Below are 51280 nucleotides of genomic sequence, written 5' to 3'. Positions count from 1 at the left end.
TCTGGTCGGAAAGGTGGCTGCCGTCGTGGTCAGCCAGAAGCAGAATAGCCATGATCTCGTCCTCTAGAAAAATGGTTCGTTCCCGAAATCCGTCAGGGCCTGCCGAAAACGGTGAGGCGCGAGAACCGGCGCGCAGCGTACTCTAGTACGTGAGCACCGGAAGCGCAGCGACACGCCGTTTGCAGGCGGACCTCACGGATTTCAGAGCACGCCGGCTTCGGTCTTGAGCTTTTCAACGAGCTCGGCCACCGACTTGACCTTGATGCCGGCCTTGCGGCCTTCCGGCTCCTCGGTCTTCAGCACCTTCAGCCGTGCCGTGGTGTCGACGCCGAAATCGGCCGGCGTCTTCTTGTCGAGCGGCTTCTTCTTCGCCTTCATGATGTTGGGAAGCGAGGCATACCGCGGCTCGTTGAGGCGCAGGTCGGTGGTAACGACCGCCGGAAGCTTGATGTCGATCGTCTGCAGGCCGCCATCGACCTCGCGTGTCACGGTCGCCTTGCCGTCGCCGATCTCGACCTTGGAGGCAAAGGTGCCCTGCGCCCAGCCAAGCAGCGCCGACAGCATCTGGCCGGTCTGGTTGCTGTCGTCGTCGATCGCCTGCTTGCCGACGATGATCAGGCCCGGCTGTTCGGCCTCGGCGACACCCTTGACGATCTTGGCGACGGCGAGCGGCTCGACCTGGTCTTCGGTCTCGACCAGGATCGCCCGGTCGGCACCCATGGCGAGCGCGGTCCTGAGCGTCTCTTCGGCCTTGGCCGGGCCGACCGATACCACCACGACCTCGTCAGCCTTGCCGGCTTCCTTCAGCCGCAGCGCCTCTTCCACCGAGATCTCGTCGAACGGGTTCATCGACATCTTCACGTTCGCCAGCTCCACACCAGAGCCGTCCGCCTTCACCCGGATCTTGACGTTGTAGTCAACCACCCGCTTAACCGTCACAAGTATTTTCATGGCCAAACCTTTCCGGCAATGTTCGTTGTCTGGCGAAAACCGTTACATGCGGCCGCGCCTGGCTTCGGGATCGTAGGGCGATTCTTCGATGACGCGGGCCTTGCGCCGTTCGCCGAGGATCGGGACTTCCAGCTCCGTCCCGGGCACCCCAAGCTCGACCGGCAGCAGCGCGAAGGCAACATCGTGGCCGAGCGTGTAGGCGTAACCACCCGAGGTGATGCGACCGACCAGCTCGCCTTGATGATAGACGCCCTCATAGATCAGCGCGCTTGCACCATCGGTGTCGATCGCGATGGTGAAGGAGCGACGGGCGACGCCCTCTTCCTTTGCCTTTACCAGCGCATCGCGACCGATGAAGCAGCCCTTGTCGAGGCGCACGAAACGATCGAGGCTGCTTTCCCAGGCACTCAGTTCCGGGTTCATGTCACGATACATCGCCCGGTAGGACTTTTCGAGCCGCAGCGATTCCAGCGCCTGCAGGCCAATCAACCGCAGACCATGCGGCTCGCCGGCGGCAAGCAGGGCGTCGAGCAGGTGCCGCTGGTAGCAGAGCGGATGATAAAGCTCCCAGCCGAGCTCGCCTTCATAGTTGACGCGCAACAGACGGACGTCGCTGGCAAGCCCCACCGTACCGGTCTGCACGCCGAACCAGGGGAAGGCCTCGTTGGAAAGATCGATTTCGGTCAATGCCTGCAGCACCTCGCGCGCCTTCGGCCCGACGATGGTGAAGCAGCCACGATCATTGGTGACGTTGCGCAGTTGCACGCTGCCGTCCCTCGGCAGAAGCTTTGAGAGATCGTCGAAGTTCCAGCGCTCTGCCCGCGGCGTCGAGATCAGGTAGAACAAGCCGTCTTCGAGACGGGCGACGACATACTCAGCCTGAACTCCACCCTTCTTCGTCAGGTGATGACTGAGGTTGACGCGACCTGTTTTTGGCAGGCGGTTGGCTAGGATGCCGTCCAGCCAGGCCTCGGCACCCGGTCCGCTCACTTCGAACTTGGTCATCGGCGTCATCTCGACGAGGCCAACGGCGTTTCTGACGGCGTGCACCTCCTCGCCGACATATTTACCCTTCTCGGTCCAACGCCAGCTGTACTGGTCCTTCGCCTCCACGCCCTCGGGCGCAAACCAGTTCGGCATTTCCCAGCCGTTGAGAACGCTCCAGACGGCCCCCTTCTGGGTCAGGCGATCATAGGAGGGTGCGGTCTTCTGCGGCCGGGCGGCCGGCATGTCCTGGCCGGGATAGTGCTGCTCGGCATGGGTGCCCCAGGCCTCGCGCACTTTCTCACGCGTCCAGTTCTTGTTGGCGTAGTCGCCGAAACGGCGCGGATCCAGCTCTGACGTGTCGAGGCTGTTGCCGCCTTCGACGATGCGCTCGGAGAGGTAGTAGCCGATGGCGCCGCCCCAGAGAATGCCGCCAGGCACGCCCTCGGCGATCCAGACATTGTCGAGCCCCCAGGCGGGTCCCACCAGCGGCAGTTCGTCGGCGGTCATCTGGAAGGGGCCGCGGACATTGGCCTTGATGCCGACGCGGCCGAGCGCCGGGACGAGGTCCATCGCCCGCTCCCAGTTCCAGGAAACGGAATCGAAATCCTCTTCGAGCAGGTCGGCGCCGAACCACTCCGGCACGCCGTTCTCGGCAAAGAGCTTCAGGTGTTCGGTCTTCTCGTAGGGACCGAACATCAGGCCGTCGCCCTCCTCGCGCAGATAGCCCTCGAAGCCTTCGTCGCGCAGGATCGGCATTTCCGGCAGGCCCTGGCGCTTGCGTTCGATCACTTCGGGGACGGCATCGGTGATCCAGTATTGATGGACGATCGGGATCGCCGGGATCTCGAGGCCGAGCATGGCGCCGGTCTGGCGCGCATAGTTGCCGGTCGCCGAAATGATATGCTCGCAGATGATCTCGCCCTGGTTGGTCTTGATCTTCCACTCGCCGCTCGGCATGCGCTCGAAACCGCGCACCTCGGTGTTGAGATAGATCTTGGCGCCGCGATCGCGGGCACCCTTGGCCATGGCCTGCGTCACGTCGGCCGGCGCGATGTGGCCGTCGTCTGGGTGATAGAGAGCGCCCAGCATCTCCTTGTTGTTTTCGAGGAGCGGCCAAAGTTCGCGGGCTTCCGCCGGCGACACAAGCTCGGCGCGAATGCCCTGAACCGCCGCAACGCTCATGTAGCTCTTGTATTCGTCAAAACGGTCACGGGTATTGGCGATGCGCAACTGGCCGCATTTGTGCCAGCCGACATGCTGGCCGGTTTCGGCTTCAAGACCCTCGTAGATCTCGATGGTCTTGGCGATCATGCGGCCGATATTGATCGAGCGGGCATAGGACGGAATGAGGCCGGCGGCATGCCATGTCGAGCCGGCGGTCAGCTGCGTGCGTTCGAGGAGCGCGACATCGGTCCAGCCGCGCTTCGTCAGACCGTAGAGAATGGCGGCACCGACGCAACCGCCGCCGATGACGACGGCCCGAGCATGAGTTTGCATGAAGAGGTTCCCTTATGTGGAATTTTCAGCAACTTACAAACGGCCGGTGCGCTTGTAATCTTGCTAAAAACTATCCGGGGGCATAACCTCAGTTTATGCATAGACTTCGCTCGCTCGTCCCCTCCGCCAACTATCTCTTCGTCTTCGAGGCTGCCGCCCGGCGGCAGAGCTTTACCGGCGCGGCGGAGGAGCTGAACGTCAGCCAGCCCGCCGTCAGCAAGACGATCCGCCTGCTAGAGGAGGCGACCGGCCTGAAGCTCTTCCGCCGCGAACATGCCCGGCTGGAGCTGACCGCCGAGGGCAAGCGGCTCTACAAGGAAACCCAGGAAGCCTTCGATCACCTGCACATGGTGATCTCGTCGCTCAGGCAGAAGCATTCGCGCGATATCGTGCGCGTGTCGTTCTCCGCATCCTTCGTGCAATTGTGGCTGCTGCCGCGGCTCAAAGCCTTCAAGGCGCAGCATCCGGATATCGCCCTGCGGATTGCCGAGAGCAGCCGGGACGACCAGGACCTGCTGGAGGAAGATATCGACCTTTCCGCACGTCTCGGCACCGGCAAATGGCCTGGTATCCACGCCTGGCATTTCGTCACCGAAGAGGTTTGGCCGGTCTGCAGCCCCGCCTATCTGAAAGAGCACGGGCCGATCGAGACCCCGGCCGACCTGCTCAACCATACGCTCTTGCATTTCGAGGAACGGCATCGCTCACGCGTCGGCTGGCGCGAATATCTCGAACGCAACGACGTCTCGGCCGCCAAGCTGACGCAGGACTTCGTCTTCACCGACGCGCTAAATTCGATCGAAGCGGCGGTGCTCGGCCAGGGGGTCGCGCTTGGCTGGAAACACCTGGTGCACGACCACCTGAAGGCCGGCAAGCTCGTCTGCCCGATCCGGGCGAGCTATCTCACCGGACAGAGCATCCACATCGTCATGCCGGCGCAGCGCCCGCCCAAGCGCGGCACCGAGATCTTTCGCGACTGGCTGATGGAGCAGAACGCCGACGCCGACTTCTTCGCCAGGGGTTGACGGGAAAACCGCGTCTTCAGAAGCGCTCGCCGACGAAGTGCGCGACCTGGGCGCCAGCCTCGTAATAGGCTTCCTTCAGACGCCGCATCGGCGGGTCATTGGGGTCGCTGAGCGGCAAGGGCAACTCCGCCTCGGCAATCTCGCCCAGGATATGGCGCGCGAGCACCCGGCCGAACACCGTTCCGGGCGCGATGCCGCGACCGTTATAGCCGGAAAAGCCGACGACATTCGGGGCGAACCGATGGAAGCGCGGCAGCGCGTTGGTGGTCATGCCGATCTGGCCGTACCATTCGCACTCGAAATCGACCTTGCCCAGCTCCGGGAAAAGCCGGGCCAGCGAACGCCGCGCCCAGGCCTTGTGCACGGCGGCACCGCCGTTGCGCAAAGCGCCGACGCTGCCGAACACCAGCCGTCCCGCCTTGTCCATGCGAAACGACGAGAGGATCTCCTTGGTGTCCCACACGCCCTCGCGGTCGGGCAGGATGGTCGCGAGCATCTCCGGCGCAAGCGGCCGGGTCGCGAGGTTGAAATAGGGCAGATAGACCTGCTCGGTGCGCACATGCTCCCAGGGGCCGGTGCTATAGGCGTCGGTCGCGACGATGATCCAGTCGGCCGTCACGGATGCCCTGTCCGTCGCCACCTTCCAGCGGCTGCCGATCCGCTCCGTCGAGACGACCCGGCTCGATGTGTGCAACGTAACCCCGGCACGCTCAGCCGCATGCGCCAGTCCACGGACATAGGCAAGCGGCTGCAAGGTCCCTGCCCGCTTGTCGAGGAGCGCGCCGGCATAGGCTGACGTGCCGATGCGGGCAGCCGTCTCCGCCGCGTCGAGAAGCTCGACCGGCGCGCCGCGCTTCTGCCACTGCGATGCCCGTTCGGCGATTTCCTTCAGGCCGCTTTCACCGACGGCGCAGTGCAGCGTACCGTTGCGCTCGAGCTCGCAGGCAATCGCATGTCTGTCGATCAGCTCCATCACCACGCGCGGCCCGTTGCCGAGCAGATCGAGAAGTCGCTCGCCGTGGACCTCGCCGAGTTCGCCCGGCAGATCGTCGGGCATCACCCACATGCCGGCATTGATGAGCCCGACATTGCGCCCCGCGCCGCCAAAGCCGATCTCGGTCCCTTCGAGCAGGATGACCCTGCGGCCGGCCTCGGCCAGATGCAGCGCTGCCGAAATGCCGGTGAAACCGCCGCCGACGACCACGACATCGGCGGATGCGTCCGCTGCAAGCGGGCCGGTTGCCGGCGCCGACGGCGCGGTCTTTTCCCAAAGGCCGTGGGAGCGGGGGTCGTTCAGCATCGGTCTCGTCCTTCGTGCGGGGCATCGTTTCGTCTCTGCCCGCAAATTCCATCTGTTATGACAATGATAACGTCGCCGTCACTGTGTAAAGACCACCGTCCTGTGGGCGTTGAGCATGACGCGGTTTTCCAGATGCATCTTCACCGCGCGGGCAAGAACCCGGCTCTCGATGTCGCGGCCGGTTGCGACGAAATCCTCGGCGCTCATCGCGTGGGTCACCCGTTCGGTCTCCTGCTCGATGATCGGGCCCTCGTCCAGATCGGGCGTGACGTAGTGAGCCGTCGCGCCGATCAGCTTGACGCCACGCACATGCGCCTGGTGATAGGGTTTGGCCCCCTTGAAGGACGGCAGGAAAGAATGGTGGATGTTGATGATCCTGCCATAAAGCCGCTTCGACAGATTATCGGAGAGCACCTGCATGTAACGGGCAAGGACCACGAGGTCGGCCCCGGTGTCGCGCACCAGATCGATCAGCCGCTGCTCCTGCTCGGCCTTGTTGTCTTTCGTTACCTTCCAGTGATGATAGGCAATGCCGTCCAGTTCGGCGGTTCTCGCACTGTCGTCGTGGTTGGAGACGATGGCGACCACCTCGGCATTCAGCCAGCCGACGCGGATCTGGTAGAGCAGATGCAGCATCGCATGATCGAACTTGGAGACCATCACGATGATCTTCGGCCGCTGCGTCGCATCCGAGATAGCAGCCTTCATGCCGAAGCGGTCGATTGCCGGCTTCAGCGCCCGCTCGACGCCGTCCCGCGCCATGCCGGCGGGCCCGCTAAAGGCGATGCGCATGAAGAAACAGTTGCTTTCGACGTCGCGAAACTGGTTGCTCTCGACGATGTTGCCGCCGATCGCCGCAAGCTCGGTTGTCACGGCCGCAACGATCCCTGGCTGATCGTCGCAGGCAAGCGTCAGGATGAACGACGCGGCAGCGCCAGTGGATGTCAGGTTGGCGGGCATCAGGGTCATGCCACTTTCCTTTCGTGGTAGCGGTCAGGGAACGGCGGTTGATCGCGGCTCAGGCCTTGGATTTCGGCTGGCCGAAGACGTAGTCGGCGACCCTCGGCAGAAAGGTCTCGCGGTGATAGCCGCGCGGCTTATCGCCAACGGCGACCCCGGCATTGAGGATGCCCGCCTGGTAGTCGTCGGCAAACAGCGAATAGGGATAGACCGGCTCGACGGCACTTTCCGCCTGCAGCTGCTGGCGCAATTCGACAGGGATAGCAAAGTCGAGCGCGGCCAGATTGTCGTCGAGTTGTTCAAGCCGGCTGGCGCCGATGATGGCGGCGCCAACGCCGGGCTGCGTCACCACCCAGTTCAGCGCGACCTGCGCCATGCTGCGGCCAGTTTCGCCGGAAACCTGCTCCAATGCAGCGACGATGCGCATGTTGCGCTCGGTAAAGAGGCCAAGCCCGCTGCCCGAAGCATCGAGCGAGAGCCGCCCCGAGGCTTCGCGACCGGCGCGATACTTGCCGGAGAGCAGGCCCATGGCGAGCGGGCTCCAGGCAGTGATCCCGAGGCCGAGCGTCTGGGCGAGCGGTACGAATTCGTTCTCGATGCTGCGCTCGGCCAGCGAATAGGGCAGTTGCAGGCAGATCGGTGGCGTCAAGGCATGCGCCTCCGCCCAGGTCTGCGCGCGCGCCGCGTACCAGCCGGGCACGTCGGAAAGTCCGGCATAGCGGATCTTGCCGGCGCGCACGAGATCGTCGAACGTCCGCATGACCTCTTCTGCGGGCGTGATCCGGTCCCAGGTGTGCAGCAGATAAAGATCGATGTAGTCCGTCTTCAATCGCCGCAGCGAGGCATCGACGGCGCGCATCAGGTTCTTGCGCCCGTTGCCGCCGGCATTCGGGTTGCCGGGCTCCAGGCTGTTGGAAAACTTGGTGGAGATCACCACCCGGTCGCGAACGCCCCTCTCGGCGACGAACTTGCCGATCAGTTCTTCACTGAGGCCCGCCGCATAGGAATCTGCCGTGTCGATGAAATTGCCGCCGACCGCGACATAGCGGTTGAAGATCGTGCGCGCCGCATCCTCGTCCGAACCCCAGGAACCGCCGATCCCGCGAATGCCGCCATTGCCGAAGGTCATCGTGCCGAGCGCGAGCCGGCTGACCCTGAGGCCCGAGCGGCCGAGAAGGTAATAGTGGTCCATGGACATGGCTGGTTCCTGATTGTCTTGCGCCCCGGTCCCGGCCGCCGTCACATGCGGCCGTGATAGCTTCTGCGAGCGACGCTTTGCTGGACGTGATTGATCATCGTGATGAAGTCGAAGACCGGTCTGCCGGTCGCCGCCTGCACGGCGTGAGCATAGGGGGGCAGGTCGCTGCATTCGAGCAGAATGGAGCGAACGTCCGGATTATCCTCGACAAGCTTGCGGGCGACGTCGGTGACCTCCCGCTCGATCGCAGCACTGTCGAGCGTGCCCTTTTCCTCCAATATGGCCTCGCGAAATTCCTTCTGCCCTTCCATGCCGGCAATCGCCAGCGGGATATGGCCCGGCACATTGCTCGCCTCGAAGTGGCGCGGCGTCAGTCGGCTGGCATTGGCCGTGATGATGCCGACCGTTCCACCGGCGACCGAATGCATGAACGGGATCTGCATCAGGCTCGACAGCAGCACGGGGATATCGACAGCGGCGGCCACCTCCTCCTGGAAATAGGCCATGAAACCGCAGGCGCCTGTGATCGCTTTCACGCCGCGGCTCTGCAACTCCACCGCCGCTTCGACGAAGACGTCACGAAGCGCCGGATCGCGCTGATTGAGCAGCCGATCGATCGAGGCGCCGCGCACCTCCTGGAAGCGCACCGGATAATCATAAGTGGTGGCGTTGCCGACATTGCCGGGCACGCAAGGATAGGCCGCGTCGAGGATGAGGATGCCGATCGATTCCCCGTACCACGACTGCGTCTTCCGCGTGACTGTGTGGACAGTCATCGTCTTGTCTCCGCTATCAGATTGTTTGCAAACCGGCGCGAGCGCCGGAAGGGCGGGAGCCGGCCCGGCTCCCGCAGACGGTCCTTACTCGACCAGGCGCGGCGCGCCGGTCTCGGCGGCAGTGCCATCGAGACCATAGGATTTCAGGATGCTGACAATGGTGCCGTCGGCATGCATCGCCTCGATACCTGCGTCCAGCGCGATACCGAATTCCTTGGCGTTGAAGGAATAGGGGAAGGCCGCCTGTGCGGCTTCCTTGGTCGCCCTGACCCGATCGTCGGAGGCGGCAACCTTGACCTTGACGTCCTTGAGCGCGCCGTTCTTTTCGGCGACGACGCCGGTCGAATAGCCGTCGACCGCCACGTCGATGCGGCCGGAGAAGAGGTCTTGCTGCATGTTGACCGAGTTGGGATAGAGCTTCAGTTTGGAACCGAGCAGCGTCTTCAGATCGGTGACCCAGAGATAACCCTGGACCGTGCCGACCTGCTTGCCTTCGAGGTCGGCGACATTGGCGAAGCCTTCCTTGGAATAGATCGCCATCTGGTCTGTATAGAGCGGCGCCGAGAGGTTCATGACCTTGGCCCGCTCGGCCGTGCGATACCAGTCACCGGTGGCGATATCGGCCTGGCCCGACAGTACATACTGGATGGCGGCGGCCGGATCGACGGCAACGGCCTTCACCTTCAGGCATTCGCGCTTGGCGAATTCCGCGGCGATGTCGCCGTCGATGCCCTTCATGTTGCCGGCATCGTCCAGGTAGGAATGAGGAACATAGGTGGTGACGGCGACGGTCAGCGTGCCCTGCTCGATCGTCGAGAAGGTGTGCTTCGGGGTGCAGTCCTGCGCAAGCGCCACCTGGCTCGAGATGAGGACGCCGGCGATACCGGTCAGCAGGAGGCGGGTCGTGGTCGCAAATGTGGTCATGCCTGAATGCCCTTTCGTGGTGTTGGTTCAGCGTTGCGCATAGGAACCGGCGCGCTTTTCGACATGGCTGACGAGGAGAGCGGCGGGGATGGAGATCGAGGCGTAGAGAACGCCGGCGGCAAGCAGCGCCGGAAAGTAGCGAAATGTGTTCGAGCCGATTTCATAGGCCCGGCTGACAAGTTCCGGCAGCGCGATGGTGAAGCAGAGCGACGTGCCCTGGAAGATCAGGATGGAGAAGGCGAGCAGAGCCGGTAGCGCGACGCGCAGGCCCTGCGGCAACAGGACGTAACGCAAGGCATCCAGTCGGTTGAGGCCGATCGCCACCGCCGCCTCGCGCTGCCCGTGCGGGATCGACTGCAGGCTGGCGCGGATGATCTCGCTGGTATAGGCACCTGTGTTCCAGGCAAGCGCGATGACGGCTGCAGTGAAGGACCCGAGCGTCAGGCCCGTGGTGGGCAGCCCGAAATAGATGAACTGCAGCAGCACCAGCGCCGGCGCGCCGCGGCCGACCTCGACCAGGAACAGTGCAAGGATTTTCGTCAGTCGGCTTTTGGCGAGCACGCCGAGCGCGAGCAGCAGGCCGAAGGGGATGCCGATCAGCAGGCTGAGGACCGTCACCTGAAGGCTGATCGACAGGCCCGACAGCAGGTCGGGCAGCCAGGCGGAGAGTTCTTCGAGGCTCGGCAACATTAGCGCGCCACCTTTGCTTGCAGATAGCCGTCGGCGACACGGGAGAGCCAGGCGACCGGCAGGCTCAGGAGGATGTAGAACATGCCGACCAGGGCGAAGACCTCGAGGCCGCGAAAGGTGAGCTGCGACAGCTGGTTGCCCTGGAAGGCGAGTTCGCTGACGCCGATGGTCGAGGCGACGGCGGTCTCCTTCATCAGCCCGATCAGGTAGCTGGCGGCCGAAGGCAACGCGACGCGAAAAGCCTGCGGCGCAACGACATCGGCGAGCGTCGACCAACGCCCGAGATTGAGCGCCGACGAGGCCTCCCATTGCCCGAAATGGATTGAGGCCAGCGCGCCGCGATAGATTTCCGCCATGTTGGCGGCCGCGATCAGCCCCAGCCCGGCGAGTGCCGCATTGAACGGGCTGATCGGAAAGACGCTCATCCCAAGGCCGAAGAAGATGATGAACAGCCACAGGATCGGCGGAATGCCGCGCACGATCTGGATGAACACCATGGCGAGGAACCTGAGCGGCAGGATGCGGCTCTGTCTGGCCGCGACGAGCGGCACGCCGAGGATGGCGCCGGCAACGAACGCGCCGAGCGTGAGCGCCACCGTCCAGGGCAACCCGCGCAGGATGGCGAGGAGATCGGCGCTCATCGGTCGTGCACCGCGCGCAGGAACCGTTTCGTTCGCTCCTCTTGCGGATTGCGCATGACGTCTGCCGACGGACCCTTTTCGATGATCTTGCCGTCGGCCATGATCATCACCGTATCGGAGACATTTTCGGCAAAGCTCATTTCGTGGGTGACGACGATCATCGTCATGCCGGTCTCGGCCAGTTCCCGCATGACGGCGAGCACTTCAAGGCCGAGTTCCGGGTCGAGCGCCGAGGTCGGCTCGTCGAACAGCATGACGTCGGGATCGAGCGCGAGCGCTCTTGCAATCGCGATGCGCTGCTGCTGTCCGCCGGAACAGCGGCCGGGAAACTGCTGCGCCTTGTCGGCCAGGCCGACGCGGCTCAACAGCTGCATAGAGCGCTCGTCGGCGCTCCTGCGGCTGCGTCCCAGCACGCGTTCCTGCGCCAGGCTGACATTGCGCAACACGGTCATGTGCGGAAAGAGGTTGAAGGACTGGAAGACCATGCCGACGCTGCGACGGAGCGTCGAAAGCTCCGACCGGCCGGCTGGTGCTGCGGCGTTGAGCGAAATGTCGCCGATGGTGACATGACCGCCATCCGGCGGCTCCAGGTAGTTGATGCAGCGCAGCAGCGTGCTCTTGCCAGAGCCGCTCGGACCGATGATCGCCAGCACTTCCCCCGGCATCACCTCGAGGTCGATGCCGTCGAGCACCGTGTGGTTGCCATAGTGCTTGCTCAGCTTGTCTAGCTTGATCAGCGGCTTTCGCGCCCGTTCGTCTGCGGAAGCCACGCCATTGGCGGCCGATGCATTGTCCCTGCTCATTCTCGGTTTGCCACTCCCCAGGTGCAAGACAGCGCCATCCATGACGATTTCGCTCCAATGCAGGCACGGAGAGGCTCAAGCGTCGGATGAGCCGCGTCCAGTCCCTGAATTTGTTTGATGTTTGCCGCCAGCCAAAGGGCGAACGGCAGTCGTTCCCGTTCTTTTGTTGGGGAGTACCATAGCGATTCGAAATCGCGTCGGCAGGCGAGAAAAAATGCAGATCGGCATAACCTGGCGTTATGATTTCCGCAGGCGCGCCTGGCCAACTTTTTGGCGAGCCTGGCGACTGTCCCTGCCCCAGGCTCGGGCAGAACATGGGGTGCGGCCGACAACGGGACAGATTCGACCAAAAATGGTTAATGCCGATCATCGCCGCCGTGGACAAGATAACGCTATTTTAGCCATGACCGATGAGTAAACCCATCAGATCGCTAGATATCGCTATGCTCTGGAGAGCCCTGGAAAATTGCCTGCGTCGTCCGCAAGTGATAGAAAGGGCTGTGGAATTGCAACCGAACGGTGAGACTGTCCGCCCTGGTCGCCTCGGCCGAAACTGCCGGGCAGGATGCCGGATACGCCATTTACTGGTGGCCTGGACCATGACACTTTGTGCGGGCGAATGAGGATCGACTGAACGGACGCGCGATGGCGTGCTCTCAGGTCAAGCCGGCGCTGCGTTCGCGGGCGGTCCGAAAGGAACGAAAGGGAAAGGCTCGGATGTCAAGCACTGACTCGACGTTGTCTGTTGCATCTTCCGTGGACGATAGTGTCCTTGGCAATACCGAAGAGGTCATCTCGCTTTACGACGAGGCGCTGCATCTGGTGGCATCCTCGGTCGCGCTTCAACGGGCGTATGAGGTGGCCGGGCTGGTGGATGCGACGCTCTGGCATGTCTATCCCGAGTTGCTGGAGCCGGCTTCCAAGTCAATCGCCGAATCCGTGCTGACCAATGGCGTTCCCCGCAGCATCGAAGTCATCAACGCACCCAATCGCTCGCGGCGGACGCTGCTGATCTTTCGTGCCGGACAGGGCATCGGCGTCATCGAGACGGACGGCGCATCGGCGCGCCGGGAGGTCGCCAGCCAGGGCGAAAACGAACGGGCGCTTCTGCTTCATCAGGCGACCCACGACGCCCTGACCGGCCTGCCCAACCGGCGCCAGTTCAGCGACGATCTGCGCAGCGTGCTGCCGGCCGTTCAGGAGAAGAAGCCGGCGCTGATGCAGATCGACCTCGACGACTTCAAGCCGATCAACGATACGCTCGGACACGGCGCCGGCGATGCGGTGCTGCGAATGGCGGCCGAGCGCATCCGCGGAGTTCTCAGCGAAGGCGAGGTCGCATACCGGCTGGCGGGCGACGAATTCGCGATCATCCAGCGCAATGCGGATCAGCCGATGGAGGCTGAGCGCCTGGCCGAGGCTGTTGTCAACGCCTTCAAGGAGCCGTTCACGGTCGACGGTATTTCCGCCTTTGTCGGCGCGAGCATCGGCATCGCCATTGCGCCGCCTGACGGCAATGAGGGCGAGCAGCTGATGAAGGCCGCCGATATCGCCCTTTATGCAGCCAAGAAGGAGGGGCGCGGCCGCGCCAAGACCTTCAGCCGTTCCATGCTGATCGTGCTGGAACAACGCGAGATGCTGCGGCGAAGCCTGCGCACCGCGCTCAAGGAAAACCAGTTCTCCATCGAGTATCAGCCGCTTGTGAAGCCGCCCTTCACCATTGTCGGCTTCGAGGCCCTGGTCAGATGGCGCCATCCCCTGGTCGGCATCATTCCGCCCAACGTCTTCGTGCCGATGGCCGAGGCCGACGGGCTGATGAGCGACATTGGCCAATGGGTGCTCGAACAGGCATGCCGGGAGGCGACCCGCTGGCCCTCGCACTTCACCGTCGCCGTCAACCTGTCACCGGCCCAGTTCCTGCACGACGGTTTCACGGACCGCGTGTCGCAGACGCTGGATATGGTGGGCCTGCGGGCCGAGCGGCTCGAACTGGAGGTCACCGAATCCGTTCTTCTGGAGAAGACCACCAACAATCTGGATACGCTCAACACACTGAACGTGCTTGGCATCCAGATCTCGCTCGACGATTTCGGCACCTACTATTCCTCGCTCAGCTATCTCAAGAACTTCCCGTTCGACACGATCAAGATCGACCGCTACTTCATCAAGGATCTGGAGAATGACGAGAAGAGCCAGGTGATCGTCCGCTCGATCATCGCACTGGCCCACGGCCTGGGAATGGCGGTGACGGCAGAAGGCGTCGAAACGCGCGCGCAGGCTCTCTGGCTCGATCGCGAAGGCTGCGACCGACTGCAGGGTTACTTCCTTGGAGTGCCGATGCCGCCCAACACGATCGACAGCTATCTGCGCCAGTCGTCGTCGATGGAAATATCGTAACAGGGCTGGGGTAAAGCGATCGGGTCGGCCGCAGGCACAAGGACCGCGGGGCGGCCAACCAGTTTGCGTGCCTGATAAATCAGCCTAGAAAGTGCCTGTGGGCCGTGGCAAAGTTCCACAGATGGAGGACAAGACAAGCATGATCGTCGCTAACAATGGCCCAGCGGAAGCGGCATTCGAGCCCTTGCTTCAGCTGGAGATGGAGATGGGAACCTTTATTTCGGAGTGGCAGCATTGCGACCATCTCTCGAGCTATCTGGCCCGGATCATCAGCCATAACAGGACCGACCCTGTCCGCCATTCCAACTTCTTCTCGTCGGCGCTCAATGAGCTGCTCGAAGTTTCGTTTCGCAGCGGCGCCTCCAGCGGCCAGGTCGTTCTGTCGATCTTCCGTCATGGCCCGGTCGAGCAGATCAAGATCACCTTTCCCTGCGCTGCCGAGCAGATCCCGTTTTATCGGGAAGCCGTGTCGAAGGTCGATCGCAGCGATGCGCGTGCCCGTTATCTCGATTCGATATCGACCGACATGGCGCCCAGCCGCGACAGCATCCTGCTCGATCTCGCCATCAATTTCGACGCGAGCATCCGCTTCGAGGAAGGCCCTTCGCCCGCCGTTACGCTGGTCGTCGACCTGCCGCTGGAAGGGCTGGTGAGTTGAGCGCCGCAGCCCTTTCCCCGAGTTTCAAGACGGCCTTCGACGCGAACAGCCAGGTGTTTTCGCTGGCAGGCGTCATCCGCCCCCGCTCGATCGACGAGATCGCCGACAGCATCACCATGCTCAAACATGCGATCGATGATGTGCGCGGCGTGCTCTATCTCGACGTCAAGCGCCTCATCCAGATGAACAACACGGCGTTCCATGCCTTCGTGCGGGTCGCCCTCGACGCCTGTCGCGCCCGGTCGGACTTGCGCGTGGTGATCGTGACATCGAGCGTCGTCGGCTGGACGACGCGCATGTTCGGTCACCTGAACGAAATCGAACCGCAGATCACCGTCGAGGTCTACGATTCTACCTTCTACCCCGGCCAGAGCTTCCTTGAGGATACGAGCTTCATTCCGATCCTCAGGACCCAGACGAAAATGACCTGGCGCCACGAGCGCTCGATCCTGCAGCGGCACGGGCTGCGTCCCGGCATCGCCATGGCGGACGTTTGCTGCGGCATCGGCGATTTTGCCGTGCTCGTGCAGAAAGAGTTCCAGCCGGCGCGGATTGTCGCGCTCGATCATTCCAAGGCAAGCCTTGCCTATGCGCGGGAAGTGGCCGCCAATTTCGGTATCACCGATATCGAATACACCTATGGCGATGCCTCGGAGATGCTGCTCGAAGACAACCAGTTCGACTTCGTCAGCTGCCGCCACTCGCTACAGATCTTCAACGAACGGGAACTGCTGCTGAAGGAACTCTACCGGATCTGCAAACCGGGCGGACGCGTCTATATCACCAATGAAAAGAACTCCCATTGCCTCGGCGAGCCGCGCGCGCAAAGCATCCAGTGGACCTACAACGAGGTCGCCAAGCTGTTCAGCCACTTCGACATGGATGTCGAGCTCGGGCCGAAGAGCCGGCGCTATCTCGCCGAAGCCGGTTTTGACGATATCCTGGTGGAATCGTTCATGGTGACCAACCTGGATGGAGACCCGCAGGATTTCGCCGACGTCATTACCGCCTGGGAAAACGTCTATGCGGGCGAAATGGCGGTCCGCCGTGGCGATCCGCCCGAATTCATCGAGCGTTTCCGCCAGGGCTTCAGGGACCATATCTTTGCCGCGCTGCATCCCAAGGGATATGCCGGCTGGCCGATCTGGGTCGCCTCGGGACGCAAGCCAACATGAATGTACAGAATGCACCAAGCTCCCGCTTCGGTTTGAGATCCTTTCGCGCGAAATTCGTGCTCGTGGTTGGCGGCGCCGTGCTGTTCGACCTTCTGGTCACCGGCGGCCTTGCCCTCTGGAACGTGCAGAGACTGTCGCGCGATGCGGCAAGCGAAGTCGGCCAGGGCCTGCAGAAGGCCAACCAGGACTACATGCGGTCCTATGCGGAATCGACCGCCGCTCGCGTCAACCTGCTGCTCGGCCAGGTCCACACCGACGTCGGAACGCTCGCCGGCGTTCTCCAGTCGCAGATCGACCGACCGGTTCGCAAATCGCAGGTGGGCGAGGCGCTCGCCCGCGGCGCGCCGGGCGCGGTGACCGCCGTCTACAACGAAAAGGGCGGCTGGGCCCAGAACCTGCCCGGCCCGCTCTCCGTCGTCAGTGTCTGGGGGTATCTGCTGGGGCCGGACCACCGTCCGCGTCCCGACGTCCAGGCCGACATCGAAAACAGCGCCGTTCTCGACCTGGTCGCGCCGAGCCTGCTGGAAAGCGGCCGATCGAAGCTGCAGATGTACTACATCGGTCCCAAGGAGCGACCGATTTTCAGGACCGCGCCCTATACGGACCAGGCACAGACCTTCGATCGGCTCTATCCCGGCCATAACCAGGCGGAATTCTGGACGTTCTTCTTTCCCGGCATCTACGAATCCTGGGAGCAATGGGCGAAGGATCCGAGCCTGAGGCCAGTGCCCAACGACGTCACCCAGACGGCGCCCTATACCGACGCGATCACCGGCAAGCTCATCGTCAGCTTCTTCCAACCGCTCTGGTCGCGCGATCGCAAGGCGGTCGCCGGCGCTGCCGGCGCCGACATCACGCTCGACCAGCTGGCCGAGGTGGTCCAGAACGTCAAGGTTGCCGAAAGCGGCTTCGGCTTCCTTGCGATGTCCGATGGCAACGTGCTGGCCATCAATCCGGCCGGCGAGAAGACGATCGGCCTGCAGACGTCAAGCGAAACCGGCACGCAGGGCGTGACCGGCGCGAACCGGTCGTTGCGCAAGAGTGCCCAGGCGGCCATCGCGCAATTACCGCTCGGACAGGACGGTGTGATCCAGCGTGTCATGCTCGACGAAGGCGGCGAGAAGGTCCCCTATCTCGTCCTCTTGAAGCAGCTGCTGCCGGAAAACTTCTGGATGTCGGGGCCGGTGCGCAAGGAGACGATGTCGCTCGGCATCGTCGTTCCGGAACGGGAGATCTACGCGTCGCTGTTTGCCGCCCAGGCCGGCATCTCGCAGGCGACCAACCGGATCCTCGCCTACCAGATCCTGGCGCTGCTTGCGTCCCTGCTCTTCGTGACGGCGGCGGTGTTCGGCATCTCCAAACGCGTCACCGCCGGTATCAGCGCACTTGCCGATGCCGCCAAGCGCATCCAGGCGAAGGACTATTCCGTGCGCGTGCCGATCTCGACGCGCGACGAGGTCGGCGAAGCCGGCATCGCCTTCAACCGCATGGCGGCGGAGATCAGCTTCAACACCGAAAACCTCGAGCATCTTGTCGAGGAACGCACGAAACAGATCGAGGAAGCCAACCAGCAGATCTCGGCCCTCAACGCGCAGCTGCGCAGCGAGAACCTGCGACTTGGCGCCGAACTGGCGGTCGCCCGGCAGATCCAGATGATGGTGCTGCCGAAAGCCGGCGAGCTTGACGAGATCGCCGATCTCGAGATCGCCGCCTATATGCGCCCTGCCGACGAAGTCGGCGGCGACTATTACGATGTCCTGCGCGACGGCACGCGGCTGAAGATCGGCATTGGCGACGTCACCGGCCACGGGCTGGAGAGCGGCGTGCTGATGCTGATGGTGCAATCGGTCGCGCGCGCCCTGCAGGAAGCGGGCGACATGGACCCCAACCAGTTCCTCAATCGCCTCAACCGGGCGATCTACAAGAACATCGTGCGCACCAACACCGACAAGCATCTTTCCCTCGCATTCCTCGATTATGATGGAGGCCGCCTCACGCTTTCCGGACAACACGAGGAGCTGATCATCGTTCGCAACGCCGAGGAAGTGGAGCGCATCGACACGCTGGATCTGGGCCTGCCTATCGGGTTGGAGTCGGATATCTCGCGCTTCGTCGCGACGCGCGAGGTCGCGTTTTCGCGCGGCGACATGATCATCCTCCACACCGATGGTGTGACGGAGGCGGAGAATGCGGCCGGCGAGCTGTTCGGCATCGAACGGCTCTGCAACAGCGCCCGGCAGTTTTACGGACACAGTGCCGAAGACGCGAAATCAGGCATCATCGAGGACTTGATGGCGCATATCGGCAAGCAGAAAATACACGACGACATTACCCTCGTGGTCATGAGACACAGGTGAACGGATGACGACTCTTTACGGACCGGCGGACCTGACAAGGGGCGCCAACGAAAGCGTGACGCGGCTGCGTCTCTACGATGGCCAGCTCAATTTGAGCTGGAAGCATTGTGCCATTACCTCTGATTTCGTCGCCGAGCTGATTGCGCTCCGGTACAAAGGGTCGCGCAACGCCTACAAGGAAGTTCGCCACAATATAGGCTATCTGACGAACGAGCTGGTCGAAAACGCGGTCAAGTTTCGCACCGCCGGCGGCATCGTGGTCGAGGCGTCCATCAACGACAACAATTTCCGTGCCAAGGTGTCGAACGTCGTCGACGGCGAGACCGCGGCGCGTTTCCAGGATCTTCTGTCGGAGATCACCACCGGCGATCCCGGCGACCTCTTGATCGAGCGCATCGAGGCCAATGCGATTGGCGCCGGCAAGAGCGGATCTGGACTTGGTCTTTTAACCTTGATGAGCGATTATGGCGTTCGCTTCGCTTGGGTTTTCGGACCCAATGGCGACGGTGGCGGCATCGCACTCGAGACCTATGCCTCGATCCCCGTCCCCGATATCTCGAACTGATGAGCAGGTGAATATGGAAATCAAGGACGAGGACTACCGCGTTTGGTCCGAAGGTAACGACATCCACTTCGAGGGAACCATGCGGCTCCCGGGCACCGACGCATATGCCCCGATCTTTTCGCTCGCCATGGGGGTGCTGGAAGCAGAGCCCGAACGCATGACGATCGATCTCGCCGAGTTGCAGTTCCTCAACTCGTCGGGGATCAACCTGCTCGCAAAGCTGACGATCGAAGCCCGCAACCGACCGAACGTGCAATTGACCGTGCGCGGTACGTCGGAGGTTCCGTGGCAGTCAAAATCGCTTCCCAACCTGAAGAAGCTGCATCCGGGCATCGACCTCAGGCTGAACTGAGCCAGTATCCGCGACCGCGCCGCACCAGAATGCTGGCTGCGATCAGCCGTCGCGGTCGCATACACCCGATGGTTCGTTCGTGTCGGCCGGACGATGCTTCGGCTGAGGCATAGCGCCTGGTCCCCGACTGGCGGAGCGACAAACCCGGCACCGGCCATGCGCTCCAGATCACACGATTTCGATTTTACTCCTGTTCTGGCTGCCCCTAGGCTTCACGCGGTTCAAACTGCACCGGGAGGAAACGCCATGAAACGCAGACTTCTAATTGTCGCGGCCGCATTGGCCTGTTCGGTCGCCGGGACATACGCCCAGGAGACGACGATGAATTTCTTCGTCACCAGCGCCAATCCGGGCAAGGGTGGCGACCTCGGCGGTCTTGCCGGGGCTGACGCCTATTGCAACACGCTGGCGACCGCCAGCGGTTCGACCGGCAAGACATGGAAGGCCTATCTCTCCACCGATGCGGAAAATGCCAAGGACCGTATCGGGGCCGGCCCCTGGTACAACGCCAAGGGCGAAAAGATCGCCGACGATGTCGCCACGCTGCACAGTGACAAGAACAATCTGACCAAGCAGACGGCGCTCAACGAGAAGGGTGAGGTCATCAACGGCCGCGGCGACACGCCGAACCGGCACGATATCCTCACCGGCTCCAAGGCCGACGGCACCGCAGCGCCGGAAACCTGCGGCAACTGGACGCTCAGCGGAACCGATGGCGCAGCCATCGTCGGCCATAGTGACCGAACGGGCCTCAACGACAGCGCGGAGGCGAAATCGTGGAATTCTTCGCACGCCACGCGCGGCGGCTGCACCCAGGAAGCCTTCAAGGGGACCGGTGGCGACGGGCTCTTTTACTGCTTCGCCGCGAATTGACGGCAACGGCGGGATCGAGCCGTCGCATCTGCAAAGCGAGCGGCGGCTGTGGCTGAGCGCCCACGGCCCGCCCGCTCCCTGTCGCGAGCCTGACTTGCAGGGTGAATAGCTGCGGCCAGCGCAGTCGATCTGCCAGTCGGTTTTTGGATTGTCACGACACCGCGTGCCGTCGCCGCATAGCGCTCGACATGCGCTCCTGTGTTCTGCGACGGGCAGCTCGGGGGATGTGGGCGCAAGTTGCCGTGCTTCGGTCTTCCAGCATCTCTTCCAATGGTTGGAACCGCCTTGCCAATAGAATGAATGTTTGATTTATTCACAAATCAGAACATTCATTCTTTGCGCCGCACTGAGCGCTCGGACCATGGGAGAGGATTGGGATGAAGAGACTTTTGATTTCCGCAGCCGTTTGCGCGCTCGCGGCAACGACCGCGCATGCCGAAAACATCGGCATCGCCATTGCCCGTTCTGATAGCGCCTTCCTGACGATCCTGCGCAGCGGGATGGAGAGCCGTGCCGCCGAGCTCGACAAGGTCACCGTCCAGGTCGAAGACGCGCAGAACGATCCGAGCCGCCAGCTTGATCAGGTGCAGAACCTGATTTCGGCCGGCGTCGATGCCATCGTCGTCGTCGCGGTCGACGGCGACGGCACACCTGCGATCACCAAGCTGGCGACCGAGGCGAAGATCCCCGTCGTCTATGCAAACCATCCGCCCGCCGACGTCGACAGCCTGCCGGAAACGGCCGCCTTTGTCGGCTCGAACGAGCTCGATTCCGGCACGATCCAGACCAGGGAAGTCTGCAAGCTGCTCGGCGGCAAGGGTGACCTCTTCGTGCTGATGGGCCCGTTGAACAACCATTCCTCGCTGACCCGCACCAAGGACATCCACGACGTCATCGCCAGCGACGATTGCAAGGGCATGAAGGTGATCGAGGAACAGAGCGCCAACTGGGATCGTCTCGAAGCCACCAACATCATGACCAACTGGCTGTCGGCAGGCACCAAGTTCGACGCCGTCATCGCCAACAACGACGAAATGGCGATCGGTGCCATCCAGGCGATGAAGTCGACAGGGGTGGACATGTCTAAAGTGGTCGTTGCCGGCATCGACGCGACGCCGGACGGGCTTGCCTCGATGGCACAGGGCGACCTCGATGTAACAGTGTTCCAGAACGCGGTTGCCCAAGGGGCCGCCGCCATGGACGCAGCGGTAGCACTGGCGCGCGGTGAAAAGACCGAGCGCCATATCTGGGTTCCCTTCGAACTGGTAACGCCTGAGAACATGAAGGATTACGCCAAGGCGAACCAGTAAGGGTAAGGGCGCCTGAAACGTTGAAAAACCGCGGACCATGGATGACGACATCCGTGGTCCGCTTGCGTTGGCCCAACGCTCCACCAAAACGTCGGCATATCTGCGGATCACTCTGCCCGTCGCTGCATGGGCCTCACACGGAGAGCGACATCAGCTTGGCGCGTCATCCTGTGCGTTGACGCCCATACGGCGCTCATTGCCTCCAAGCATCTGCATCAGCGCAAGCTCGCTGCGAACGCCGCGCTGAAAGATCTGGATGAGCGAGGCACCAAGCGTATCCGCCTCGTCGCTCTCCGGCTCCAGTTCATTGCTGGAGCAGGCGTGCCGGAACACGCGCTGGAGCATTTTCAGTTGGTCTTCATCGATTGCCAGGTCACGGAAATACCGATCCATCTGCCTCTGATCCTCCAAAATCAAAGCAGGTTGAGATGACTTTTCAGATATTGGGAAAGACTGCGGAATTTTCCAGAGGCGCATGCATTTCCCCCTTTCGGACGCGATGGGATAGGCAAAGAAGGTGCATTGGCAGGCGCCTGCCAACCGGGAGAACGCACCAGCTTCGTCGGTGAACCCCAGATCGCCTGCCGACGAGGCGGGATTTGTGCCGTCACCTTGACCGGATCGGCAGCAACTCCCATTGACATGATAGTAATATCCATTAATCTGGATATATGGATAATTCAGAAGCCATCTCGGCGCTCGCCGCCCTCGCCCAGTCGACCCGTCTCGACGTCTTTCGCCTGCTGGTCCGACACGAACCCGACGGCCTTCCAGTCGGGGAACTGGCGAGAGCGATCGAGGTACCGCAAAACACCATGTCCGCCCACTTGGCGACGCTCTCGCGGGCAGGGCTTGTGACCGGCGAGCGCCAGAGCAGGTCGATCATCTATCGCGCCAATCTCGATGCATTGCGTGAGTTGACTGTCTTCCTGGTCAAGGATTGCTGCGGTGGCAACGCCGACCTCTGCGCACCTTTGATTGCCGATCTCACGCCCTGCTGCACCGCCGGAGGCGCCTGATGGTGACGACAATTTTCGGCGCCCGCCTCCGGGCAAACGTCGACACCCGGGCCGCATGACGATGTCGCTGTTCGAACGCACACTCACCCTCTGGGTTTTCGCCTGCATCGTCGTCGGGATCGCACTTGGGCATCTCTTTCCCGATGTCTTCCAGGCCATCGGCGCGATGGAAATTGCCAAGGTCAATATCCCGGTTGCCCTTCTGATCTGGCTCATGGTCATCCCCATGCTCCTGAAGATCGACTTCGGTTCACTGGCGAAGGTCGGTGGCTACTGGCGCGGTATCGGCGTCACCCTGTTCATCAACTGGGCGGTAAAGCCGTTTTCCATGGCGTTGCTGGCATGGCTGTTCATCGGCTGGCTTTTTCGCCCCCTGCTGCCCGCCGATCAGATCGACGCCTATATCGCCGGCCTGATCATCCTTGCGGCGGCGCCCTGCACGGCCATGGTCTTTGTCTGGTCCAACCTGACCAAGGGTGAGCCGCATTTTACGCTCAGCCAGGTTGCACTCAACGACGCGATCATGATTGTCGCCTTTGCACCTGTTGTCGGACTGCTGCTCGGGCTTTCGGCAATCACCGTGCCCTGGGACACGCTGATGATTTCGGTTGCCCTCTATATCCTGATCCCGGTCATTGTGGCCCAGATCCTGCGGCGGCTGACGACAAAGGGATCGAACGCAGGTCTCGACAGGCTCCTGACCAAACTCCAGCCACTGTCGCTGGTCGCGCTGCTGGCAACACTGGTGTTGTTGTTCGGTTTTCAGGGTGAACAGATCATCGCGCAACCGGCCATCATCATCATGCTGGCGGTGCCGATCCTCATCCAGGTCTATTTCAATTCCGGGCTCGCCTATCTCTTGAATCGGGCCGTCGGGGAACGGCACTGCATCGCCGGGCCGTCGGCGCTGATCGGCGCCTCCAACTTCTTCGAGCTTGCAGTTGCGGCGGCGATCTCGCTCTTCGGCTTTCACTCCGGGGCAGCGCTGGCGACCGTCGTCGGTGTTCTCATCGAGGTTCCCGTCATGCTGTCCGTCGTCTGGATCGTCAACCGCAGCAAGGACTGGTACGAGGCCAGCCCGTCCGTCGCCCGAGACACCAACCCTGAAAGGGCCTGAGAATGGAAGTCACCATCTACCACAACCCCGCCTGCGGTACCTCGCGCAACACCTTGGCGATGATCCGCCACGCCGGCATCGAACCGACCGTCATCGAGTACCTGCAGGCCCCTCCATCCAGGGAGACGCTTGAACGCCTGATCGCGGCGGCCGGCCTCTCGGTACGCGAAGCTGTGCGTGAGAAGGGCACACCCTATAGCGAACTCGCACTCGACGATCCCGCATTGTCGGACGCGCAGCTTGTCGACGCGATGATGGCGCATCCCGTTCTGATCAATCGCCCCTTTGTCGTAACGCCGATGGGAACGCGCCTCTGCCGGCCTTCTGAAGCCGTGCTCGACATACTGCCCGACACGTTCAAGGGCGCGTTTGCCAAGGAGGATGGCGAGAAGGTTCTGGACGCGGAGGGAAAGCGCCTTGTCTGATCTGCCGGCCGCAAACCCTGACCATCTTCGTCTGCCCGATATTGCTGCGCTGCGCCCAGCCTTTTCCGCCCACAAGCCGCGCATCCTGATCCTTTACGGCTCATTGCGACAGGTCTCCTACAGTCGGCTGCTCGCGCATGAGGCACGTCGCCTGCTGGAGCATTTCGGCGCCGAGGTCCGCATGTTCGACCCGGAGGGGCTTCCGCTTCCCGATGCCGCGCCCGTCAGTCACGAGAAGGTCAAGGAGTTACGCCGCCTCTCGGAATGGTCGGAGGGCCAGGTCTGGGTCAGCCCCGAGCGGCATGGCGCCATGACCGGCATCATGAAGGCGCAGATCGACTGGATACCCCTGTCGCTCGGCTCGGTGCGACCGACCCAGGGCAAGACCCTTGCCGTGATGCAAGTCTCCGGCGGCAGCCAGTCCTTCAATGCCGTCAACCAGATGCGCATTCTGGGGCGATGGATGCGCATGATCACCATACCTAACCAGTCTTCGGTTGCCAGGGCGTTTCAGGAATTCGACGCAGACGGCCGGATGAAGCCCTCCTCCTATTACGACCGGGTCGTCGACGTCTGCGAGGAGCTGGTTAAGTTCACGCTCCTGACCCGCGACGCTTCGCCCTATCTGACGGATCGCTACAGCGAACGAAAGGAAGAGGCGGCAAAACTGGAGAGCCGGGTCTCACTCCAGGCGATATGAGAGCGGCCAGTCGCGGCGTGCACGCTTTGCCTGGTTGCCGTCGATGTGCGCGCAGCGCGGAAGCTGCCGCCGGCGCATCCCGCGGAAGCCACCGGCAGATCTTCGCAAAGTCTTCGTCGGATACAAATTGGGCATCGACACGGGCCCGATGGAAGGCGCATAGAAGTCGTCGGATCAGCCAACAGGGCTCTCCCGCCTCTCGCCGATTGCGGCTCAAGTCTGCCGGTTGGCGAAATCGTAATTCATTCCGAAGTGCCACGATGATTTCATGTCCGACAGCAATCCAGTTTGTGCCCCAGGTCCTGGCAAGCAAGCACGGTCTCGACTGCAAGACAGGCCAGCGTTGACCGCATGACCGCGATCCCGAACGAGACCCAGGACGACGCCACGGCCCGCAACTCGCGTATCGTCGCGCTGGTCGTTGCCATTGCCTTCTTCATGCAGATGCTCGACGGCACCATCGTCATCACGTCTCTGCCGCAGATGGCGGCGTCCTTCGGCGTCCAGCCGGTTGCCATGAGCATCGGCATCACCGTCTACATGCTGACGATGGCGGCCTTCATCCCGCTTTCCGGCTGGCTTGGCGATCGCTATGGGGCACGCAATATCTTCCTGGTCGCGATCGGCATTTTCACGCTCGCGTCATTGTTCTGCGGCCTGTCAGGAAGCCTTGGCCAATTCATCGCCGCGCGCGCCGTACAGGGCATCGGCGGCGCCCTGATGACACCGGTCGGACGCATCATCGTCCTGAAGAACGCCAGCAAGTCGCAATTGGTCGGCGCGATCGCGCTCATCACTTGGCCGGCGCTGATCGCCCCGGTCGTCGGCCCAGTTCTCGGCAGCGTCATCACCACGTGGTTCAGCTGGCACTGGAATTTCCTCATCAACATCCCGATCGGCCTTGCCGGTCTTGCCCTGGTGCTGCGCTTCGTGCCGGACCAGCGCGAGGACAGGGTGCGCCGCCTCGATCTCAAGGGGTTCGTGCTGTCTTCCGTGAGCCTCACCCTTGTGCTCGCGGGGCTCGAAGCTTTCGTGCACGGCACGGCCAATGCGCTGGCAATCGCCCTGTTGCTGGCATTGGGCACTGTCGTCGGTATCCTCGCGACACGCCACTTCAAGGCGGTCGCCAATCCTCTGCTCGATCTCTCGGCCCTGAAGATCCAGACCTTCGCGATGTCGACGCTGTCGGCCGGAACCGCCTGCCGGATCGCCATCAATGCGACACCGTTCCTGATCCCTCTGACGTTCCAGGTCGGGTTCGGCCTCGATCCCATCGAGACCGGGATTTACGTGCTTGCCTATTTCGCCGGAAATCTGGCGATGAAGACCGCGACGACACCGCTTCTGCGCCGCTTCGGCTTCCGCACGATCCTCGTCGGCAACGGCATGCTCGCGTCGCTAGCGATCGGTGCCTGTGCGGCGGTATCGACCGGGACGCCACAGATGGTGACGCTCGCCCTTCTGTTTGCCGCCGGGCTTTTCCGCTCGATGCAGTTCACCGCCCTCAACACGCTCGGTTTTGCCGATATCACCGCATCTCAGCGCAGTTCGGCCTCGACCCTGTCGAGCATGCTTCAGCAGGTGGCGATGCTGATGGGGGTTGCCGTTGCCGCCGCCGTACTCAATCTGTCGCAGGCGCTGCGCGGCGCTGAAACTGCGGCGCTCACAGACTTTCGCCTCGCATTTCTCGCCGTCGCTGCGATCGGCATCGTCTCGGCGCTCCGCTTCCTCTCCCTGCCACGCAATGCCGGATCAGATGTTTCAGGACATCGCGCCAGTACGCCCGGCGAATGAAAGGATGGCTCTGGGCCGCATCGGGCGTGGCCCAAGCTGAGGGCGCCATCGCAGAGACGATCTGACCCGCATCCGCCTCGACCTAGAACAGGGGTCGCAGCGCCAGCTCCGCGCCAAGCAGCACGAGGCCGATCAGGAACCAATGGCGAAACCGGGCTGGGCTTATCACCCGGCGGATCAACTGACCCGCCCACATCCCGGCCAAGGCCGGCATGATGGCGAGCGCCGATAGAAGCAGGTTGTCGCACGCGAATGCGCCCCGCCACATCAGGCCGGCCGCAAGCGCCAGCGTCGAAACGGTGAAGGAAAGGCCGAGCGCCTGGATCAGGTCCTCCTTGTCAAGGCCGAGGGCTTGCAGATAGGGCACTGCCGGCATGACGAAGACGCCGGTACAGCCTGTGATGACGCCGGTCATGAGCCCGACGGGGACGGACAGCCAGCGCTCGGCCGAAGTGGAGACCGAAAATGGCGGCGCTACCAGCGTGTATCCGGCATAGATCATCAGTGCTACGCCGAGCATGGCCGTCGACACCACCGTGTCGCCGCCAGCCAGCAAGGACGTGCCGAACATGGTGCCGATACCGATCGCCAGCATCATCGGCCAGAGGCGCCACATGAGCGGGCCGAAAGCGGGACCGGCCAAAAGCTGCCAGACATTCGTCACCAGGGACGGCAGGATCAGCAGGTTCGCGGCCGCGACCGGCGACAACAGCCCGCCGAGTGCGCCCATGGCGACGGTCGGTAGGCCCATGCCGGTCACGCCCTTGACCACGCCTGCAAGGAAGAAAGCCGCCGCGATCGCGCCGACAAGGTAACTGGAAAGCTCATTCATGCCCACCAACATGATCGAGCGTTGCCAGGACGCAATGCGGATGATCCGCAGGCTGGCTTCGGCTATGCCGAAGGCTGAATTGCCGCTATCATCACCGTCATGCGTTTCGACCTGATCGACCTTCGCCTGTTTCTTGCCGTCATCGAAGCGGGCAGCATCACTCATGGCGCGCAGACGGCCAATCTCTCCCTGGCGGCCGCCAGCGAGCGGCTGCGCGGCATGGAGGAGAATGGCGGCGTGGCGCTTCTTTCGCGCGGGCGCAGAGGCGTGACGGCAACGGCGGCCGGCGACGCGCTTGCCCATCATGCCCGTCTCGTTCTTCGCCAGATGGAGCACCTGCGCGGCGAACTTGGCGAATACGCGCGGGGCTTGCGCGCAAGCATCCGGCTCCTCGCCAATACGGCTGCCATCAGCGAGTTCCTGCCGGATCGGCTCGGCCCCTGGCTTGCCGACCATCCGCAAACCGATATCGAGCTCAAGGAGCGACAGAGCGCCGATATCGTCAAGGCGATTGCGGGCGGGCTGGCCGATATCGGCATCGTCTCGGATGCGGTCGACACAGCAGGACTGCAGCTCATTCCCTTTGCGATCGACCGGCTGGTCGGCGTGGTCGCAAGGGATCACCCGCTCGCGCGGGCAAGCAAGGTCGGTTTCGCCGACCTGCTCGACCATCCGTTCATCGGTCTGGCAGAGGGCAGCGCGCTGCAGGACCATATAGACGGTCAGGCCGCGCGCATCGGACGGCGGGCAAATTACCGGCTGCGGGTGCGCAGCTTCGAGAACGTCTGCCGCCTGGCCGCGCAGGCGATCGGCGTCGGCATCGTGCCGCAGACGGCCGCGCGCCGGTGCCGGCGCACAATGGCGCTAGCCACCCTCACACTCACTGAGCGCTGGGCGACGCGCCGCCTGTCGATCTGCCTGCGGCCAGATGCGGACCTCTCACCTACCGCTCGCGACCTCGTCGAGCAGCTCGGCAGCTTCAAGCCGAACTGACCGGGAGACGGCGCGCGCCATCCCCACTAACGATGACCCGCGTCAGAGCCCCTCAATCAGTAGCCTCTCGCAGCCCCCGCGCCGATACGGCTGTCGACGGCGCCGTTATAGCGCGCGCCACCGCCCCCGGTGATCTCGGCAAGGCTTTCGCCGCCGACGAGAATGCCGGTTGCCTGACCCCAGATGCTCCAGCTCTTGTCGATCTGCACGTCGTGGCCCATCGCGGAGAGAAGCTTGCGCGTATCGGGCGACAATGCGTAGGGCTCCATGAACACCTTGTCCGGCAGCCACTGATGGTGGATGCGCGGCGCGTCGACGGCCTCCTGGATGTTCATCCCGTGATCGATAACGTTGATGATCGCCTCGAGCGTAATCGTGATGATGCGCGCGCCGCCGGGGCTGCCGATCACCATGAACGGCTTGCCGTCCTTGGAAACGATGGTGGGGCTCATCGATGACAGCGGCGTCTTACCCGGCGCGATCGCATTCGCCTCGCCTTGCACGAGACCGTACAGATTGGGCGCACCCGGCTTGGCGGTGAAATCGTCCATCTCGTTGTTGAGCAGGATACCGGTGCCCGGCGCGACGACACCGGCGCCAAATGAGCCGTTGAGCGTATAGGTGACGGCAACGGCATTGCCCTCGTCGTCGATGATCGAATAGTGGGTCGTCTCCTTGCTTTCGGCAAAACCCTTGGGCATCAGCGCCTGCGAAACGCCGGCCTTGAACGGGTCGATCTTGCCGCGGATCTCGGCGGCATAGGCCTTGTCGAGCAGCTTGGCGACCGGGTTCTCGACAAAGTCGGGATCACCGAGCGTCGTGTTGCGGTCGACATAGGCATGGCGCATGGCTTCGATCATCGCATGGACGGTTTCGGCAGAGCCGTAACCGAGATAGGACAAAGGATAGCCCTCGAGCACGTTGAGAATCTCGCAGATGATGACGCCACCGGAAGACGGCGGCGGCGAGGAGACGATGTCGTAGCCGCGATAGTTGCACTTCACCGGTTCGAGCTCGCGAACGGCGTATTTTTCGAAATCCGCCTTGGCGAGAATGCCGCCCTTGTCCGCACTGGCCTTGACGATGGCGTCGGCGATCGCGCCCTTGTAGAAGGCGTCTGTGCCCTTTTCTGAAATGCTCGATAGCGTGGCGGCAAGATCCGCCTGGACCAGCGTTTCACCGACGGCAAAGGGTTTTCCATCAGGCTTCAGGAAGATCGCGGCCGCCGCCGGATCCTTGGCGAGCCTATCGGTTTCGCCATCGAAGGAATCGATATCGCCCTGCTCCAGCTTGAAACCATCCTTGGCAAGCGCGATGGCCGGCGCAATCAATTCCTGGAGCGGTCGCGTGCCATAGCGGCTGCGCGCGACCTCGAAACCGAGCACGGGCCCCGGCACGCCAACCGCGAGATATCCTTCGGTGCTCAGGCCATCGACCAGCTGTCCCTTGTCATCGAGATACATAGCCTTGGTCGCGGCCGCCGGTGCGCGCTCGCGAAAATCGAGGAAGGTGGTCTTGCCGTCCTTGAAGCGGATGGTCATGAACCCGCCGCCGCCGATATTGCCCGCGGTCGGATAAACCACCGCAAGCGCATAGCCGACGGCAACGGCGGCATCCACCGCGTTGCCGCCGTTTTTCAGCACCGCGACGCCAATATCGGAGGCCAGGTGCTGGGCGGTGACGACCATGCCGTGCTCGGCCTTGATCGGCTCCGGCGAGGCGGCCCGAACGGCCGACGGCGAAACCGAACCGAGTGCGGCGACCAGAGTGAGGGACAGGATATTCAGGCAGGAATTGCGCATGCTTTTCTCCCGCAACAGACGTTTTCTGGCAAACGGCGCCCTCGGATGAGGGCGGCGGCAAAATGCGAAGGCAACAATTGGCCGGCCCGGCCATCGGGCGGGCGTGGCCCGGGTCAACCCCGGAACAAGGTACGATGCCTTATGCGCAGTATAGCCATGCGCGGCGGTCACGGACAACCGCTGACGACCATCTGGAGGAGCGACGAAAGCAACCGCGACCATGTTCGGCCGGCGGGCATGGTCTCCGCTCGCCGGTGTCTTGCGTCCCGCATCGGGCCGCGGCAAGCCGGCGCACGGGCCGGACATGCGATCGGCGCCCGGATTGCGTTTTTGCCATTGCCACGCGCCGCCATGGCTGTGACAGTCCGCTTCAGAAGTCTTTCCGAACGCTTCGCCATGCGTCCGGGAATTTGCGGGTCTGTGGAGGGGGACGCGAATGCTCGAAGGTCATTGCCATTGCAAGGCGGTCCGTCTTTCCGTCCGTGTCCGACCCGAGACGCTCGGCAGCTGCAACTGTTCGATGTGTTCACGCCTTGGCACGCTCTGGGGCTATTACAGCGCCGAAGAGCTGTCGATCAGCGACCCGCAAGGCAAGCTTGTCGGCTATGTCCAGGGCGACGCCACCCTGACGATCCACCATTGCAGCACCTGCGGCTGCACTACCCATTGGTCGCCGCTCGGTGCTGACACAACCCGGATGGGCGTCAACATGCGGCTCTTTGACCGCGCCGTCTGGGAAGACATTCCCCACCGATTGATCGACGGCGCCAGCTGGTAGGTCCGCCCGCCCCGGGGTTTCGCCAGCTAAGGTCTCGCCGTCCCACGGCCTCGCAACCATCATCCTGTTGCCGCCCGTCTGAGGCGATCGGCCGGGCCGTGCTGCGCGCCGTCCATCGTCCGCGGCGTTCCGGCCAACTTGTCTCCGGGCTGGAAACGGATTATATTGAATGAACGTTCAGCAAAAATGGAGACATTGAATGAACGAAATGATCCGCGACATATCCGTTCCGAATGATTGGGACCGCCGTGGATTGCCCGGATGGTGCTATCACAGCGACGCGCTTCTCGAGCTGGAGCGGGAACACATCTTCCGCCGCCACTGGCAGATTGCCTGTCACATCTCCGACGTGCCGGAAGCGGGCAACTACATCACCATGGACGTGGTGGGAGAACGCGCGCTGATCCTGCGCGACCAGCAGGGAACGATCCGCGGCTTTCACAACATCTGCCGCCATCGCGGCTCGAGGGTGGTCGCCGACGACAAGGGCACGTGCCGCAACGCGCTCGTTTGTCCGTTCCATGGCTGGGTCTACAATCTCGACGGCACGCTTCGGGGCGCGGCACGACCGCGCTCGTTTCCGCCGCTCGACAAGCAGGAATTCGGCCTCGTGCCGCTCGAACTGGAAATATGGATGGGCTTCGTCTTCATCCGCTTCCGGCCGGGGCCGCAGCCGTCTGTCGCCGAACTGATGCAGCCCTTTGCCGAGGAGTTCGGCCACTACGGCTCCGAGCGCATGCTGCCGACCGAAGGCGTGTGGACGCAGGAAAGTGCGGTCAATTGGAAGTCGGTGCGCGACGTCGACAATGAAGGCTATCACGTGGCCATGGCCCACCCGGCGCTGCAGGATCTGTACGGATCGAGCTACTACGACGAGCCCTTCGTCAACGGCCTTTGCCGATCCTTCGCCACCTACAATCCGCATGCGGGCCGCCGCTGGAGCGTCCGGCAATATGTCGGGATCGCGCCGGAGGCGACGCATCTGCCCGAGCGGCTGCGCAACGCCTGGATCTATTTCGGCCTCTTCCCCAACGCCGTCATCGCGGTGACGCCGGAGACCGTGCAGTTCTATCAGGAATTTCCGCTGTCGACCGGCAGAACACTGCTGCGCGGCGCGATCTATCGCTATCCCGAGGAAACGCGCCAGCAGAGACTTGCCCGCTACCTCGCTTTCCGCATCGATCGCGATACCCAGGCAGAGGACGTGCAGCTAACGATCTGGTCGAACGAATCCATGACGTCGAAGGCGTTCAACGGGTTCTACCTCTCTGACCTCGAATATGGCGTGCGCACACACCACGATCACATTCGCGCCGTGCTGCCGGTCGTCACGCTCGACGCGCCACCATCCGAGGACCGGATGGCGGCGGTCAACGACGAACTCTCCGGGCGATAGGCTTTAAAAGAGGGGCCGGCGCAGGACCGGCCCCTTCGAAAACGGCCCCGCCGGGGAATGCTGGCGGGGCCGAGGCATATTCAGTCCGGACGGCGTTTCAACTCACCCCTTCCACAGGCACTCGCGCACGAGTTCGTCCATGGTGCGACGGATGCTGGCGTCGAGAATGGCGACCATGTCGTCGATCTGCCCCGTGGTAATCGTCAGCGGTGGCGACATCACGCACATGTTGATCAGCGGCCGCACCAAGAGGCCAAGCTCCTGGCAATGGCGATCGATGCGCTTGCCGACTTCGAGATCGAGCGTCAGGGGGTTGTTGCTGACGCGATCGGCGACACATTCGACGCAGGCCATCAGCCCCATGCCGCGCACGTCGCCGACCAGCGGCAGCGCCTCCAGGCCCTTCAGCGATCTCTGGAAATGGCTCGAGATCGCCTTGACGTGGTCGAGCAGCCCGTCCTCCAGAATGTCGAGATTGCGCAGGGCGACAGCACAGCCGACCGGATGGCTGGAATAGGTCAGGCCATGCGCGAACATCGCGTCGGCATGGTTGGATTGCCGCAGGCTTTCGAGTAGCCGCGCGGAGATCATCACGCCGCCGAGCGGAAAATAGCCCGACGTCACCCCCTTGGCGAAGGTGATCATGTCAGGCTCCAGCCCGAACACGGATTTTGACGCAAAGACCTCGCCGAGCCGCCCGAAGGCCGTCACCACCTCGTCGGCGATGAACAGGATGTCGTGCTCGCTGCAGAGCGCCCGCATGCGGCGCAGATAGCCATCCGGCGGCACGATGACGCCGCCGGAGGCCATGATCGGTTCGGCGATGAAGGCGCCGATGCGATCCGCTCCCCGCGCCTCGATCAACGCCCGGAATTCCGCAACCAGCGCATCACAGAATTCCGCCTCTGACTGCCCGGACGGCCGCCGGAACGGGTTGGGACAGGCGAGTTTCGCCACCTGGTCGGTGGCGCTGTCCATCCAGTCGTGATCGCGCGGACGGCCGTTCAGCGACGCCGACAGATAGGTCGAGCCATGGTAACCACCCTGACGCGAGACGATCAGCTTCTTTTCCGGCCGGCCGCGCACGTTGTTGAGGAACTGCATGAAGCGCAGCGCTGTTTCGACCGCCGAAGAGCCGCCGGTGGTGAAAAACACATGGGAAAGGTCGCCGGGCGCATGCGCGGCGAGCCGTTCGGCAAGCTCAGCCGAGGGCTGATTTGTGGTGTACCAGGGGGAATTGTAGGACAGCGCCATGGCCTGGTCGCGCAAAACGTCGGCAAGTTCCGCCCGGCGATGGCCGACATTGACGCACCACATGCCCGCCGGTCCGTCGATCAGGCGGCGTCCTTCGCCGTCGACGACATAAATGCCGTCGCCGCTCTCGATGGGCCCGCGCGCTTCGGCACCGATGCTGCCCGCGACGGGCCATGGCTGGACGAGATGTTTTTCGGCGAGCATTGATGTTTCACCTGCGCCGTCTTCAGGCACATTCGCAAGATCGAGCTTCGCGGCCATGACAAATCCCTCCAACCCATGAAAATCAATTACCCATAGCAACCATCTGATAAAATTACGGAACACATGATTTTATTGAATGGCTGTTCAATCAATATTACAGAAATAGGGCTTGCGTTCAATCCCAATTTGGGTTTTGCTAATTCAAGGGAACCAAACGGCGAAAAATCGCCATGGGATGGATCGAATGAAGCGTTCGCTGCATTTCCACTGTCGACTCTATCGATATGAGCTTCGACATCGCCGGCATGCGCCGGGACATCATTTACATGAGCCTAGGCATCACTGATGGCGGTGTTATCGGGCACCGCGGTGGAGCATAGACCCGCGCATCCGCCGAAGAACCGGCTTCGCTGGACGGCCAGCGAGGAGGCCAGCGGGCTGGCACTGATCTCTCCGACGCTGCTTTATGCCGTCGCCTTGCTGTTCCTGCCGATCCTGATCGTCGTCGCCTACAGTTTCTGGACCCAGGACTATCTGACGATCGACCGCACCTTCACCCTCCAGAACTACAAGACCGCGCTCGGCGAGCCGATCTACCAGGACCTGCTGATGCGCTCGCTGGTCATCTCGCTGGTCGTCAGCGTCGTCACCGTCACCGTCTCCTATCCGATCGCCTGGTTCATTTCCTTCCATGGCGGCGTACACAAGAACCTCTGGCTGTTCCTGATCACCGTGCCCTGCTGGACGAGCTATCTGCTGCGGGTGATGTCCTGGAAGGTGATCCTCGGCTATGGCGGCGTGATGAACACCGGCCTGTTGTCGATCGGCGTCATCGACAAGCCGCTGACGTCGCTGCTCTATAATTCCAATGCCGTCGTCATCACGCTCGTGCATAGCTGGGCCGCTTTCGCCATCCTGCCGATCTTCGTTTCCCTTGAAAAAGTCGATCGTTCGCTGATCGAGGCCGCCCATGATCTCGGCGACAACAAGCTGATGAGCTTCCTGCGCGTCACCTTGCCGCTCTCTCTTCCCGGCGTGATCTCGGCCTTCCTGATCGTGATGATCCCGACGGTCGGCGACTACGTCACCCCCAAGCTCGTCGGCGGCAAGGATGGCGTGATGATCGCAACCGCGATCCAGGCACAGTTCGGCAAGGGCGCCAACTGGCCGCTCGGTGCTGCGCTATCGGTAACGACGATGGTCATTGTCTCGGCGATGGCCGGCCTCGTCGTTCTCGGGCTGAAACTGCTGGTGAGGATGGCGAAATGAGCGGGCGCCACGGCATTCCGAAGTCCCGCTGGCTGCCAGCCTATGTCACGGTGTACCTGGCATTTCTCTACCTGCCGATCCTGCTGCTGCCGATCTTCTCCTTCAACAATGCAGCGACGACGACCTTCCCCCTCGCCGGCTTCACCACCAAATGGTACGCCTCGCTCTGGCACAACACCGCGCTCCTCGAAGCGGCCCGCAACAGCATGATCGTCGGCGTCTCCGTCGCCATTCTCTCCACCGTGCTCGGCATCTGTGCCGCCCGCGCCATCACCCGCTATCGCTTCCGCGGCCAGCGGGCGGCAACCGGGCTGATCATGGCGCCGCTGTTTCTGCCGGAAATCATCTTTGCCGTCTCGCTGCTGATGATCATCCTGCAGCTCGGCGTCGAGCTGTCGCTCGTCACCGTGATCCTCGGCCAGGTGATCTTCTGCCTGCCCTATGCCATGTCGGTGTTGATTTCCGGCTTCGGCGGATTCGACCGATCGCTGGAAGAGGCCTCGCTCGATCTCGGCGAAACCGCGATCGGCACGTTCCGCCGGGTGACGCTTCCCGTCGTCGCCCCGGCGCTCGTCTCCAGCCTGCTGGTCTCCTTCACCGTCTCGCTCGACGAGTTCATCCTCGCCTTCTTTCTCTCGGGCACCGAGCCGACCTTGCCGGTCTATATCTGGGGCCAGCTTCGTTTTGCCGCCAAGCTACCGGGCGTGCTTGCGCTTGGCAGCGTGATGATCCTGATCTCGATCCTGCTTCTCACCCTTTCAGAAATCATACGCCGTCGCGCCGAACATCGGCTGAGGGCTGAGGGAGCGCTCAATGCCTGAAACACCGATGATCACGATCGAGGCGGTCAACAAGTTCTATGGCATCTACAAGGCGCTCGACGACGTCTCGCTCGACATTGCCGCCGGCGAGTTCTTCTCGCTGCTCGGGCCATCCGGCTGTGGCAAGACCACGCTGCTGCGCTCGATCGCAGGCTTCGACACACCGAGCACCGGCGACATCCGCATCGACGGGCAATCGGTGATCGGCACGCCGCCGAACCGGCGGCCGACCAACATGGTCTTCCAGAACTACGCGATCTTTCCGCATCTGGATGTCGAGGAAAATGTCGCCTATGGCCTGAAGCGCCTGAAGCTCGACGCAAATGAGGAGCGTCGGCGCGTGGGCGCCGCCCTCGACCAGGTCCGCCTCGGTCATCTCGGCAAGCGTCGGGCGCACGAGCTTTCCGGCGGCCAGCGCCAGCGTGTCGCCCTTGCTCGCGCGCTTGTCATGCGTCCGAAGGTGCTGCTGCTCGACGAGCCGCTTTCCGCGCTCGACAAGAAGCTGCGCGAGGAAATGCAGGTCGAGTTGCGCTCGCTGCAAAAGGCCGTCGGCATCACCTTCATCCTCGTCACGCATGACCAGTATGAGGCGCTTGCTCTGTCTGATCGCATCGCCGTGATGTTCGGCGGACGTATTGCGCAGGTGGCAACACCGAAAGAGATCTACCAGCGCCCGACCACGCGCCAGATCGCCGATTTTCTCGGCGGCATGAATTTCATGAAGGCGCGGATTACCGGAGAGACGTCGACACGCCTAACTGTGGAAACCCCGCGCTTCGGCGGCGTCACGCTCGACAAGCCGCTCGGCTTCACCGCCCGCAACGGCACCGCCACGGTCGGCATCCGGCCGGAGCGGTTGCGGGTGCTCTGGGACGATGCCAAGGCCGAGTTCGAGCTTGCCGGAAAAGTCGTCGATCGCCACTATTTCGGTGAGATCACTCACCTGATCGTCGACATCCCCGGTATGGAGCAGCCGCTTTCGGTTTCGGAGACCAACAATTTCGGCGCGGATGACATTCCGGTCGGCGACGCGGTTCGGCTCGCCTACGATCCTGATGCGCTGGTGGCACTCTCGGACTGACAGGTTCGGGCAGCTGCACCTCGCAGCTGCCCGTATTCTTACCTTCAATAACCGGCCTTGATCTTCTCGAACTCGGCAATCATCTTCTGGCGCAGCTCCATCGGCATCGGCGACTGGAACAGCGTGTTGTCGAGGAATTTGCTGACGTCGGCATAGCCCTTGTCGGCGAGGATCTTCGGATCGACCTGCGCCATGCCGCGGGCGTTGGCATGGCCATAGCCCCAGGACTCCACCATGTAGGACGTGATCGCCGGATCGGTGATCGAATTCAGGAAATCATACTGCTGATCTTCAGGTGCCGCGGCACCCTTCAACCGGACATAGCCGCAGACCCAGGTCGACAGGCCCTCGGCCGTGTCCTTCTTGATTGCCGCCGGCACGTCGTCCGCCTGCAACGTCGTCGCCGTCTCGTTCCAGGCCCAGGCGAGGTCGACCTCGCCGCTGGCGATCGCCTGGCTGAGATCGGTGTTGTCGGTCCAGTAGAGACGGACGTTCTTATGCACCTCGCGCAGGAAATCCGACGCCTGCTTGAATTGCTCGTCGGTCATCTTCGTCCAGTCCTTGAGACCGATCGCCAGGCTTGCGAGCGCGTAGGCGTCATCGACATTGTCGCCGATCGATACCCGGTCCTTGAACTTCGGGTCGGCGAAGGCCTTCAGCGAAGAAATTTCTTCGGGCTTCACCGTGTCGGTGCGATAGGTCAGCACCGTGTTGCCCCATTCGAACGGCAACAGCCAGGCTTTGCCATCAGGCGTCGTCATCAGCCCCTTCATGGCAACGATCGCCGGATCGGTATCATTCCAATAGGTCAGTTTCGACGTGTCGAGAGGCTCGATCAGGCCGGCCTCGCGCCACTTCGCCACACTTTGCGAACAGGGGTGGGCGAGATCGGCCTTGAAGCCCGAGCGCAGCTTTTGGAAGGCCTCCTCCTCGTCGCCAAAGAAGCTGAAATCCGGCTCAGTTCCATGCTTGGCGGTATAGGCAGGGTGGAAGGCGGGATCTTCGTAGCCCGACCAGTCGAAGATCGTGAGATTGTCTGCGGCAAGCGCCGGCAGGGCGGTGGTCGAGACAAGCGAGGCGATGAAGACGCCCCCCAGGATTTGCCTGCACACGTTCACCAATATCATGCCAACCTCCTCTATCCGGCCGTTGTGGCGTTGTCGTTCCCTATTTCGGCCCTTCCCGGGTGAAATGCCCGGGGAAGGCGACGAGCAGATATTCGACGGCCGCCGCATGCGCCTTCTCGCGCGTCAGTCCGTCGCCCATCATCAGTCGCAGCCATAACCCTTCCATCGAAGCGCAGAGCGCCAGCGTCATACCCTCAGGCTCGTAGGCATAGCCGCCCTCGTCCTTGAGCGTCTGGCAAAGCGCCAGAAAGATCTCCTGGTATTTGACATCGCGTGCGCCGCAGAGCGCCTGGTAGGTCGGCCGCGACTTTGCCTCGCCCCAGAAGGCGCACCAGGCGGCAAGTTTGCGCTTGGTGCAGATCTTTCGATCGAAATCGCAGGCAACGAGCGCCCAGAGCTGGGCTGCCGCCCTGTCGCCGGCCTTCTCCAGCGCCGCACCCCAATTGGCGGCATATTCGTCGGCCATCGATTGCAGCGTCGCAATCAACAGCTTTTCCTTGCTTTCGAAGTGGAAGTTGACGATGCCGCGCGAAAGGCCGGCGCCATCGGCGACATCGGCCAGCGTCGTCTCCGAATAGCCGCGCTTGGCGAGCGAATCGATCGTCGCCTCGATCAGCTGCTGTCGTCTGGTTTCCTTGGACGCCTTGCGCCCGCGCTTCTCGGTGTCCGTTGCGTCCTGTGCCGCAGAGGTGAGTTTCATCCGTACCGCCGTGCTGTTCTTCTTGAGGCGCAGGTGCATGTCATGCTCCGCGCGGCATCGGCCTGATGCCACGCAGATGAGTGGGACAATGCTCACCACTGTCAAGCACCTTCTGCATCGCAGTCCAGGTCCGGATGTTCTTCGCCACATAGGCCTCGCCGACCGCTGCCACGGCATCGGCGCGCAGCGAACCTTCGAGCCTTGAAAGCTCTGTCCGGGCGACGTCCCGATACCAGGCGTTGCGGCTGAGCGAACTGGTACCGACGAAGCCGGCCGACGTCATCGCGGCAAGATAGGCCTCGGCAGGCGCCATGCCGAAGCTGAGCCCCTCGGCTGCAAGATAGGCCTTCATGTCGCTGGACGGTTCACCGCCATGGGAGATCAGCCAGTCTGAGGCGGCAAAGACACCGCCGGGCGCAAGCACACGGAAGATCTCGCGGAAGATCGCGGCCTTGTCCGGCACATGCACCAGCGCGTCCTTGGAAAAGACCAAGTCGAAACTGCCATCGACGAACGGCAGGCGGCCGGGGGCCGACTGTATGAACGAGACATTGGCGAGCCCCGAACGCGTCGCCGCAAACCGCGCCCGGTCGATCACCGGCACCTCGACATCAAAGCCCGTCACCTGCGCAGGGCCATGCGTTTGGGCAATGTGCAGCGCGGCACCACCCGCCCCGCAGCCAAGATCGAGCACGCGCTTGCCACGGAGATCCAGTCCTTCAAGGACACGATCGACCTCGCCTGCGCCGCCGGGCGAAAGATAGCCATCGCCCCACAGCACCGCGAGAAAGCGGATGGCCGCGTCGTCGTATTCCGCGAGCGGCGGCACCTCTCTATCGATCGACGACATCCGACCTCCGATCCGTCCTCGAACCTTCGATAGAAATCCTATCGCGTTATCAGAGGATTGCAACATATTTGCTGAACACTCATTCAAAATATATGGACAACATTCTGCTTTCCATGTCATTTTTTTATCAACGACAAGGGGAGCCACATGAAAAAATACGACGTGGTGATGATCGGAGGCGGCCATAACGGCCTGGTAACGGCCTGCTATCTCCAACGGGCGGGACTTGATGTCATCGTCCTTGAAAAGAACGCCTGGGTCGGCGGCGCCGCCACCAGCCGCGAGCTGACCCCGGGCTTTCTCTATTCGAACTGTTCCTACGTCTGTTCGCTGTTCCGGCCCGAGATCATGCGCGACCTGGAGCTGCCGAAACACGGGCTGCAGGTCATCTCCTATGAGGGCGGCGCGGTCTTCACCCGGGATGGCGACTACCTCGCCTCCTACCGCGATCACGATTCCCATCGCCGCGAGTTCGCCCGCTTTTCCAAACGGGATGCCGAAGCCTATGATCGCTATGCCCGCGACGTGACACGGCAATGCCGCTTTATCCAGCCGTTGCTGATGCGCACGGCGCCCGATCCGTTCAGCTTCAAGCCGCGCGATCTCCAGGAGCTGCTCTACCTCGCGAAGAAGTTCGGTGACTTCTCCCCCGCCGAGATGGCCGCAACCTTGCGCTTCTGGACGATGTCTATCTCGGATTTTCTCGACGAGTATTTCGAGACCGACGTGGTGAAGGCCTACCTGGCGCTCTCGGGCATCATCGGCACGGCGCTCGGTCCAATGTCGCCGGGAACGGCCTATGTCCTCTTGCACCACTACATGGGCGAGGTCGACGGATCGGTCGGCGCCTGGGGCTATGCCCGCGGCGGCATGGGGGCCGTCACCTCGGCCCTCGCCTCCTCCTTCAAGGCATCCGGCGGCACTATTCGCACCGGCGCCGATGTCACCGGTATCATGACCCATCGCGGCAAGGCGACTGGGGCGGTGCTTGCCGACGGCGAAGAAGTCCTCGGCAAGCTTGTCGTCTCCAATGCCGACGTCAAGCGTACCTTCCTGAAGCTCGTCGACGAAAGCGCGCTGCCGGAGCGTTTCCTGCACCGTGTCCGCCACTTCAAGATGCGCGGCTCCTCGGGCAAGCTCAACATCGCGCTCGACAGCCTGCCGGAGTTTCCGGCCCTGCCATCTGGTTCCTCCTGCATACGCGGCGACCTGCACTTCACCGACACGATCGAACGCATGGAAAAAGGTTATGACGACTGGAAGGCCGGGCGCTGGTCGGCCGATCCCTTCGTCGACATGATGATCCCGACGACGCTCGACCCGACCATGGCGCCGCCCGGAAAACACTTCGTCTCCTGCTTCGTGCAATACTGTCCGCCCAAGGTCGAAGGCAACGATTGGACCGATGCCGACCGCGACGCCTTCGCCGAGACCGTGATCAAGCAGATTTCGGACTATTCGCCCGGCTTCCGCGAACGCATCCTGCACATGGAGGTGCGCACCCCGCGCGAGATCGAGCAGGAAGTCGGCCTGACCGAAGGCAACATCTTCCAGGGCGAACTGACGTTCGACCAGTTGCTTTTCAACCGGCCGGTGCCCGGCTACGCGCAGTATCGCACCCCGGTGCGCGGTCTCTACATCTGCGGCTCCTCGACCCACCCCGGCGGTGGCGTCATGGGCGCACCTGGCCGCAACGCCGCCGCCGAGATCCTGCGCGATCTCAGGCACGCTCCCTCGCACATGAGTTCGGCCCATGACGTCATTTGATGCAATCGTCATCGGCGGCGGCCACAACGGCCTGACCGCCGCCACGCTCCTTGCCCGGTCCGGGCGCAAGGTGGTGGTGATCGAAGCGGACGACGCGCTCGGCGGTGCTGCCCGCAGCTTCGAGTTTCACCCGGGCTTCGTCAGCCCCGGCCTTGCCCATGTCATCAATCGCCTCGACTCCGAGGTGTTGTCCGCGCTCGAAATCGAGTACGCCACGGCGCGCGCGGCCGCCCCGACTGTGGCGCTTTCGCCAAGCGGAGTGCACGCGGTGCTGCGCGGCGCCTATGGTGAAACGATCGATGGCGTCTCACGAGACGAGGCGGCGCGTTTTGCCGATCTTCGTGCCAAGCTCCTGTTCCAGGCGGGCATCTTCAAGCGCTTCCTCAAGCGCCGCCCGCCCGAGGTCGGCGAGATCGCCTTTGACGATCTGAAGTCCTTTGCCACCGCCGGGCTTCATCTCCTCAGCAAGGGGCGCGAAGAAGGCCGCGATTTCCTGCGCATGCTGCTGATGAATGTGGCCGATGTCGCCGACGAATATCTGACCGACGACCGACTGAAGGGCGTTGCCGCCTTCGATGCGACGCTCGGCATTCACCTCGGGCCGCGGTCGCCGACCTCCCTACTCGGCCTCTATTATCGCCTGACCGGCGAAGTGGCTGGCGCGACCGGCGCGCAGGTCGTGGCGAAGGGCAATGGCCAGTCGATCGCCACTCTCTTCGATGCGGCGGCGACCAAGGCGGGCGTTGCGATCCGCACCGGCACGCGCGTCGAGAAGATCGTCGCCGATCGCGGTCGCGCGACCGGGATCGTGCTGTCGACGGGCGAAACGCTGACCGCGCCGGCGATCATCTCCGCCATCCATCCGCAGGCAACGTTCATGGCCCTCACCGATGCCGCCGAGATCGGCACCGGCTTTCGTCGCGCCATCGGCAACATCCGCACCAGGGGCAATGTCGCCAAGCTCGATCTGGCACTCGATCGTATTCCCGACTTTCCGGGGGTGGCGCGCGCCGATCTTGCCGGCAGACTGGTGATCGCCCGATCGATCGACCACGTCGAGCAGGCCTTCAATCCGGCGAAATACGGGCAGTTTTCGACCGATCCGGTGATGGAGATAACGCTTCCAAGCCTGACCGACCCCACGCTTGCACCAAACGGCGCCTGCACGCTTTCAGCACTCGTCGAGTTCGCGCCCTATGCCCTTGCGGACGGCTGGGAGAAGGGCAAGCCGGCTTTTCTGAAGATCGTGATCGAAACGCTCGAACGCTATTGCCCGGGGATCGGCGCCAGCATCGTCGCCACGCATTTCCTGACCCCCGCCGACATCGAAGAACGCTACAACCTGCCGGGCGGCCACTGGCACCATGGCGAACTGCAGGCCGACCAGCTCCTGGTCAACCGCCCGATCAACGCAGCGGCCGGCTACACGACGCCGCTTGAGGGCCTTTATCTCGCCAGCGCCGGCTCGCATCCGGGTGGCGGCATCTCCGGCCTGCCCGGCCTGCTTGCCGCGCGCCAGATCCTTTCGGAGAAACGCACATGATGCACCTCACTGCCTTCAACCGCGCTGAACAGGGGCACATCCTGACGCCGCGGCTCGAAACGCCCTTTCACGAAAGGTTGGCCGCCCTGAGCGAAACCAACGAATGGTACAGCTGGGCCGGCTACAAGGCGCCGCATTCGATCTTCGACACCGAACTCGAATATTTCGCCATCCGCTCGACATCGGCCCTCTTCGATATCTCGCCCATGGTGAAGTACCGCATTCGCGGCGCCGATGCGGCGCGCTACCTGAACCGCCTGACGGTGCGCGACGTCGCCAAACTCGGCATCGGCCGGGTTCATTATACCGCCTGGTGCGACGACCACGGCCATGTGCTCGACGACGGCACGCTTTTTCGACTGGCTGAAGACGACTTCCGCCTCTGCTGCCAGGAGCGTCACCTGCCCTGGCTGCTCGACAGCGCCGACGGGTTCTCGGTCGAGATCAGCGAAGAGACCGCGGAAATTGCCGCGGTCGCCTTGCAGGGGCCGACCGCCTTTGCCGTGCTCGAAGCCGCCGGCTTTGCCCGGGTCGAGACCCTGAAGCCGTTTCAGCTGGCGGAGTTCCCACATGCGGACGGCAGCGTGACGATCTCGCGCACCGGCTTTACCGGCGATCTCGGGTACGAGCTCTTCGCCCCGGCGAAGGCAGCGCTCAGCCTCTGGGACCGCCTCTGGGCGGCCGGAGGCGGCTTCGGCCTGAAGGCAATCGGCTATGACGCACTCAACCGCGCCCGCATCGAGGCGGGCTTCATCGTTGCCAACGCGGATTTCATCACCGCCGAGGCCGCTCTGCGTGCCGATCGAGAACGGCTGCCCGACGAGATCGGCCTCGACTGGCTGGTCGATCCGCAAAAGCCCTATTTCAACGGTCGTGACGCAATCCTGAAGGCGCGCACGAAGGGCACGCTCAAACATGTGCTGGTCGGCCTCGAGATCGAGGGCAACATTCCCGCCGAAGGCGCGATCGTCTATCATCGCGGCAAGAAGGAAGTGGGGCTGGTGACGGCCGCGATCTGGTCGCCGCTCGCCAAGCGCAACATCGCGATCGCCACGCTCTCCCGCCCCTTCGGCGCGAGCGTCACCGACAATCTCTGGGTGGAGATCTATGCCATGCGGGAACTTCAATACCAGAAGCTCATGAAGCGCGCCCGCGTGGTGCCACGGCCGTTCGTCAAGCTTGAGCGCCGTTCGGCGACTCCGCCGGGGCGCTTCTAGGGTCCCGGACATGGACGACGAAACGAAGCGTCATTGGACCCTGATCCGAACGCCGCCGGGCATCGAATGGTCCGGACGAACACGCTATGCGGCAGCGATGTTCTTCTACCAGCGCGGCGAGATGAATGCCGAGACGCTGGAGATCTACCGCATCCTGTCGCGGCTGGACGCCGAGGATCCGGTTTCAGTGCTCAAGAGCCACAACCTCGGAGCCGAGTGGATATCGAGGATAGAGACGGAAGCGGATCGGGCCTGATGCGGCGGCTCGTTCAACGCATCAGGTATCGCGCGACCGCCTCGTAGGCCGGCAGCGAGATCGGATCGTTGGCCGTGTTGCTTGCCGTCGGATTGGACGAAAACCGGGCGATGACCATGCGGGCGGCCGGATCGACATAGATCGCCTGTCCGTGCACGCCACGCGCCATGAAGGCGCCGTTCGCGTTGCCGGTGTTCCACCACATGCCGCGATAGCTCCAGCCCTTCAGCAGTGCATAGCCGGCCTTGGCAAAGACTGCCTTGTCGCCGCCTGCGCGAATGCGCGCGATCGCATCGGCGGGGACCAACTGCTTGCCGTTGATCGCGCCATCGTCAAGCATCAACTGCCCGATCCGCGCCATGTCGCGAAGACCGGCGTTCAGCCCGCCGCCGGCAAAAGGGGTTCCGATCGAATCCACTGTGTAATAGGCGTCCTGCTCCGCGCCCATCCGGCTCCAGATCCGTTCCGACAACAGGTCGGCGACCGATTTTCCGCTCGTTCGCGCAATCACCCAGCCGAGCGCGTCGGTGTTGATGGTCTTGTAACCGAAGGCGGCTCCGTGTTCACCCTCCTTCCGGACCGTCTGCAGATACTCGAAATAGCTTCGCGGCCCGCTATAGCCAGCGGGCTTGGGCAGCGGACTGCCGGCGGCCGAATAGGTCCACACATCCGCATTCGGGTCGGAATAGTCCTCGCTGTAGGCATGCCCCGTCGTCATATCGAGGACCTGCCGGACCGTCGCGTCGCCAAAGGCGCTGCTCGCAAGCTCGGGCACCAGAGCGCCGACCTTTGCCGTCTCGTCGAGCGCGCCTTCAGCCACCAGCATTTCGGCCAGAAGCCCGGTCAGCGACTTGGTCACCGACATCGCACCATGCTGCCCCGCTTCGTCAAGGCAGCCCGAATAACGCTCATAGACGATCCTGCCCTGGTGCAGGATGACGATGCCGTCGGCGTAGTTCGCCGAAAAGGACTGGGAAAACGTCATGTCCTTGCCGCCGCCGAGCGGCGTGAAGGTGATCGCGTCGATCGCCGCATCGATCCGCCGCTCGAACGGCACCGGCGCGCCGAGACCGCGACTGACAGCCACCGTCGGCATCAGTTGCCGGAAGTGGCAGACGGTCCAGCGCAATTTCGGAAAGCCGAAATAATCGCTGTCGGTCGCACGGATGATCTTGTCTGCCGGTGGCGGCGATCCGACCATCCATCCGAGCCGTCTGGGATCGGATTGGTCCGCCGACATCGTGGCCTTCTCCTGCGCTTCAGACATCGACGGCATGGCAGCGACAAGCGCGATCGCGACGGTCAGGGCCCGGGCGACGTTGCCGCCAGCCGCACTCGCTTTACGGCTACCAAAGGCTGGATTCCACATCGGCCATTGCTCCTGTCCCACAGACCACGACTGCCGTGCCGCCATCAGGCCCGGCAATTGCGTCCCGCTTACGGCAGCGCGAAGCGCCTAGGCTGCTGACGCAGCCTTGCCGCGCTCGCCGACAGTCTCGCTGCCATTGACGCTGCAGTTCTCCTGCGAAACATAACGCGCCCGCTTCTGCTCGTACATGCTGACGTCTGCCCGCTTGACCAGCGCTTCCATGGTTTCCCCAGCCTCGCTGGTTGCGGTGCCGAGCGATATGCTGAGCGGCGCGTTGGAATAGAACTGATTGTTGATCTTCAACAATTCGCTGATGGTCTCGACCATGGTGGCCACCGCCTGGCGGTCGGCGCCGGGCATCAGGATGGCAAATTCGTCGCCGCCGATGCGGGCGGCATGGTTGGGCTGCGACACCGCGCCGTTCAGCACCTCGCCGAGCCGGCGCAGGAGAGCATCGCCGGCGTCATGGCCGAGCTGGTCATTGGCCGCTTTCAGGCCGTCGAGGTCGATGATGATGGCCGACACCGGGCGCAGCGACTTGCGCTCCAGCCGGTTCATTTCGTCGGTGTAGAAGGCGCGGTTGTGCAGCTTGGTCAGCACGTCGTGCTTGCCGAGATATTCCAGATAGGCTTCGGCCTTCTTGCGCGCGGTGATATCGGTCAACGCCACCTGCACCAGCGACCAGTCGCCTTCATGCCCCGGAAGAACGGAGAACTGCAGCAGGACGTGACGCTCGGACCCGTCGAGCGCATAGTTGACCACCTCGCGGTGGTGCAGGAGATTGCCGTTCCACAGCTCGATCAGTTGCTCCTTGAAGTGCTTTTCCATCTCGTTGCGGAAGATATCGCCGAGATGCTTGAGCAGGGTCTTCCGATCGGGCGCGCAGAACAGGTCGAGCGTCGCCTGGTTGATGTCGATGACGCGAATTTCGCTCATGCATTGGCGCACGAACTCCGGATGCACATCGGTGAAGACGCGGAAATCGACGATGCCGCGTTCACGCACGTCCTCGATCAGCTGCTTGATACGGCTGAAATCCTCGACCCAGAGCGACACTGGAGAATGCTCGAAGATCCCCTCGGCATATTGTCGGTTGGCGCGTTCGTTTCGCCGCGCTTCCTCGCGCGCGGTCACGTCTTCCGTGGTCAGAAGCAGCCGTCCCAGCGTATCCTCGTATCCCGGCAGAACGGAACCGCGCAGTTGGATGTCGAGCCGGCGCCCCGTCAGCGTATAATTGACGGCACTGCTGACAAACTCGGTCTTGCCTTCCCACAGTTCCGCAAGCTCGTTGACATGGCTTTCGAGCATGTCGTCGCGGAAGATCTTCGACAGATTTGCCGAGAGATGGTCGAGATCACGTGCTTCGAACAGTTCCAGTGTCCGACGGTTGACCTGAAGGACACGGATCTGGCTGGAGCAGGCGGCCACCCGTGTCAGATCCTGCTTGAGATAGGCGCGGATATCCACGATACCGTCTGCCCGCCAGCGCTCGAACTGTGCCTTGACCCCACTGAAATCCTCGATCCACATGGCGATCGGCGCAAGATCGAAAATATTGGTGTCGGAAGAACCTGTCATACCTATTCCATCTCAGTTGGTCGGGAGAGGGGTCCATGCAAGGCGCGGCGCCTGCGGGCAACCTAACCCTCTTTAAGTAACGATACGTAAATCCTCAACAGCAGATCACCATCGGGGGACGGTCGTTCATTGAGGAGTACCCATCCCAAGCCGGTGTGAAGACGTGGCGTCCGACCTGAAACGCTCGAAGAAACGGTCCGTGCGGCCATATCCGCCGGGCGCGAGGAGGCCTGTGTGGTCGACTTCAAGGCATTCGTCGATCGGACCGCTGAAGTCGCCGGAAGAACTGGAAAAGGTCTGGCCTTTGCAAGCGCGCCGGTCACCTGATCCGTAGCCGGCGCGCCCTTGCGGCGATCAGGGCGCTCTCTATGTGATGGCGTTCATCACCATTGCAAAGGGAAACGCCCATGGCCTTTCGCGACGTCGATCTGACCTATCTCGAAAAGCACGGCATCCCGCCGCTTCCTGGGCCAGACGACCAGGGTTTCGTCGAGAACCAGGGCGCGCGCATCTGGTATGCGAGCCACGGCTCCGGACCGCCGGTGCTCCTCCTGCATGGCGGCATAGGGAACAGCGGAAACTGGGGCTATCAAGTGCCGGCGATCGTTGCGTCCGGCTATCGCGCCATCGTAATCGACAGCCGCGGCCACGGCCGCAGCACGCGGGATGGTCGCGCATACAGTTACCAGCTGATGGCTGCCGATACCCGCGCCGTCATGGATCGGCTGCAGATCGAAAATGCCGCGATCGTCGGCTGGAGCGACGGAGCCGATACCGGCCTGATCCTTGCCCAGGAAACGCCGGAGCGCGTCGCCGGCCTTTTCTTCTTCGCCTGCAATGTCGACAATTCCGGCACAAAGCCCTTCGAATTTACACCTGTAATCGGCCGCATCTGGCAACAGCACCAGAAGGATTATGCCCGGCTCTCGGCGACACCACGCGATTTCGAGGCGCTCTCCGGGGCGGTCGAAGTGATGCAGGGTACGCAACCGAACCTTTCGGCGTCAGACCTTGCCGCTATCTGCGTGCCCGTTGCTGTCGTCCTTGGCGAACACGACGAATTCATCAAGCCGGACCATATCGCCTATCTCGCCGCCACGCTGCCCGACGCGACGCATCAGGTTCTGACCGGTCTTAGCCATTTCGCGCCGCTGCAGGCGCCCGATATCTTCAACAACGAAGTCCTGGCATTTCTGAAGCGCATCTTCGGCTGACCGATCCCGCCGATAGCAGGATCAGGTCGCCGGACAACAAAATTGGTGGCCCGCGCCCACAGCGAGCGATACAACCGCGAAGCGATCAGGAGGACAGATATGCAGAAGTCGGATTACCCAAGGGGCTCGATCACCCGTCTCAGCATCGACAGCGATGTGCTCAGGAGCAATCGGCTTGGCGATCCGAGCCGCCGCGATGTCGACGTCTACATCCCGGCAGGCCATGACGGCACCGGCCTGCCGCTGCTCGTCGATCTCGTCGGCTTTACCGCCGGCGGCCCCCTGCACACTGCCTGGAAACCGTTCTTCGAGAACGTGCCCGAACGCCTCGACCGGCTGATTGCGACAGGTGAAATGCCGCCGGTCGCGGCTGCCTTTCCCGATTGTTTCACCTCGCTCGGCGGCAACCAATATGTCAACAGCACGGTCGTCGGCCGCTGGGAGGATTTCCTCATCGACGAGATGCTTCCGGCGGTCGAAGCCCGCTTCGGCTGCGGCGGCATAGGCCGGCGTGGCGTCTTCGGCAAAAGCTCGGGCGGCTATGGCGCCTTCTCCCACGCCTTCCGGCGACCGGATGTCTGGGCCGCGGCCGCCAGCCATTCGGGCGATGCCGGGTTCGACCTGATGGCGGCCGACTTTCCCATGGTCCTGCGCGTCCTTGCCCGACATGATCTCTCGATCGAAAGCTGGTTTCGATCCTATGAGACGCGGGAGAAGCATAAGGATGAAGACATCCCCATGCTGCTCGTCCTTGCCCAGGCGGCCAGCTACGATCCGGATCCAAGCCTCGACGTTTTCAAGGGCCTGCGGCTTCCGGTCGATCTGGAAACCTGCGAATTCATCGAGGACCGATGGAAGAACTGGATCGCCTGCGATCCAGTCGAGCTGGCGAAGACCCATGGGCGCAACATCGGCAAGCTCAAGGCCTTCTACATGGATTGCGGCACCGTCGATCAGTACAATCTGCTCTACGGCAATCGCCGCATCCACAGGACCCTGACCGCGCTCGGCATCGAACACACCTACGAGGAGTTCGAGGACAACCACAATTCGGTCGATTACCGCATGGATGTCAGCCTGCCATTCCTTGCCAAGGCGTTGCAGTAGCCAGCGCTCAAGACGTGGCCGGGCGCGATTTCAAAGGCGCCGGCCACGTCTTCGTCATTGAAACCGCAGCGGGACCACCAATGCCTGTGGCTCGATAGCAACTCAGGCAGCGCGCCGTTCGTGGCGTCCCTCTTCGATCTCCTCGACAATCTTGGCGACGAAGGCTTCGAGATCGTCGGGCGAGCGCGAGGTGATAATGCCGTGGTCGCACACGACCTTGGCGTCAACCCATTGCGCGCCGGCATTTTCCACATCCTTGCGGATCGAGGCGTAAGACGTCGCTTTGCGCCCCTTCAACGCATCGGCTTCGATCAGGAGCCATGGGGCATGGCAGATCGCGGCGACCACGCGGCCGGAGTCCACGAAATCGCTCACGACCCGCATCGCATCCGGGTCCTTTCGCAACAGATCGGGGTTAATCTGTCCGCCGGGAAGGACGAGCGCGTCGAAATCTCGGGAGAAAACGTCCTTTGCCGTCAGATCGACATCAACGGTATCGCCCCAATCTCCCTTTTCCCAGCTCTTGATGGCCCGCTTTTCCGGCGACGCGATGGTCACTTTCGCCCCGCGTTTTGTCAGTTCATCCAGCGGCACCCGCAGTTCCGAACGCTCGTAGCCGTCGGTTGCGAGGATGAGAATTCTGGCTGTGTCGATGGAGGGCATGGCCAAGTCCTTTCCCGGTTTGTGAACTCGAGGGAAAAACAGGCGGCGGATGAAATGGTTCCCTGACGGTGCCCGCTCGGGGCGGGAGGACGGCGCGCTGGATGCTATGCTGGTTCGGCGCGCACGCTCAGGGCGCCAGAAGCCAGAACAGCAGCCCGCAAACAAGGATGAAAAGCGCGATCAGCCTGGCGAAGCGCTGCATGCCGTGGGTGGTATCGTCGCCAAGCAGCGCGTTCCAGAGCGCCCCGCCGGTGGCATCGACGTCGGCGGTCGCGGCAAATTCCGGCTCCGCTCTTGCCGCGGTGTAATCGTGAGGGCGCGGCTGGCGGTTGATCGATGTTGCGTCGTCGAAGTAGATCCCGGCGCTGACAAGTTGGCCGTCGCCCGCATCCGCCACTTGCGCGTCGCGCCGGGCGCGGTCGTCGGGCTCCGGCCGGCCGAGGAGCGCATCGAGCCAGGCGCGGCGCGCCTGCGAAGTCGCTGCGTGGCGCGGCCATTGCGCTGATGGCAAAAGCATGGCGGATGAACGTCTGCTTCTTGGATGGCGCAGTGACATTTTGAGGCCTCCCTGTCGCAACGATACACCGAATGCGCTTCCGTTTCACCCCGCAGTGCAGTTCGGATTGGCGAGAGGGTATGGCACCTCGGATTGCCGCTGCCGGCAAGCATTGCCGGTGCGCAAGAGCCGCTCCTCTCAGGACACGTCTTTTCGGGCGAAGGCAGCGAAATAGAAAAGGCGCTCGACCCTGACGGGGAGCGCCCTTTCTGGACCCGGACAACGTCAAACGCGCGGACATTGCCGCTGCAGGACGCTATCGATACGGGTAGTGAGACCCTAGATAGGCAGTGCCCCCGGCATTTCAAGGCCCGAGAGCCGTTATTTCGCATCTGGCCGTCTTCTTTCCGCCCGCATCGATCCCGTCGCGGGCGGCGCAACGGCGTCCGCCAGCTTCGACCGACGCCAG

At 62.8% G+C, this 51280-nt stretch carries 48 protein-coding genes (1 of these 48 running past the window's edge); 26 read left to right on the top strand and 22 right to left on the bottom strand.

What is annotated here, in order from left to right; genetic code table 11:
* Window positions 1–201: 201 nt before the first annotated feature.
* Window positions 202–951: an electron transfer flavoprotein subunit beta/FixA family protein gene (locus RTP54_RS29725; protein ID WP_176356442.1), complete on the bottom strand. Its 750-nt coding sequence runs from the start codon at window positions 949–951 to the stop codon at window positions 202–204.
* Between the two features lie 42 nt (window positions 952–993).
* The gene (locus tag RTP54_RS29720; RefSeq protein WP_312367594.1) at window positions 994–3435 is read right to left on the bottom strand and encodes an FAD-dependent oxidoreductase; all 2442 of its coding nucleotides are present in this window, start codon (window positions 3433–3435) and stop codon (window positions 994–996) included.
* 95 nt (window positions 3436–3530) lie between these two features.
* On the opposite strand from RTP54_RS29720, the gene RTP54_RS29715 reads away from it, so the two are divergent.
* The gene (locus RTP54_RS29715; protein ID WP_312367592.1) at window positions 3531–4460 is read left to right on the top strand and encodes a LysR substrate-binding domain-containing protein; all 930 of its coding nucleotides are present in this window, start codon (window positions 3531–3533) and stop codon (window positions 4458–4460) included.
* A 16-nt stretch (window positions 4461–4476) separates the two neighbouring features.
* On the opposite strand, the gene RTP54_RS29710 is transcribed toward RTP54_RS29715, so the two are convergent.
* The 8 genes from RTP54_RS29710 to RTP54_RS29675 form a co-directional block, all read right to left on the bottom strand.
* Window positions 4477–5760 carry an FAD-binding oxidoreductase gene (locus RTP54_RS29710; RefSeq protein ID WP_312367591.1) on the bottom strand — a complete coding sequence of 428 codons (1284 nt, stop codon included), beginning with the start codon at window positions 5758–5760 and terminating at the stop codon, window positions 4477–4479.
* Window positions 5761–5838: 78 nt separating this feature from the next.
* Window positions 5839–6729, bottom strand: a complete 891-nt coding sequence (purU, locus tag RTP54_RS29705; RefSeq protein WP_312367589.1) for a formyltetrahydrofolate deformylase — start codon at window positions 6727–6729, stop codon at window positions 5839–5841.
* Between the two features lie 49 nt (window positions 6730–6778).
* Window positions 6779–7918: an aldo/keto reductase gene (locus tag RTP54_RS29700; protein WP_312367587.1), complete on the bottom strand. Its 1140-nt coding sequence runs from the start codon at window positions 7916–7918 to the stop codon at window positions 6779–6781.
* Between the two features lie 41 nt (window positions 7919–7959).
* Window positions 7960–8694 (bottom strand): aspartate/glutamate racemase family protein, encoded by a 735-nt coding sequence (locus RTP54_RS29695; RefSeq protein WP_312367585.1) that lies wholly within the window; start codon window positions 8692–8694, stop codon window positions 7960–7962.
* Between the two features lie 84 nt (window positions 8695–8778).
* Window positions 8779–9618, bottom strand: coding sequence for a transporter substrate-binding domain-containing protein (locus RTP54_RS29690; RefSeq protein ID WP_312367584.1), 840 nt, complete (start codon window positions 9616–9618; stop codon window positions 8779–8781).
* Window positions 9619–9645: 27 nt separating this feature from the next.
* Window positions 9646–10308, bottom strand: a complete 663-nt coding sequence (locus RTP54_RS29685; RefSeq protein WP_312367582.1) for an amino acid ABC transporter permease — start codon at window positions 10306–10308, stop codon at window positions 9646–9648.
* Window positions 10308–10949 carry an amino acid ABC transporter permease gene (locus RTP54_RS29680; protein WP_312367580.1) on the bottom strand — a complete coding sequence of 214 codons (642 nt, stop codon included), beginning with the start codon at window positions 10947–10949 and terminating at the stop codon, window positions 10308–10310. The genes RTP54_RS29685 and RTP54_RS29680 overlap by 1 nt, the downstream gene beginning before the upstream one ends.
* Window positions 10946–11752: an amino acid ABC transporter ATP-binding protein gene (locus RTP54_RS29675; protein ID WP_112818271.1), complete on the bottom strand. Its 807-nt coding sequence runs from the start codon at window positions 11750–11752 to the stop codon at window positions 10946–10948. Before RTP54_RS29675 ends, RTP54_RS29680 begins: the two co-directional genes overlap by 4 nt.
* Before the next feature lie 717 nt (window positions 11753–12469).
* Between RTP54_RS29675 and RTP54_RS29670 the strand changes: the two genes are divergently transcribed.
* From RTP54_RS29670 to RTP54_RS29635, 8 genes are all read left to right on the top strand, one after another.
* Window positions 12470–14149: a putative bifunctional diguanylate cyclase/phosphodiesterase gene (locus RTP54_RS29670; RefSeq protein WP_112808042.1), complete on the top strand. Its 1680-nt coding sequence runs from the start codon at window positions 12470–12472 to the stop codon at window positions 14147–14149.
* Window positions 14150–14288: 139 nt separating this feature from the next.
* Window positions 14289–14807, top strand: coding sequence for a ubiquinone biosynthesis methyltransferase UbiE (locus RTP54_RS29665; RefSeq protein ID WP_112808205.1), 519 nt, complete (start codon window positions 14289–14291; stop codon window positions 14805–14807).
* Window positions 14804–15982, top strand: coding sequence for a class I SAM-dependent methyltransferase (locus RTP54_RS29660; protein WP_112818272.1), 1179 nt, complete (start codon window positions 14804–14806; stop codon window positions 15980–15982). Before RTP54_RS29665 ends, RTP54_RS29660 begins: the two co-directional genes overlap by 4 nt.
* Window positions 15979–18339, top strand: a complete 2361-nt coding sequence (locus RTP54_RS29655) for a SpoIIE family protein phosphatase (protein WP_112818273.1) — start codon at window positions 15979–15981, stop codon at window positions 18337–18339. Before RTP54_RS29660 ends, RTP54_RS29655 begins: the two co-directional genes overlap by 4 nt.
* Window positions 18340–18343: 4 nt before the next feature.
* The gene (locus tag RTP54_RS29650) at window positions 18344–18904 is read left to right on the top strand and encodes a slr1658 superfamily regulator (protein WP_112808048.1); all 561 of its coding nucleotides are present in this window, start codon (window positions 18344–18346) and stop codon (window positions 18902–18904) included.
* 13 nt (window positions 18905–18917) lie between these two features.
* Window positions 18918–19256, top strand: coding sequence for a slr1659 superfamily regulator (locus RTP54_RS29645; protein WP_112808050.1), 339 nt, complete (start codon window positions 18918–18920; stop codon window positions 19254–19256).
* A gap of 246 nt (window positions 19257–19502) precedes the next feature.
* On the top strand, window positions 19503–20129 hold the full coding sequence (locus RTP54_RS29640) for a hypothetical protein (RefSeq protein ID WP_312367571.1): 627 nt from the start codon (window positions 19503–19505) through the stop codon (window positions 20127–20129).
* Window positions 20130–20506: 377 nt separating this feature from the next.
* Entirely contained in the window at window positions 20507–21439 is a 933-nt protein-coding gene (locus tag RTP54_RS29635; RefSeq protein WP_112818275.1) for a substrate-binding domain-containing protein, read from the top strand.
* Window positions 21440–21589: 150 nt separating this feature from the next.
* Here RTP54_RS29635 and RTP54_RS29630 read toward each other — a convergent pair whose 3' ends face one another.
* Window positions 21590–21916 (bottom strand): hypothetical protein, encoded by a 327-nt coding sequence (locus tag RTP54_RS29630; protein ID WP_312367566.1) that lies wholly within the window; start codon window positions 21914–21916, stop codon window positions 21590–21592.
* Window positions 21917–22110: 194 nt separating this feature from the next.
* On the opposite strand from RTP54_RS29630, the gene RTP54_RS29625 reads away from it, so the two are divergent.
* The 5 genes from RTP54_RS29625 (at window position 22111) to RTP54_RS29605 (ending at window position 26494) form a co-directional block, all read left to right on the top strand.
* On the top strand, window positions 22111–22458 hold the full coding sequence (locus RTP54_RS29625; RefSeq protein ID WP_112808056.1) for an ArsR/SmtB family transcription factor: 348 nt from the start codon (window positions 22111–22113) through the stop codon (window positions 22456–22458).
* A gap of 61 nt (window positions 22459–22519) precedes the next feature.
* A complete protein-coding gene (arsB, locus tag RTP54_RS29620) occupies window positions 22520–23575 on the top strand; it encodes an ACR3 family arsenite efflux transporter (RefSeq protein ID WP_312367605.1) in 1056 nt (351 codons plus the stop codon).
* A 2-nt stretch (window positions 23576–23577) separates the two neighbouring features.
* A complete protein-coding gene (gene arsC / locus RTP54_RS29615; RefSeq protein ID WP_112808058.1) occupies window positions 23578–24000 on the top strand; it encodes an arsenate reductase (glutaredoxin) in 423 nt (140 codons plus the stop codon).
* Window positions 23957–24700 (top strand): arsenical resistance protein ArsH, encoded by a 744-nt coding sequence (gene arsH / locus RTP54_RS29610; RefSeq protein ID WP_312367563.1) that lies wholly within the window; start codon window positions 23957–23959, stop codon window positions 24698–24700. Before arsC ends, arsH begins: the two co-directional genes overlap by 44 nt.
* 351 nt (window positions 24701–25051) lie before the next feature.
* Entirely contained in the window at window positions 25052–26494 is a 1443-nt protein-coding gene (locus tag RTP54_RS29605) for an MFS transporter (protein WP_312367562.1), read from the top strand.
* A gap of 82 nt (window positions 26495–26576) precedes the next feature.
* On the opposite strand, the gene RTP54_RS29600 is transcribed toward RTP54_RS29605, so the two are convergent.
* Window positions 26577–27326, bottom strand: coding sequence for a sulfite exporter TauE/SafE family protein (locus RTP54_RS29600; RefSeq protein ID WP_312367603.1), 750 nt, complete (start codon window positions 27324–27326; stop codon window positions 26577–26579).
* A gap of 99 nt (window positions 27327–27425) precedes the next feature.
* On the opposite strand from RTP54_RS29600, the gene RTP54_RS29595 reads away from it, so the two are divergent.
* On the top strand, window positions 27426–28319 hold the full coding sequence (locus RTP54_RS29595) for a LysR substrate-binding domain-containing protein (RefSeq protein WP_312367560.1): 894 nt from the start codon (window positions 27426–27428) through the stop codon (window positions 28317–28319).
* Between the two features lie 56 nt (window positions 28320–28375).
* Here RTP54_RS29595 and ggt read toward each other — a convergent pair whose 3' ends face one another.
* The gene (gene ggt, locus RTP54_RS29590; RefSeq protein WP_112808066.1) at window positions 28376–30121 is read right to left on the bottom strand and encodes a gamma-glutamyltransferase; all 1746 of its coding nucleotides are present in this window, start codon (window positions 30119–30121) and stop codon (window positions 28376–28378) included.
* Between the two features lie 436 nt (window positions 30122–30557).
* Between ggt and RTP54_RS29585 the strand changes: the two genes are divergently transcribed.
* Window positions 30558–30899: a GFA family protein gene (locus tag RTP54_RS29585; protein ID WP_312367558.1), complete on the top strand. Its 342-nt coding sequence runs from the start codon at window positions 30558–30560 to the stop codon at window positions 30897–30899.
* 199 nt (window positions 30900–31098) lie between these two features.
* On the top strand, window positions 31099–32295 hold the full coding sequence (locus RTP54_RS29580) for an aromatic ring-hydroxylating dioxygenase subunit alpha (RefSeq protein ID WP_312367556.1): 1197 nt from the start codon (window positions 31099–31101) through the stop codon (window positions 32293–32295).
* 102 nt (window positions 32296–32397) lie between these two features.
* On the opposite strand, the gene RTP54_RS29575 is transcribed toward RTP54_RS29580, so the two are convergent.
* Window positions 32398–33810: an aminotransferase gene (locus RTP54_RS29575; protein ID WP_312367554.1), complete on the bottom strand. Its 1413-nt coding sequence runs from the start codon at window positions 33808–33810 to the stop codon at window positions 32398–32400.
* Window positions 33811–34098: 288 nt separating this feature from the next.
* Between RTP54_RS29575 and RTP54_RS29570 the strand changes: the two genes are divergently transcribed.
* From RTP54_RS29570 to RTP54_RS29560, 3 genes are read left to right on the top strand one after another with little or no spacing between them, the layout of a single operon-like run.
* The gene (locus RTP54_RS29570; RefSeq protein ID WP_112833784.1) at window positions 34099–35022 is read left to right on the top strand and encodes an ABC transporter permease; all 924 of its coding nucleotides are present in this window, start codon (window positions 34099–34101) and stop codon (window positions 35020–35022) included.
* Window positions 35019–35843 carry an ABC transporter permease gene (locus RTP54_RS29565; RefSeq protein ID WP_112818283.1) on the top strand — a complete coding sequence of 275 codons (825 nt, stop codon included), beginning with the start codon at window positions 35019–35021 and terminating at the stop codon, window positions 35841–35843. Before RTP54_RS29570 ends, RTP54_RS29565 begins: the two co-directional genes overlap by 4 nt.
* A 7-nt stretch (window positions 35844–35850) precedes the next feature.
* A complete protein-coding gene (locus RTP54_RS29560) occupies window positions 35851–36924 on the top strand; it encodes an ABC transporter ATP-binding protein (RefSeq protein ID WP_312367600.1) in 1074 nt (357 codons plus the stop codon).
* A 44-nt stretch (window positions 36925–36968) separates the two neighbouring features.
* Here the strand turns inward: RTP54_RS29560 and RTP54_RS29555 are convergent, their stop codons facing one another.
* Genes RTP54_RS29555 through RTP54_RS29545 form a run of 3 tightly spaced genes read right to left on the bottom strand, consistent with a single transcriptional unit; the run spans window position 36969 to window position 39601 of the window.
* On the bottom strand, window positions 36969–38051 hold the full coding sequence (locus RTP54_RS29555) for an extracellular solute-binding protein (protein WP_112808080.1): 1083 nt from the start codon (window positions 38049–38051) through the stop codon (window positions 36969–36971).
* Between the two features lie 40 nt (window positions 38052–38091).
* A complete protein-coding gene (locus RTP54_RS29550) occupies window positions 38092–38751 on the bottom strand; it encodes a TetR/AcrR family transcriptional regulator (protein ID WP_112808213.1) in 660 nt (219 codons plus the stop codon).
* Between the two features lie 40 nt (window positions 38752–38791).
* Window positions 38792–39601 (bottom strand): methyltransferase domain-containing protein, encoded by an 810-nt coding sequence (locus tag RTP54_RS29545; protein WP_312367550.1) that lies wholly within the window; start codon window positions 39599–39601, stop codon window positions 38792–38794.
* 147 nt (window positions 39602–39748) lie between these two features.
* Between RTP54_RS29545 and RTP54_RS29540 the strand changes: the two genes are divergently transcribed.
* From RTP54_RS29540 to RTP54_RS29525, 4 genes are read left to right on the top strand one after another with little or no spacing between them, the layout of a single operon-like run.
* Window positions 39749–41368 (top strand): phytoene desaturase family protein, encoded by a 1620-nt coding sequence (locus RTP54_RS29540; protein ID WP_112818287.1) that lies wholly within the window; start codon window positions 39749–39751, stop codon window positions 41366–41368.
* Window positions 41355–42911 carry an NAD(P)/FAD-dependent oxidoreductase gene (locus RTP54_RS29535; RefSeq protein WP_312367548.1) on the top strand — a complete coding sequence of 519 codons (1557 nt, stop codon included), beginning with the start codon at window positions 41355–41357 and terminating at the stop codon, window positions 42909–42911. The genes RTP54_RS29540 and RTP54_RS29535 overlap by 14 nt, the downstream gene beginning before the upstream one ends.
* Window positions 42908–44128 carry an aminomethyltransferase family protein gene (locus RTP54_RS29530; RefSeq protein ID WP_409517231.1) on the top strand — a complete coding sequence of 407 codons (1221 nt, stop codon included), beginning with the start codon at window positions 42908–42910 and terminating at the stop codon, window positions 44126–44128. The genes RTP54_RS29535 and RTP54_RS29530 overlap by 4 nt, the downstream gene beginning before the upstream one ends.
* Before the next feature lie 10 nt (window positions 44129–44138).
* Window positions 44139–44384 carry a hypothetical protein gene (locus tag RTP54_RS29525; protein ID WP_312367547.1) on the top strand — a complete coding sequence of 82 codons (246 nt, stop codon included), beginning with the start codon at window positions 44139–44141 and terminating at the stop codon, window positions 44382–44384.
* A 13-nt stretch (window positions 44385–44397) separates the two neighbouring features.
* Here the strand turns inward: RTP54_RS29525 and RTP54_RS29520 are convergent, their stop codons facing one another.
* Window positions 44398–45660 (bottom strand): serine hydrolase, encoded by a 1263-nt coding sequence (locus RTP54_RS29520; protein WP_312367596.1) that lies wholly within the window; start codon window positions 45658–45660, stop codon window positions 44398–44400.
* A gap of 180 nt (window positions 45661–45840) precedes the next feature.
* Window positions 45841–47331, bottom strand: a complete 1491-nt coding sequence (locus tag RTP54_RS29515; RefSeq protein ID WP_312367545.1) for a sensor domain-containing diguanylate cyclase — start codon at window positions 47329–47331, stop codon at window positions 45841–45843.
* A gap of 407 nt (window positions 47332–47738) precedes the next feature.
* Here RTP54_RS29515 and RTP54_RS29510 point away from each other — a divergent pair, with 407 nt between their 5' ends.
* Both RTP54_RS29510 and RTP54_RS29505 read left to right on the top strand, forming a co-directional pair.
* Window positions 47739–48545, top strand: coding sequence for an alpha/beta hydrolase (locus RTP54_RS29510; RefSeq protein ID WP_312367543.1), 807 nt, complete (start codon window positions 47739–47741; stop codon window positions 48543–48545).
* A 99-nt stretch (window positions 48546–48644) separates the two neighbouring features.
* Window positions 48645–49652 (top strand): alpha/beta hydrolase, encoded by a 1008-nt coding sequence (locus RTP54_RS29505; protein WP_312367542.1) that lies wholly within the window; start codon window positions 48645–48647, stop codon window positions 49650–49652.
* 102 nt (window positions 49653–49754) lie between these two features.
* Here RTP54_RS29505 and RTP54_RS29500 read toward each other — a convergent pair whose 3' ends face one another.
* The 3 genes from RTP54_RS29500 to RTP54_RS29490 form a co-directional block, all read right to left on the bottom strand.
* Window positions 49755–50315 (bottom strand): type 1 glutamine amidotransferase domain-containing protein, encoded by a 561-nt coding sequence (locus RTP54_RS29500; protein WP_312367541.1) that lies wholly within the window; start codon window positions 50313–50315, stop codon window positions 49755–49757.
* A 127-nt stretch (window positions 50316–50442) separates the two neighbouring features.
* Window positions 50443–50832, bottom strand: a complete 390-nt coding sequence (locus tag RTP54_RS29495; RefSeq protein WP_112808100.1) for a hypothetical protein — start codon at window positions 50830–50832, stop codon at window positions 50443–50445.
* A gap of 360 nt (window positions 50833–51192) precedes the next feature.
* On the bottom strand, window positions 51193–51280 hold the 3' portion of the coding sequence (locus RTP54_RS29490) for a helix-turn-helix domain-containing protein (RefSeq protein ID WP_312367540.1). Its footprint extends 839 nt past the window's final position; only the last 88 of its 927 coding nucleotides appear in the window; the start codon falls outside the window, past its right edge; the stop codon is at window positions 51193–51195.

It is taken from the genome of Ensifer sp. (assembly GCF_031989085.1).
In the GTDB taxonomy this organism is placed as follows: domain Bacteria; phylum Pseudomonadota; class Alphaproteobacteria; order Rhizobiales; family Rhizobiaceae; genus Ensifer.
The sequence above is the reverse complement of the archived record's forward strand: the minus strand, read 5'-3'. Positions and strand labels throughout refer to the sequence as shown.

What these genes read in the sequence shown, in the direction of transcription:
- RTP54_RS29725 (WP_176356442.1), bottom strand. Translation starts at nt 951, where the DNA reads ATGAAAATACTTGTGACGGTTAAGCGGGTGGTTGACTACAACGTCAAG.
- RTP54_RS29720 (WP_312367594.1), bottom strand. Translation starts at nt 3,435, where the DNA reads ATGCAAACTCATGCTCGGGCCGTCGTCATCGGCGGCGGTTGCGTCGGT.
- RTP54_RS29715 (WP_312367592.1), top strand. Translation starts at nt 3,531, where the DNA reads ATGCATAGACTTCGCTCGCTCGTCCCCTCCGCCAACTATCTCTTCGTC.
- RTP54_RS29710 (WP_312367591.1), bottom strand. Translation starts at nt 5,760, where the DNA reads ATGCTGAACGACCCCCGCTCCCACGGCCTTTGGGAAAAGACCGCGCCG.
- purU (WP_312367589.1), bottom strand. Translation starts at nt 6,729, where the DNA reads ATGACCCTGATGCCCGCCAACCTGACATCCACTGGCGCTGCCGCGTCG.
- RTP54_RS29700 (WP_312367587.1), bottom strand. Translation starts at nt 7,918, where the DNA reads ATGTCCATGGACCACTATTACCTTCTCGGCCGCTCGGGCCTCAGGGTC.
- RTP54_RS29695 (WP_312367585.1), bottom strand. Translation starts at nt 8,694, where the DNA reads ATGACTGTCCACACAGTCACGCGGAAGACGCAGTCGTGGTACGGGGAA.
- RTP54_RS29690 (WP_312367584.1), bottom strand. Translation starts at nt 9,618, where the DNA reads ATGACCACATTTGCGACCACGACCCGCCTCCTGCTGACCGGTATCGCC.
- RTP54_RS29685 (WP_312367582.1), bottom strand. Translation starts at nt 10,308, where the DNA reads ATGTTGCCGAGCCTCGAAGAACTCTCCGCCTGGCTGCCCGACCTGCTG.
- RTP54_RS29680 (WP_312367580.1), bottom strand. Translation starts at nt 10,949, where the DNA reads ATGAGCGCCGATCTCCTCGCCATCCTGCGCGGGTTGCCCTGGACGGTG.
- RTP54_RS29675 (WP_112818271.1), bottom strand. Translation starts at nt 11,752, where the DNA reads ATGAGCAGGGACAATGCATCGGCCGCCAATGGCGTGGCTTCCGCAGAC.
- RTP54_RS29670 (WP_112808042.1), top strand. Translation starts at nt 12,470, where the DNA reads ATGTCAAGCACTGACTCGACGTTGTCTGTTGCATCTTCCGTGGACGAT.
- RTP54_RS29665 (WP_112808205.1), top strand. Translation starts at nt 14,289, where the DNA reads ATGATCGTCGCTAACAATGGCCCAGCGGAAGCGGCATTCGAGCCCTTG.
- RTP54_RS29655 (WP_112818273.1), top strand. Translation starts at nt 15,979, where the DNA reads ATGAATGTACAGAATGCACCAAGCTCCCGCTTCGGTTTGAGATCCTTT.
- RTP54_RS29650 (WP_112808048.1), top strand. Translation starts at nt 18,344, where the DNA reads ATGACGACTCTTTACGGACCGGCGGACCTGACAAGGGGCGCCAACGAA.
- RTP54_RS29645 (WP_112808050.1), top strand. Translation starts at nt 18,918, where the DNA reads ATGGAAATCAAGGACGAGGACTACCGCGTTTGGTCCGAAGGTAACGAC.
- RTP54_RS29640 (WP_312367571.1), top strand. Translation starts at nt 19,503, where the DNA reads ATGAAACGCAGACTTCTAATTGTCGCGGCCGCATTGGCCTGTTCGGTC.
- RTP54_RS29635 (WP_112818275.1), top strand. Translation starts at nt 20,507, where the DNA reads ATGAAGAGACTTTTGATTTCCGCAGCCGTTTGCGCGCTCGCGGCAACG.
- RTP54_RS29630 (WP_312367566.1), bottom strand. Translation starts at nt 21,916, where the DNA reads ATGCGCCTCTGGAAAATTCCGCAGTCTTTCCCAATATCTGAAAAGTCA.
- RTP54_RS29625 (WP_112808056.1), top strand. Translation starts at nt 22,111, where the DNA reads ATGGATAATTCAGAAGCCATCTCGGCGCTCGCCGCCCTCGCCCAGTCG.
- arsB (WP_312367605.1), top strand. Translation starts at nt 22,520, where the DNA reads ATGTCGCTGTTCGAACGCACACTCACCCTCTGGGTTTTCGCCTGCATC.
- arsC (WP_112808058.1), top strand. Translation starts at nt 23,578, where the DNA reads ATGGAAGTCACCATCTACCACAACCCCGCCTGCGGTACCTCGCGCAAC.
- arsH (WP_312367563.1), top strand. Translation starts at nt 23,957, where the DNA reads ATGGCGAGAAGGTTCTGGACGCGGAGGGAAAGCGCCTTGTCTGATCTG.
- RTP54_RS29605 (WP_312367562.1), top strand. Translation starts at nt 25,052, where the DNA reads ATGACCGCGATCCCGAACGAGACCCAGGACGACGCCACGGCCCGCAAC.
- RTP54_RS29600 (WP_312367603.1), bottom strand. Translation starts at nt 27,326, where the DNA reads ATGAATGAGCTTTCCAGTTACCTTGTCGGCGCGATCGCGGCGGCTTTC.
- RTP54_RS29595 (WP_312367560.1), top strand. Translation starts at nt 27,426, where the DNA reads ATGCGTTTCGACCTGATCGACCTTCGCCTGTTTCTTGCCGTCATCGAA.
- ggt (WP_112808066.1), bottom strand. Translation starts at nt 30,121, where the DNA reads ATGCGCAATTCCTGCCTGAATATCCTGTCCCTCACTCTGGTCGCCGCA.
- RTP54_RS29585 (WP_312367558.1), top strand. Translation starts at nt 30,558, where the DNA reads ATGCTCGAAGGTCATTGCCATTGCAAGGCGGTCCGTCTTTCCGTCCGT.
- RTP54_RS29580 (WP_312367556.1), top strand. Translation starts at nt 31,099, where the DNA reads ATGAACGAAATGATCCGCGACATATCCGTTCCGAATGATTGGGACCGC.
- RTP54_RS29575 (WP_312367554.1), bottom strand. Translation starts at nt 33,810, where the DNA reads ATGGCCGCGAAGCTCGATCTTGCGAATGTGCCTGAAGACGGCGCAGGT.
- RTP54_RS29570 (WP_112833784.1), top strand. Translation starts at nt 34,099, where the DNA reads ATGGCGGTGTTATCGGGCACCGCGGTGGAGCATAGACCCGCGCATCCG.
- RTP54_RS29565 (WP_112818283.1), top strand. Translation starts at nt 35,019, where the DNA reads ATGAGCGGGCGCCACGGCATTCCGAAGTCCCGCTGGCTGCCAGCCTAT.
- RTP54_RS29560 (WP_312367600.1), top strand. Translation starts at nt 35,851, where the DNA reads ATGATCACGATCGAGGCGGTCAACAAGTTCTATGGCATCTACAAGGCG.
- RTP54_RS29555 (WP_112808080.1), bottom strand. Translation starts at nt 38,051, where the DNA reads ATGATATTGGTGAACGTGTGCAGGCAAATCCTGGGGGGCGTCTTCATC.
- RTP54_RS29550 (WP_112808213.1), bottom strand. Translation starts at nt 38,751, where the DNA reads ATGAAACTCACCTCTGCGGCACAGGACGCAACGGACACCGAGAAGCGC.
- RTP54_RS29545 (WP_312367550.1), bottom strand. Translation starts at nt 39,601, where the DNA reads ATGTCGTCGATCGATAGAGAGGTGCCGCCGCTCGCGGAATACGACGAC.
- RTP54_RS29540 (WP_112818287.1), top strand. Translation starts at nt 39,749, where the DNA reads ATGAAAAAATACGACGTGGTGATGATCGGAGGCGGCCATAACGGCCTG.
- RTP54_RS29535 (WP_312367548.1), top strand. Translation starts at nt 41,355, where the DNA reads ATGACGTCATTTGATGCAATCGTCATCGGCGGCGGCCACAACGGCCTG.
- RTP54_RS29530 (WP_409517231.1), top strand. Translation starts at nt 42,908, where the DNA reads ATGATGCACCTCACTGCCTTCAACCGCGCTGAACAGGGGCACATCCTG.
- RTP54_RS29525 (WP_312367547.1), top strand. Translation starts at nt 44,139, where the DNA reads ATGGACGACGAAACGAAGCGTCATTGGACCCTGATCCGAACGCCGCCG.
- RTP54_RS29520 (WP_312367596.1), bottom strand. Translation starts at nt 45,660, where the DNA reads ATGCCGTCGATGTCTGAAGCGCAGGAGAAGGCCACGATGTCGGCGGAC.
- RTP54_RS29515 (WP_312367545.1), bottom strand. Translation starts at nt 47,331, where the DNA reads ATGACAGGTTCTTCCGACACCAATATTTTCGATCTTGCGCCGATCGCC.
- RTP54_RS29510 (WP_312367543.1), top strand. Translation starts at nt 47,739, where the DNA reads ATGGCCTTTCGCGACGTCGATCTGACCTATCTCGAAAAGCACGGCATC.
- RTP54_RS29505 (WP_312367542.1), top strand. Translation starts at nt 48,645, where the DNA reads ATGCAGAAGTCGGATTACCCAAGGGGCTCGATCACCCGTCTCAGCATC.
- RTP54_RS29500 (WP_312367541.1), bottom strand. Translation starts at nt 50,315, where the DNA reads ATGCCCTCCATCGACACAGCCAGAATTCTCATCCTCGCAACCGACGGC.
- RTP54_RS29495 (WP_112808100.1), bottom strand. Translation starts at nt 50,832, where the DNA reads ATGCTTTTGCCATCAGCGCAATGGCCGCGCCACGCAGCGACTTCGCAG.